The 55137-nt window shown below is 67.7% G+C and carries 52 protein-coding genes and 3 tRNA genes (1 of these 55 only partly in view); 30 read left to right on the top strand and 25 right to left on the bottom strand.

The genetic code is table 11. From position 1 onward, the window contains the following. The first annotated feature begins 61 nt into the window (after positions 1 to 61). Together ACVOMM_RS06585 and ACVOMM_RS06580 are read left to right on the top strand one after the other, a co-directional pair. Complete coding sequence (locus ACVOMM_RS06585) at positions 62 to 703, top strand: LysE family translocator (RefSeq protein WP_065175529.1); 642 nt, start codon at positions 62 to 64, stop codon at positions 701 to 703. A gap of 106 nt (positions 704 to 809) precedes the next feature. Beyond that, positions 810 to 983, top strand: coding sequence for a DUF1328 domain-containing protein (locus tag ACVOMM_RS06580; protein WP_006380555.1), 174 nt, complete (start codon positions 810 to 812; stop codon positions 981 to 983). 57 nt (positions 984 to 1040) lie between these two features. On the opposite strand, the gene ACVOMM_RS06575 is transcribed toward ACVOMM_RS06580, so the two are convergent. Further along, positions 1041 to 1274 (bottom strand): DUF1653 domain-containing protein, encoded by a 234-nt coding sequence (locus ACVOMM_RS06575; protein ID WP_053518695.1) that lies wholly within the window; start codon positions 1272 to 1274, stop codon positions 1041 to 1043. Between the two features lie 11 nt (positions 1275 to 1285). After that, entirely contained in the window at positions 1286 to 1561 is a 276-nt protein-coding gene (locus ACVOMM_RS06570) for a hypothetical protein (RefSeq protein WP_128988803.1), read from the bottom strand. Between the two features lie 401 nt (positions 1562 to 1962). On the opposite strand from ACVOMM_RS06570, the gene ACVOMM_RS06565 reads away from it, so the two are divergent. From ACVOMM_RS06565 to ACVOMM_RS06555, 3 genes are all read left to right on the top strand, one after another. Further along, positions 1963 to 2169: a hypothetical protein gene (locus tag ACVOMM_RS06565; RefSeq protein WP_065175527.1), complete on the top strand. Its 207-nt coding sequence runs from the start codon at positions 1963 to 1965 to the stop codon at positions 2167 to 2169. A 132-nt stretch (positions 2170 to 2301) separates the two neighbouring features. Next, the gene (locus ACVOMM_RS06560; RefSeq protein WP_111186452.1) at positions 2302 to 2841 is read left to right on the top strand and encodes a DUF3011 domain-containing protein; all 540 of its coding nucleotides are present in this window, start codon (positions 2302 to 2304) and stop codon (positions 2839 to 2841) included. A gap of 169 nt (positions 2842 to 3010) precedes the next feature. Further along, complete coding sequence (locus ACVOMM_RS06555) at positions 3011 to 3214, top strand: hypothetical protein (protein ID WP_053518700.1); 204 nt, start codon at positions 3011 to 3013, stop codon at positions 3212 to 3214. A 69-nt stretch (positions 3215 to 3283) separates the two neighbouring features. Here ACVOMM_RS06555 and dxs read toward each other — a convergent pair whose 3' ends face one another. The 7 genes from dxs to ACVOMM_RS06520 form a co-directional block, all read right to left on the bottom strand. Further along, a complete protein-coding gene (gene dxs, locus ACVOMM_RS06550; protein ID WP_065175547.1) occupies positions 3284 to 5191 on the bottom strand; it encodes a 1-deoxy-D-xylulose-5-phosphate synthase in 1908 nt (635 codons plus the stop codon). Between the two features lie 105 nt (positions 5192 to 5296). Then, entirely contained in the window at positions 5297 to 5962 is a 666-nt protein-coding gene (locus ACVOMM_RS06545; protein WP_053518701.1) for an HNH endonuclease, read from the bottom strand. Positions 5963 to 6209: 247 nt separating this feature from the next. Then, positions 6210 to 8000: an acyl-CoA dehydrogenase C-terminal domain-containing protein gene (locus ACVOMM_RS06540; RefSeq protein WP_053518703.1), complete on the bottom strand. Its 1791-nt coding sequence runs from the start codon at positions 7998 to 8000 to the stop codon at positions 6210 to 6212. Between the two features lie 61 nt (positions 8001 to 8061). Then, complete coding sequence (locus tag ACVOMM_RS06535; RefSeq protein ID WP_065181910.1) at positions 8062 to 8538, bottom strand: LEA/WHy family protein; 477 nt, start codon at positions 8536 to 8538, stop codon at positions 8062 to 8064. A 161-nt stretch (positions 8539 to 8699) separates the two neighbouring features. Next, a complete protein-coding gene (locus ACVOMM_RS06530) occupies positions 8700 to 9251 on the bottom strand; it encodes a lipocalin family protein (RefSeq protein ID WP_053518705.1) in 552 nt (183 codons plus the stop codon). A gap of 127 nt (positions 9252 to 9378) precedes the next feature. Beyond that, positions 9379 to 9454: transfer RNA gene (locus ACVOMM_RS06525), tRNA-Phe, on the bottom strand. Between the two features lie 74 nt (positions 9455 to 9528). Next, positions 9529 to 9604, bottom strand: a tRNA-Phe gene (locus ACVOMM_RS06520). 371 nt (positions 9605 to 9975) lie between these two features. Between ACVOMM_RS06520 and ACVOMM_RS06515 the strand changes: the two genes are divergently transcribed. Beyond that, positions 9976 to 11001 carry an NADP-dependent oxidoreductase gene (locus ACVOMM_RS06515; RefSeq protein WP_481526014.1) on the top strand — a complete coding sequence of 342 codons (1026 nt, stop codon included), beginning with the start codon at positions 9976 to 9978 and terminating at the stop codon, positions 10999 to 11001. An 89-nt stretch (positions 11002 to 11090) separates the two neighbouring features. Here the strand turns inward: ACVOMM_RS06515 and ACVOMM_RS06510 are convergent, their stop codons facing one another. After that, the gene (locus tag ACVOMM_RS06510) at positions 11091 to 11930 is read right to left on the bottom strand and encodes a bifunctional transcriptional activator/DNA repair enzyme AdaA (protein ID WP_283220020.1); all 840 of its coding nucleotides are present in this window, start codon (positions 11928 to 11930) and stop codon (positions 11091 to 11093) included. Positions 11931 to 12062: 132 nt separating this feature from the next. Between ACVOMM_RS06510 and ACVOMM_RS06505 the strand changes: the two genes are divergently transcribed. Further along, positions 12063 to 12824, top strand: coding sequence for an SDR family oxidoreductase (locus tag ACVOMM_RS06505; RefSeq protein ID WP_253119466.1), 762 nt, complete (start codon positions 12063 to 12065; stop codon positions 12822 to 12824). Positions 12825 to 12933: 109 nt separating this feature from the next. Then, the gene (locus ACVOMM_RS06500) at positions 12934 to 13107 is read left to right on the top strand and encodes a hypothetical protein (RefSeq protein ID WP_164972374.1); all 174 of its coding nucleotides are present in this window, start codon (positions 12934 to 12936) and stop codon (positions 13105 to 13107) included. A gap of 188 nt (positions 13108 to 13295) precedes the next feature. Here the strand turns inward: ACVOMM_RS06500 and ACVOMM_RS06495 are convergent. After that, positions 13296 to 13371, bottom strand: a tRNA-Ala gene (locus tag ACVOMM_RS06495). A 254-nt stretch (positions 13372 to 13625) separates the two neighbouring features. Between ACVOMM_RS06495 and ACVOMM_RS06490 the strand changes: the two genes are divergently transcribed. Next, positions 13626 to 15920: a TonB-dependent receptor gene (locus ACVOMM_RS06490; protein WP_315974026.1), complete on the top strand. Its 2295-nt coding sequence runs from the start codon at positions 13626 to 13628 to the stop codon at positions 15918 to 15920. Positions 15921 to 15987: 67 nt separating this feature from the next. Here ACVOMM_RS06490 and rnd read toward each other — a convergent pair whose 3' ends face one another. Next, on the bottom strand, positions 15988 to 17067 hold the full coding sequence (gene rnd / locus ACVOMM_RS06485; protein ID WP_053520336.1) for a ribonuclease D: 1080 nt from the start codon (positions 17065 to 17067) through the stop codon (positions 15988 to 15990). Between the two features lie 84 nt (positions 17068 to 17151). Here rnd and ACVOMM_RS06480 point away from each other — a divergent pair, with 84 nt between their 5' ends. Both ACVOMM_RS06480 and ACVOMM_RS06475 read left to right on the top strand, forming a co-directional pair. Continuing rightward, the gene (locus ACVOMM_RS06480) at positions 17152 to 19035 is read left to right on the top strand and encodes an SUMF1/EgtB/PvdO family nonheme iron enzyme (protein WP_481526013.1); all 1884 of its coding nucleotides are present in this window, start codon (positions 17152 to 17154) and stop codon (positions 19033 to 19035) included. Between the two features lie 86 nt (positions 19036 to 19121). Beyond that, entirely contained in the window at positions 19122 to 20018 is an 897-nt protein-coding gene (locus ACVOMM_RS06475) for a M48 family metallopeptidase (RefSeq protein ID WP_053520218.1), read from the top strand. 34 nt (positions 20019 to 20052) lie between these two features. On the opposite strand, the gene xseA is transcribed toward ACVOMM_RS06475, so the two are convergent. Both xseA and queG read right to left on the bottom strand, forming a co-directional pair. Beyond that, positions 20053 to 21393, bottom strand: coding sequence for an exodeoxyribonuclease VII large subunit (gene xseA, locus ACVOMM_RS06470; RefSeq protein ID WP_053520217.1), 1341 nt, complete (start codon positions 21391 to 21393; stop codon positions 20053 to 20055). A 69-nt stretch (positions 21394 to 21462) separates the two neighbouring features. Continuing rightward, positions 21463 to 22539: a tRNA epoxyqueuosine(34) reductase QueG gene (gene queG, locus ACVOMM_RS06465; RefSeq protein WP_197572260.1), complete on the bottom strand. Its 1077-nt coding sequence runs from the start codon at positions 22537 to 22539 to the stop codon at positions 21463 to 21465. 23 nt (positions 22540 to 22562) lie between these two features. Here queG and ACVOMM_RS06460 point away from each other — a divergent pair, with 23 nt between their 5' ends. The 6 genes from ACVOMM_RS06460 to ACVOMM_RS06435 all read left to right on the top strand — a co-directional run bounded on the left by ACVOMM_RS06460 (position 22563) and on the right by ACVOMM_RS06435 (position 30066). Then, positions 22563 to 24047 (top strand): NAD(P)H-hydrate dehydratase, encoded by a 1485-nt coding sequence (locus ACVOMM_RS06460; protein ID WP_481526012.1) that lies wholly within the window; start codon positions 22563 to 22565, stop codon positions 24045 to 24047. Next, complete coding sequence (gene tsaE / locus ACVOMM_RS06455; RefSeq protein WP_481526011.1) at positions 24044 to 24526, top strand: tRNA (adenosine(37)-N6)-threonylcarbamoyltransferase complex ATPase subunit type 1 TsaE; 483 nt, start codon at positions 24044 to 24046, stop codon at positions 24524 to 24526. Before ACVOMM_RS06460 ends, tsaE begins: the two co-directional genes overlap by 4 nt. Before the next feature lie 82 nt (positions 24527 to 24608). Next, positions 24609 to 26147, top strand: a complete 1539-nt coding sequence (locus ACVOMM_RS06450; RefSeq protein ID WP_053520213.1) for an N-acetylmuramoyl-L-alanine amidase — start codon at positions 24609 to 24611, stop codon at positions 26145 to 26147. 133 nt (positions 26148 to 26280) lie between these two features. Then, complete coding sequence (mutL, locus tag ACVOMM_RS06445; protein WP_481526010.1) at positions 26281 to 28176, top strand: DNA mismatch repair endonuclease MutL; 1896 nt, start codon at positions 26281 to 26283, stop codon at positions 28174 to 28176. Positions 28177 to 28187: 11 nt separating this feature from the next. Then, a complete protein-coding gene (locus ACVOMM_RS06440; protein WP_481526009.1) occupies positions 28188 to 29117 on the top strand; it encodes a DUF1684 domain-containing protein in 930 nt (309 codons plus the stop codon). A gap of 1 nt (position 29118) precedes the next feature. Next, positions 29119 to 30066, top strand: coding sequence for a TraB/GumN family protein (locus ACVOMM_RS06435; RefSeq protein ID WP_481526008.1), 948 nt, complete (start codon positions 29119 to 29121; stop codon positions 30064 to 30066). Between the two features lie 77 nt (positions 30067 to 30143). On the opposite strand, the gene phaR is transcribed toward ACVOMM_RS06435, so the two are convergent. The 3 genes from phaR to gluQRS all read right to left on the bottom strand — a co-directional run bounded on the left by phaR (position 30144) and on the right by gluQRS (position 32539). Next, entirely contained in the window at positions 30144 to 30677 is a 534-nt protein-coding gene (phaR, locus tag ACVOMM_RS06430) for a polyhydroxyalkanoate synthesis repressor PhaR (protein WP_053520096.1), read from the bottom strand. A 183-nt stretch (positions 30678 to 30860) separates the two neighbouring features. Further along, positions 30861 to 31601, bottom strand: a complete 741-nt coding sequence (gene phbB / locus ACVOMM_RS06425; RefSeq protein ID WP_180875542.1) for an acetoacetyl-CoA reductase — start codon at positions 31599 to 31601, stop codon at positions 30861 to 30863. A gap of 17 nt (positions 31602 to 31618) precedes the next feature. Then, on the bottom strand, positions 31619 to 32539 hold the full coding sequence (gene gluQRS, locus ACVOMM_RS06420; RefSeq protein WP_180875543.1) for a tRNA glutamyl-Q(34) synthetase GluQRS: 921 nt from the start codon (positions 32537 to 32539) through the stop codon (positions 31619 to 31621). A 93-nt stretch (positions 32540 to 32632) separates the two neighbouring features. Between gluQRS and htpX the strand changes: the two genes are divergently transcribed. After that, entirely contained in the window at positions 32633 to 33499 is an 867-nt protein-coding gene (gene htpX / locus ACVOMM_RS06415) for a protease HtpX (protein WP_053520093.1), read from the top strand. Positions 33500 to 33978: 479 nt separating this feature from the next. Here the strand turns inward: htpX and ACVOMM_RS06410 are convergent, their stop codons facing one another. Continuing rightward, complete coding sequence (locus ACVOMM_RS06410; protein ID WP_053520092.1) at positions 33979 to 34806, bottom strand: inositol monophosphatase family protein; 828 nt, start codon at positions 34804 to 34806, stop codon at positions 33979 to 33981. 120 nt (positions 34807 to 34926) lie between these two features. Between ACVOMM_RS06410 and ACVOMM_RS06405 the strand changes: the two genes are divergently transcribed. From ACVOMM_RS06405 to ACVOMM_RS06395, 3 genes are read left to right on the top strand one after another with little or no spacing between them, the layout of a single operon-like run. Beyond that, the gene (locus tag ACVOMM_RS06405) at positions 34927 to 35697 is read left to right on the top strand and encodes an RNA methyltransferase (RefSeq protein WP_053520091.1); all 771 of its coding nucleotides are present in this window, start codon (positions 34927 to 34929) and stop codon (positions 35695 to 35697) included. A 47-nt stretch (positions 35698 to 35744) separates the two neighbouring features. Further along, positions 35745 to 36677, top strand: a complete 933-nt coding sequence (locus tag ACVOMM_RS06400) for a phosphate/phosphite/phosphonate ABC transporter substrate-binding protein (RefSeq protein ID WP_053520090.1) — start codon at positions 35745 to 35747, stop codon at positions 36675 to 36677. After that, the gene (locus ACVOMM_RS06395) at positions 36674 to 38800 is read left to right on the top strand and encodes a putative bifunctional diguanylate cyclase/phosphodiesterase (protein WP_053520089.1); all 2127 of its coding nucleotides are present in this window, start codon (positions 36674 to 36676) and stop codon (positions 38798 to 38800) included. The genes ACVOMM_RS06400 and ACVOMM_RS06395 overlap by 4 nt, the downstream gene beginning before the upstream one ends. Positions 38801 to 38860: 60 nt before the next feature. Here ACVOMM_RS06395 and epmB read toward each other — a convergent pair whose 3' ends face one another. Then, positions 38861 to 39877, bottom strand: a complete 1017-nt coding sequence (gene epmB, locus ACVOMM_RS06390; RefSeq protein WP_180875545.1) for an EF-P beta-lysylation protein EpmB — start codon at positions 39875 to 39877, stop codon at positions 38861 to 38863. 121 nt (positions 39878 to 39998) lie between these two features. On the opposite strand from epmB, the gene efp reads away from it, so the two are divergent. The 5 genes from efp to ACVOMM_RS06365 all read left to right on the top strand — a co-directional run bounded on the left by efp (position 39999) and on the right by ACVOMM_RS06365 (position 44220). After that, positions 39999 to 40565, top strand: coding sequence for an elongation factor P (gene efp, locus ACVOMM_RS06385; protein WP_053520087.1), 567 nt, complete (start codon positions 39999 to 40001; stop codon positions 40563 to 40565). 162 nt (positions 40566 to 40727) lie between these two features. Continuing rightward, positions 40728 to 42071 (top strand): TRZ/ATZ family hydrolase, encoded by a 1344-nt coding sequence (locus tag ACVOMM_RS06380; RefSeq protein ID WP_481526007.1) that lies wholly within the window; start codon positions 40728 to 40730, stop codon positions 42069 to 42071. A 24-nt stretch (positions 42072 to 42095) separates the two neighbouring features. Next, positions 42096 to 42812, top strand: coding sequence for a bifunctional 2-polyprenyl-6-hydroxyphenol methylase/3-demethylubiquinol 3-O-methyltransferase UbiG (ubiG, locus tag ACVOMM_RS06375; protein ID WP_277380894.1), 717 nt, complete (start codon positions 42096 to 42098; stop codon positions 42810 to 42812). Then, complete coding sequence (locus ACVOMM_RS06370; RefSeq protein ID WP_065181926.1) at positions 42809 to 43504, top strand: phosphoglycolate phosphatase; 696 nt, start codon at positions 42809 to 42811, stop codon at positions 43502 to 43504. The genes ubiG and ACVOMM_RS06370 overlap by 4 nt, the downstream gene beginning before the upstream one ends. 11 nt (positions 43505 to 43515) lie before the next feature. After that, positions 43516 to 44220, top strand: coding sequence for a squalene/phytoene synthase family protein (locus ACVOMM_RS06365; RefSeq protein WP_481526006.1), 705 nt, complete (start codon positions 43516 to 43518; stop codon positions 44218 to 44220). Between the two features lie 51 nt (positions 44221 to 44271). On the opposite strand, the gene ACVOMM_RS06360 is transcribed toward ACVOMM_RS06365, so the two are convergent. Genes ACVOMM_RS06360 through yidD form a run of 3 tightly spaced genes read right to left on the bottom strand, consistent with a single transcriptional unit; the run spans position 44272 to position 46719 of the window. After that, a complete protein-coding gene (locus ACVOMM_RS06360; RefSeq protein ID WP_481526005.1) occupies positions 44272 to 45117 on the bottom strand; it encodes a M23 family metallopeptidase in 846 nt (281 codons plus the stop codon). Then, entirely contained in the window at positions 45117 to 46463 is a 1347-nt protein-coding gene (locus ACVOMM_RS06355; protein WP_481526004.1) for a dihydroorotase, read from the bottom strand. Before ACVOMM_RS06355 ends, ACVOMM_RS06360 begins: the two co-directional genes overlap by 1 nt. A gap of 1 nt (position 46464) precedes the next feature. Continuing rightward, a complete protein-coding gene (gene yidD / locus ACVOMM_RS06350) occupies positions 46465 to 46719 on the bottom strand; it encodes a membrane protein insertion efficiency factor YidD (protein WP_053519683.1) in 255 nt (84 codons plus the stop codon). Between the two features lie 272 nt (positions 46720 to 46991). On the opposite strand from yidD, the gene dksA reads away from it, so the two are divergent. Continuing rightward, entirely contained in the window at positions 46992 to 48209 is a 1218-nt protein-coding gene (gene dksA / locus ACVOMM_RS06345; RefSeq protein ID WP_481526003.1) for an RNA polymerase-binding protein DksA, read from the top strand. A 539-nt stretch (positions 48210 to 48748) separates the two neighbouring features. Here the strand turns inward: dksA and ACVOMM_RS06340 are convergent. The 3 genes from ACVOMM_RS06340 to cysS are packed head-to-tail and all read right to left on the bottom strand — an operon-like array spanning position 48749 to position 51857. Continuing rightward, entirely contained in the window at positions 48749 to 49996 is a 1248-nt protein-coding gene (locus tag ACVOMM_RS06340) for an MFS transporter (RefSeq protein WP_180875549.1), read from the bottom strand. Beyond that, complete coding sequence (locus ACVOMM_RS06335) at positions 49993 to 50445, bottom strand: SufE family protein (protein ID WP_481526002.1); 453 nt, start codon at positions 50443 to 50445, stop codon at positions 49993 to 49995. The genes ACVOMM_RS06340 and ACVOMM_RS06335 overlap by 4 nt, the downstream gene beginning before the upstream one ends. A 35-nt stretch (positions 50446 to 50480) precedes the next feature. Continuing rightward, positions 50481 to 51857 carry a cysteine--tRNA ligase gene (gene cysS / locus ACVOMM_RS06330; protein ID WP_481526001.1) on the bottom strand — a complete coding sequence of 459 codons (1377 nt, stop codon included), beginning with the start codon at positions 51855 to 51857 and terminating at the stop codon, positions 50481 to 50483. Between the two features lie 187 nt (positions 51858 to 52044). Between cysS and ACVOMM_RS06325 the strand changes: the two genes are divergently transcribed. The 3 genes from ACVOMM_RS06325 to ACVOMM_RS06315 form a co-directional block, all read left to right on the top strand. After that, positions 52045 to 52614: a hypothetical protein gene (locus ACVOMM_RS06325; RefSeq protein ID WP_481526000.1), complete on the top strand. Its 570-nt coding sequence runs from the start codon at positions 52045 to 52047 to the stop codon at positions 52612 to 52614. A 319-nt stretch (positions 52615 to 52933) separates the two neighbouring features. Beyond that, positions 52934 to 53944: an N-acetylornithine carbamoyltransferase gene (locus ACVOMM_RS06320; RefSeq protein ID WP_053519689.1), complete on the top strand. Its 1011-nt coding sequence runs from the start codon at positions 52934 to 52936 to the stop codon at positions 53942 to 53944. Between the two features lie 60 nt (positions 53945 to 54004). After that, positions 54005 to 55137: the 5' portion of an argininosuccinate synthase gene (locus ACVOMM_RS06315; protein WP_481525999.1), read on the top strand. The gene runs 64 nt beyond the window's last position; only the first 1133 of its 1197 coding nucleotides appear in the window; its start codon is at positions 54005 to 54007; its stop codon lies off the right edge, out of view.

Below are 55137 nucleotides of genomic sequence, written 5' to 3'. Positions count from 1 at the left end.
TATGTGACGTCGCGGTGAGCCACCGCCTATGCTGGGACGGTTCTCTTTCGTGGATGGCCGAATGTCCCTGCAGACCTGGTGGTGGTTCCTGGCTACGGTGTTCGTGCTGTGTGGCACGCCTGGACCGAACATGCTGCATATCCTCGGACGCAGCGTCGGCCTGGGATTCCGCGCCAGCCTCCCGGCCATGGCCGGCTGCCTGCTGGCCATGCTGGCGGTACTGGCGGCCTCCGCCGCCGGGTTGAGCGCACTGCTGCACTCCTCACCCATGCTGTTTGAAGTGCTGCGCTATCTGGGCGTGGCCTACCTGGCCTGGCTGGGCCTGAAAGCGTGGCGCGACAGCAGCCGGCCGGCAGCGCCGGTGGACGTTGAGGCCCCGGCGACGGTGCTGCCAGCGGACGGAGCCTGGGCGGTATTCCGCGGCGGCCTGCTGGTGGGCCTGAGCAATCCCAAGCTGCTGCTGTTCGCCACGGCGTTCCTGCCGCAGTTCGTCGATCCCGCGCGGGGGCAGGCCGTGCAGTACAGCGTACTGGTGGCAACCTTCGCCAGCTGCGAGCTGTTCTGGTACGTGATGTATGCCGCCGGTGGCCATGGCCTGCGCCGTTGGCTCGGCCGGCCGTTCGCCCGGCGCTGGTTCGAGCGGCTGGTGGGCAGCGTATTCCTGGCGTTCGCGGTGGCCCTGCTGCGCTTCCGGCCCCGTTGATCCGTATGCGGCTTCACGCCGCACGCGCGGCTCCCTCACGAGGCTGGCATCGGCTGCCGCCTAGGCTGATCGCACTGTTTTCAGTCCCTGTGGGGAAAGGATCGACATGATCAAGTGGGCCATCATCTTCGCCATCATCGGTGTGATCGCCGGCGTGCTCGGCTTCGGCGGCATCGCGGGTGCCGCGGTGGGTATCGCCAAGTTCCTGTTCTGGGCCGGCATCATCATTGCCGTGGTGCTGTTCCTGCTGGGCATGACCGTCGCGAAGAAGGTCAGCTAGCGGCTGCCTGCGTGGCAGCGCGCGCAGGCGTGCGCTGCCACGCGAGACGCGCAGTCTTTAGTCTTCGATACGTGCGAAACGAGGCTGTGGGCCAAGTGCGCCCGGTACCTGTTCTACGAACATGGCGTACGGTCGCACCCACAATCCGCCTTCGCCATACAGTGCGCGGTACAGCACCATCGGCTGCAGGGTCTCGCTGCTGCGCACGATGTCGATCACTTCATACTCGCCGCCCTTGAAATGGCGATAGCGGCCGCGCGCAAGCGTGGGCAGGGGACTGAGCGCCGTCATGGGGGCGGCACTCATCTGCGCGCCGGCTGTGCCGGCATCGCGCAGTAGGCGTCGATCGCCTCGGCGGTGTTGGCCAGGCCCTGCGCCTGGGCCAGTTCCCAGGGGCGCTCGCAGCGCTGGCTGCGCTCGCACCACTGGTAGCCAGCCGAGCCGATGCAGCCATGGGCATCGCGATCACCGCCTACTACGGGGACGGAAGTGGCTGCCGCTTCGCGCACGGGCGTCTGTTGCGGTGCCGCGCAGGCGGCCAGGGCCAGCAGCATCGGCGCCAGCATGAGGGCTTTCATCGAGGACACTCCGTGGCCTAAACCATCAGTGTGCGGCGGGCCAGCAGCAGCGGCAAGCGCTCAACTCATCGACGCGCGGATCAGTTCCTCGATCAGGACCAGGTAGCAGGCTGCGAAGTAGAACTTCAGCAGCGTCGAGCGCTGCGGCGGTTGGAAGGTGCGCATGTGGAAGGGGCCCCTGTTGGTGACGATAGTGTGAAGCCAAGCTGACTTCGTGACAAGAATCACGAAAGTCATGGGGTGAACGGGCTCAGGGATGTGACGAAGCGCGAATTCCGATCCGCCGGCGGGGATTTTTCGGACAAATCTGATAGGCCCTGCCTGAAGCGCTCGCTAGCCTGAACAGGTATCGGCGCTCTCACCTCCCGGCGCCGCGTCCATTCCCTCCGTTGGAGTCGATCATGGTGTTTACCGTCCACTGCAATGCCCAGCACTGGTTCGTGCTGGACCCCGAGGCGCGCACCACCGCCTCGTTCGCCCGCGGCGCCGACGCGTTCGATGTCGCCACCGAACTGGCCCAGGAACATCACCGCCGCACGGGCCAGCACTGCATCGTGCGTGTGGAGGCACTGGGGGGGGCCGTGGATGTACTGCGGATCGGTGCCTAGCGGCCGACCCTGCGGCGCAGTCAGCCGCGGTTGAGCTGTTTGAATGGGGAAAGAACCGACGGTGCGTTGCCCTCTGTGCGCCGCGCCGCGAATCCCGGATGCTTGCCGCCACGCATTCATCTGGAGATCTCGATGGGCAACGCACTCACCTGGCGCACCCTGGCCTGCGCACTGCTGCCGATGCTGGCCGCCGCCGGGGGCGCGCAGGCGCAGAACTATGGTTATGACGACGATCGCCATGGCGGCCGCGACGGCAGCGGCATCGTGCGATGCGAATCGGTCAAGAACCGCAGCAATGAGTGCCGCCTTGAAGGGCGGCCCCGGCTGATCCGCCAGTTGTCCGGCTCGCCGTGCGTGGAGGGCGAGACCTGGGGCCAGTCACGCTCCGGCGTGTGGGTGACCCGGGGCTGCCGGGCCGAGTTCGTCGGCGAGTCGCGTCGTGGCGGCGGCTGGGGTGGTGGATGGGGCAACGGCAATGGCCGCGGTGGCGAAGTCATCGCCTGTCATTCCAACGGCCATCGACAGGAATACTGTGACACCCGCGTCCGCCGCAGCGTACGCCTGATCCGGCAGGACTCCCGCAGTGCCTGTATCGAGGGCCGGACCTGGGGCTGGGACCGCCGCGGCATCTGGGTCAGTGATGGTTGCCGCGCCCAGTTCCAGGTGAACTGATCCTTCTGGCCATCTGCGTCAAAATCAGAAAAATCTGATATTGCTCACAGTTTGAACGCCGTATCGTCTGCGATCAGGGCACGGGTGGCCTGATCGCATCGGCAATCCGTGCCGGCACTGATGCACGCCTTCCGCCTTCATCGATACGCTGCCTCAAGGAGTGAGCTGCATGTTGATCCGCCTTCAGTGCGAACAGCGCCAATGGCGCGTTCTGCACCCGGATAGACCGGAGCCGATCGAGTTCCGCGACGGCGCCCGGGCCTTTGATTTCGCCCAGGCCCTGGCCAGGCTGCACTTCGTGGACACCGGGCAGCGCGCCGCCGTGCGCGTGGAAGCCAGCGGCGCGTTCGTGGAAGCGATCAGCTACGGTTGAACAGGGACCGGGCGTCGTTCCGCAGCAGGCGTGGGAAACCGGGCGCCTGCCCGGTTCCACCCGGGGCGGTCAGCCCGCCGCGCTCAGCGGCGGAGTGGTGGCAGCCAGCTGCGGCCAGCGCTTGAGCACGGCCGCGCGGATCCCGGCGGCATCGATGCCGGCTTCAGCCAGCAGGTCCTCGCGGCTGGCATGATGCTGGTAGGCATCGGGCAGGCCGAGATGCAGGATCGGTCGCAGCACCGCTTCGGCGTTGAGCAGCTCGGCCACGCCGGAACCGGCGCCACCGGCCACCACGTTGTCTTCGATGGTCACCAGGCCTTCGTGCTGGGCGGCCATTGCCAGCACCAGGTCGCGGTCCAGCGGCTTGATGAAGCGCATGTTGACCACGCTCAGGCCCAACTCGCGGCCCACCTGTTCGGCGGCGGCAACGGTACTGCCGAACGCCAGCAGGGCGATGTGGCTGCCCTGCACGCGCAGCTCGCCCTTGCCGATCGGCAGCGTGGACAGGTCGCTGCCGGCCGCGACGCCGGTACCGCTGCCACGCGGGTAACGCACCGCAGCCGGACCGGCGTACTGCAGGCCCGTGCTGAGCATCTGCCTGCACTCTGCCTCGTTCGACGGGGCCATCACCACCATGTTCGGCACGCAGCGCAGGAAGCTCAGGTCGAGGTTGCCGGCATGGGTCGCCCCATCCGGTCCGACCACGCCGGCGCGATCAATCGCGAACAGCACGTCGAGGTCCTGGATGGCCACGTCATGCACCAGCTGGTCGTACGCGCGCTGCAGGAAGGTGGAATAGATCGCCACCACCGGCTTGCCGCCCTGGGTGGCCATGCCGGCGGCCAGGGTGACCGCGTGCTGCTCGGCGATCGCCACGTCGAAGTAGCGCTGCGGGTATTCCCTGCTGAAGCGCACCAGGCCGGAGCCTTCGCGCATCGCCGGGGTGATGCCGTACAGGCGTGGCTCCGCGGCGGCAGCGTCGCACAGCCAGTCGCCGAACACGTCGGTGTAGGTCGGCTTCTTGGCGCCGGTCTTGGCCACCAGGCCCTTGTCTGGATCGAACGGGCCCACTGCGTGATAACCGATCTGGTCGCCTTCGGCAGGCTCGTAGCCCTTGCCCTTGGTGGTCATCACGTGCAGCAGCTTGGGGCCCTTGGAGGCGCGCAGCGTCTTCAGCGTGGACAGCAGGGCGGGCAGGTCATGGCCGTCGATCGGGCCGGTGTAGTGGAAGCCCATCTCCTCGAACATCGTGGAGGGCACGAACATGCCTTTCCAGTGCTCTTCCCAGCGCTTCACGAAGCGCGCCGGATTGTTCTTCTTGTCGCCCAGGATCTTCTTGCCGCCTTCGCGCAGTGCATTGAGTGTGCGGCTGCCGGTGGCGCGGCCGAGCATCTTGGTCAGCCCGCCGACGGCCTCGGAGATCGACATGTTGTTGTCGTTGAGGATCACCAGCAGATTCGGCTCCGGCTCCATGCCGCCCGCGTGCATCAGCGCCTCGAAGGCCATGCCGGCGGTCATCGCGCCGTCACCGATCACTGCCACGATCTTGCGGTCGTCGCCCTGTGACTGGCGGGCGATGGCCATGCCCAGTGCGGCGGAGATCGAGGTCGAGGAGTGACCGACCCCAAAGGTGTCGAACTCGCTTTCCTCGCGCTTGGGGAACGGCGCCACGCCGTCCTTCTGCTTGACGGTGTGGATCTCGTCACGGCGGCCGGTGAGGATCTTGTGCGGGTAGGTCTGATGGCCCACATCCCAGACCAGCTGGTCATGCGGGGTCTGGTACAGGTAGTGAAGGGCGACGGTGAGTTCGATCACGCCCAGGCCGGCGGCGAAATGTCCGCCGCTCTTGCCCACCGATTCGATGAGGTAGGCGCGCAGTTCGTCGGCGACCGCCCTCAGCTCGGATTCGTCGAACGTGCGCAGGTCATCCGGCGTCTGGATGTGCGCGAGGCGGGGATAGCGGGCAGAGTCGATCATCATGTTCGCACGTGTTCTGAACGACCATTTTCGCCCTCAAACGGGGGTGGGGCAAGCAAACGCCGCCGTCCGTGACAGGACGGTGAGGGTTGCCGGCCGGCAGGTTCAGGTGCTGAGCTTGGAACGCTTGGGCAGCTGCGCTTTCAGGAACGCCATCTGGTCGGCCAGGATGTTGCGGTTGGACAGGATCAGGTGCTCGATCCAGCTGGGCCGGTAGGGCACCGCCAGCAGCGGCATGCCGGCCTGCTGGGGGGTACGGTCACTCTTGCGCGAGTTGCAGTGGAAGCAGGCGGTGACTACGTTTTCCCAGCAGTCCAGCCCGCCCTTGGACAGCGGCATGACGTGGTCGCGGGTCAGCGAGGGACGGTTGAACTGCTGGCCGCAATACAGGCACAGGTGCGAATCGCGGGCGAACAGGGCCGGGTTGGTCAGGTTCGGGGTAGGGTCGATGGCACGGGATCGCGCGTGGCCGCGCGCGGCGATGATCGGATGCAGGTCCAGGCCACTCTGCAGGCCGCTGAACCGGTTGGTTCCGCCGTGGATGTGCAGGCAGGGGTCGCCAAGGGTCCAGGCGACGGCCTCGCGGGCGTAGAGGCAGGCGGCATCCTGCCAGGTGATCCAGTCCAGTACGCGTCCGTGGGCGTCGAGCGAGAGCAGCCGGACCGAACCGGGGCGGTGCAACGTCGTGACGTTGGGCGATGCTTCGACGCCCGGAGCAGAAAGCGGGGCTCCGGCTTCGATCAGACCCAAGCGTGTAGTGTCTGTCTCCATCGGGAGAACAGCTTATACCTGAATGTTGACGATTTGTGTATCGCCCGTCGGCGATACGCAAATCGCAAGATTCAGGTCCGCGCATTCCTCCTGTCTCCCGCGCCGTTGGCGCGCCCCCCCTTAACAAAGGGGGGCTTTTCTCCAGAGGGATGATCGAGGGCGGTCAGGCCGGGGTCGGATCCCTTTCCGAAGGAAAGGGCTCTGACCCCTCATCCACGCATGGCGTGGATCTACCGGCGGGATGGGCTCAGGCGCCGAAGCGCTCGTCGTCCATCGCCATCAGCGGCGCGGCACCGGCCTGGATCGCGGCAGCATGGCTGAGCGTACGCGGCAGCACCCGGGCGAAGTAGAAGCGCGCAGTCTCGCGCTTGCCCTGCGCGAATGCCGCACCGTGCGCACTGGCGTCGGCGGCGGCGACACTGCGTGCCCACCAGTACGCCAGCACCACGTAGCCGGAATAGAACAGGTAGTCGTAGCTGGCCGCACCCAGCTCGTCCGGGTTGCCGGCGGCGCGCTGCAGCACGTCCATGGTCAGCTTGCCCCATTCGGCGGCCTTGGCGCGCAGCGGGCCGATGAACTCGGCCAGCGCTTCGTTGCCCTCGTGTTCCCTGGCGAAGGCCTCGATCTCGGCCAGCATCAGCTTGAGGCCGGCCCCCTGGCTGGAGGCGGTCTTGCGGCCGATCAGGTCCAGCGCCTGGATGCCGGTGGTGCCTTCATACAGCGTGGTGATGCGTGCATCGCGCGCCAGCTGCTCCATGCCGTGTTCGCGGATGTAGCCGTGGCCACCGAAGCACTGCAGGGCGTTGTAGGTGTTCTCGATGCCCCATTCGGTCTGGCAGGCCTTGGAGATCGGGGTCAGGAAGCTCACCAGGGTGTCGGCGCGCTCGCGCTCGGCGGCGTCGTCGGCGCGGTGGGCGATGTCGATCAGGGTGGCCGCGTGCAGGGCCAGCAGGCGGCTGCCTTCCACCAGTGACTTCACCGTCAGCAGCATGCGGCGCACGTCCGGATGGACCAGGATCGGGTCGGCCGGCCTGTCCGGGAACTTCGCGCCGCTCAGGGCGCGCGACTGCAGACGCTCACGGCTGTACTTGAGCGCGTTCTGATAGGCGCGTTCGGACAGGCCGATGCCCTGCAGGCCGACGCCCAGGCGCGCAGTGTTCATCATGGTGAACATTGCCTGCAGGCCCTTGTGCGGCTGGCCGACCAGATAGCCCTGCGCGCCGTCGAAGTTCATCACGCAGGTGACCGAGCCCTTGATGCCCATCTTGTGCTCGATGGAGCCGCAGCGCAGCGCGTTGCGCTCGCCGACGTTGCCCTCGCGGTCGACCTTGAACTTCGGGGTGACGAACAGCGAGATTCCCTTTGCACCCGGCGGCGCGTCGGGCAGCTTGGCCAGCACCAGGTGCACGATGTTGCCGGTCAGGTCGTGCTCGCCGGCAGTGATGAAGATCTTGGTGCCGGTGATCGCGTAGCTGCCATCGGCGTTCGGCTCGGCCTTGGTCTTGAGCAGGCCCAGGTCGGTACCGCAGTGCGGTTCGGTCAGGCACATGGTGCCGGTCCAGCGGCCTTCGATCAGGGGCTTCAGGAAGGCGTCGTGCTGCCACGCTTCGCCGTGCTGCTTGAGCGCTTCAATGGCGCCGTGCGAGAGCAGCGGGAAATTGCCCCACGCCAGATTGGCAGCGTTGATCATTTCGTTCAGCGGCACGCCCAGGGTGTGCGGCAGGCCCTGGCCGCCCAGCTCGGGTGCGGCGGTCAGGCCGGTCCAGCCGCCGTCGACGAACTGGTCATAGGCCTGCTTGAAGCCAGGCGGGGTGGTGACTTCGCCGGTGGCCTGGTCGAGCACGCAGCCGATTTCATCGCCCACGCTGTTGAGCGGGGCCAGCACGCTCGCGCTGAAACGGCCGGCTTCCTCCAGCACGGCATCGACCACGTCGGCGGTGGCGTCGGTGAAGCCCAGGCGGGCGAACAGCGGTTCGACCTTGAGCACGTCGTGCAGGGCGAAACGGAGGTCGGAAAGCGGGGCGGTGTAGCTGCTCATCGGATACGTCTCGATCAGGGACAGGGAGAACGGCGCGGTGCGCCGCGATGGAAAGCGGTGTTCAGCGCAGCACGCCCGGCAGGCCCGGCGCCTGGTTCAACGTGCTGCGGCTGCTGACGTCGAAGCTGCGCTGCTTCTTTTCCTGCGGCGTGGCTGTCACCGAACCTTTCAGGCCATAGGCCAGGGTGCGGTTGCCGGCCAGCGCATCGGCCACCACCAGGCGTGCGGCCGAGCTGGGCACCAGGTCGACCGTGATGACGTCGGCGGAGGTGCCGCCGATGGAGATGCCGGGACGGGCCTGCAGGGTGCCGGCTTCGCTGTCGCCGACGCTCAGCGCCAGGGACACATCGTCGAACGTCATCGGCATCGAGCTGTAGTTCTGCAGGCGCAGCGCCACGGTCCAGTTGCCGTCGGCGCGGACGGTCAGCTGCTGCAGGCTGGCGGCCGGTTCCGAGACGCGCTTGACGATGCCGTCGCTGCAGGCGGCGAGGGCGAGGGTGCACAGGACGATCAAGACGGTACGGAAACGGTGCAACATGGGCGCAAGTCCTCTGAAGGGGGTGCGTTGGCGTAAGCATACTACGGCGTATGGTTCAGTGGATCGCCTGTGGCGACCCGCCGCAGAGGGTAGCGCGTGAAGATGGCGGCCGGACACGCACAGCGCCGGAGCGGGCGCGTTGCGCGCAGCCGGAGGGCGGCTCAGTCGGCCGGTGCGTCGCGTATCGGCGCCATCAGGCGCAGCGGCGCCAGGTCGTAGCCCATCGCCTCGGCCTTGGCCTTCAGCTGTTCGAACCGTGCGCGGTCCATCTCCGGCAGGCGCGACAGGATCCACAGATACTTGCGGTCAGGGCCGCCGACCATCGCCCACTGGTAGTCCGGATCCAGCGCCAGCACCCAGTAGTCGGCCCAGACCAGCGGCACCCAGCTCAGCCAGTCGGGGACAAAGCGCACCTGCAACTGGCCGGGATGTCCGGCCACGGGCCGGGCCACGCCTTCAGCCACCACGCGTTCGCCGTCGCCATTGCGGCAGGCATTGGTGACGCTGATGCGGCCATCGCGGCGCAATGCATAGTGGGCGGTGATGTCGCCAACGCAGCGCTTCTGGAACGACACGGGCAGGTGGGCGATCTCGTGCCACTGGCCGGCATAGCGGTCGATGTCCAGCGCATCGACGGCGCGCACGGGTTCGCTGGCGGTCGCGGACAGCGACGCCAGCAGCAGGCAGGCGAACAGGGCAGGGCGCAGATGCATCGGCAGACTCCGGGCAGGACACTGGAGCGTAGGGGGCGTGCTGCGTGCCGGTGTGAATGTTTCGTCAACCGCCTGCATGGCGCGCCGGAAACAAAAAAAGACCCGCATTTCTGCAGGTCTTCAAGCATGGTGGCCGAGGACGGAATCGAACCGCCGACACGGGGATTTTCAATCCCCTGCTCTACCAACTGAGCTACTCGGCCAGATTGTGCGGCAGACCGCGATCGACAGCGGTGGCCGGAAAAAAAAGACCTGCATTTCTGCAGGCCTTCGAACGTGGTGGCCGAGGACGGAATCGAACCGCCGACACGGGGATTTTCAATCCCCTGCTCTACCAACTGAGCTACTCGGCCACGTGTTTCGTTGCAGCGACGTCGCTGCCAAGGACGCGCATATTACGGAGGTCGGCTGTCTTCGGCAAGCATTTTGGAAAAAAACCTTCACATTGCCGTCTGCGCGGGCGCAAGTGGTTGATCCTGCGTCGTGCCGAGGTGGCGGCGCAGGTCGATGGCGGACGAGGCGGGTGGTCGCGGCGGCGGCGAGGATCGTCGCCTGCAGCGGAAATCAGCGGGCCGCCCGCATCGGCAAACACGCAGGGGCAAGGCATGCGGCCGCGGTTGCATCAGGCAGGCGATGGAACGCTGTTTTCGCCGCCGCACGCGCCGATCGTCGCGGCGTATTGTCGCCCCTCCTGTCCAATGCTGTCCGCAGCAGAGTCCATCCCATGGCTGATCAACCGACCACCACCCGCATCGTCCTCGCCTCGCGGCCGCAGGGTGCGCCGATCGCTGCCAATTTCCGCCTGGAGCAGTCGCCGCTGCCGGCGCCCGCCGCAGGACAGGTGCTGCTGCGCAACCGCTATCTGTCGCTGGATCCGTATATGCGCGGGCGCATGGACGAGGGACCTTCCTATGCGCCTCCCGTTGCCGTGGGTGCGGTGATGGAAGGGCAGACCGTCGCCGAAGTGCTGCAGTCGAATGCGGCGGGAATCGCGGTGGGCGAGTTGTTCCTGGCGCCGGGTGGATGGCAGACCCATGCGGTGCTGGATGCGCAGGTGCTGGGGCGTCGGCTGGACCCGGCGGGCCTGCCGCTGAGCACGGCACTCGGCGTGTATGGCATGCCGGGATTCACCGCGTATTCCAGCCTGCATGAAATCGCCCGGCTGCAGTCGGGCGAGACGCTGGTGGTCGCCGCTGCGACCGGGCCGGTGGGGGCAACCGTCGCCCAGCTGGCCAAACTGCAGGGCGCCCGCGTGGTCGCCATTGCCGGTGGCGATGGCAAGCGTGCCTACCTGCAATCGCTTGGCGTGGATGTGGCGCTGGACCATCGCGCGGCTGATTTCGCCGCGCAGCTGCGCGCCGCCGTGCCGGACGGCATCGACGTCTACTTCGAGAATGTCGGCGGCCACGTACTCGACGCGGTGCTGCCACTGCTCAACGATTTCGCCCGCATTCCGGTCTGCGGCACCATCGCCACCTACAACGCGCGCGGCGTCGAGCATCCCGGGCCCGATCGCCTGCCGGCATTGTTCAGCCAGATCCTGCGGCAGCGGCTGACGGTGCGCGGCTTCATCGTGCACGACTTCAACCACCTGTGGCCGCAGTTCGAGCGCGAGATGGCGCACTGGCTGCGGGAAGGGCGCATCCAGTACCGCGAGGACGTGGTCGAAGGGCTGCAGAGCGCACCGGATGCCTTCTTCGGGCTGCTGCAGGGGCGCAACTTCGGCAAGCTGGTGGTGAAGCTGGACTGAGCTCTCGCCGGTGTCCGCCGGGCATGGCCCGGCGCTGCCACGGCGCGAGCCGGCCACGGTCGGCATCCACCGGTCCTGATGCGGCGGCATCAGCCGTTGGCGGCTTTCTCCCGGCGCAGCAGTTCGCGCTTGCGGGCCACACCCCAGGCATAGCCGGACAGATCGCCATCGCGGCGCACCACGCGATGGCATGGCACTGCCACCGCCAGTGGATTGCTGGCGCAGGCACGCGCGACCGCGCGGCTGGAGCGCGGTGCGCCGATGCGCGCGGCAATGTCGGCATACGATGCGGTCTGCCCTTGGGGAATCTGCTGCAGCGCCTGCCAGACGCGCTGCTGGAAGGCGGTGCCGCGGATGTCCAGTGGCAGTGTCGCGCCACGTGCCGGATCCTCGACCAGGCCGACCACCTGCGCCACCAGCTGCTCGTAGCCACTGTCAGCGCCGACCAGCTCCGCCTGGCGGAAGCGTTGCTGCAACGACTGCAGCAGCGCTTCCGGATCGTCGCCGAGCAGGATCGCCACCACGCCGATGCTGCTGCTGGCCACCAGTACGCTGCCCAGCGAGCTTTCGGCGATGGCGAAATGGATCACCTCACCGCGTCCACCGCTGCGCCATTGCCGGGGCGTCATTCCCAGCAGGCGCGGCGCGTTCTCGTAGAAGCGGCCGCTGGAGCCGAAGCCGGCGTCGTGGAAGGCATCGGTGATGCGCGCCTGCTGTTGCAGTCCTGTGCGCAGCCGATCGGCACGCAGGGCCGCCGCATACTGCTTCGGGGTCAATCCGGTGGCCTGCTTGAACAGGCGATGCAGCCGGGTGGGGCTGCAGCCCGCCAGTTCGGCAAGCTCCTGCAGCGAGGGTTCGTCGAGACGGGCCTGCAGGTGGCGGCAGACGCGTTCGACGCGGGCATCGGTGGTTGCGATGGCAGTGTCCATGCGTCGATTCTGGCACGTGCCCCGCTGGCGGAAACTCCGTTTCCTGCACGCGCCGGCAGGGCCCGGAAACGGAGTGTCAACGGGGCAGGGGCGCGACATCGTAGGGTCCACTTCACTGCCTGGACCCCGAACATGCGCCTGCACGACAAGATCGCCCTCATCACCGGTGCCAGCGCCGGCATCGGCCGCGCCTGCGCGCTGCGTTTCGCCGCCGAGGGCGCAAGGCTGGTGCTCAACGCGCGGCAGCCGGAGCCGTTGCAGGCGCTGGCCGATCAAATCCGTGCTGCCGGCGGCGAGGCGGTGGTGCATGCCGCCGATGTCGCCGGGCCGGACACTGCACAGGTGCTGGTCGACCTGGCGAAGCGGGCCTTCGGAGGCCTGGACATCGCGATCAACAATGCCGGGATGCTGGGGCCGGGCGTGCCCGCTGCGGAGTTTCCGGTGGACGCCTGGAGGCAGGTGATGGCCACCAACCTCGATGCAGCCTTCCACGCCGCGCGTGCGCAGTTGCCAGCCCTGCTGGCGCGGGGCGGCGGCTCGCTGGTGTTCGTCGGCACCATCGTCGGCCATACCGTCGGCTTGCCCGGCATGGCCGCCTACGCCTCGAGCAAGGCCGGGCTGATCGGCCTGAGCCAGGTGATCGCCGCGGAGTACGGCGCACGGGGCGTGCGTTGCAACGTGCTGCTGCCCGGCGGCACCGACACCGAGATGGGCCGGCAGGCTGCGCCAGACGAGGATGCGCTGGACTTCGTGCGGTCGCTGCATGCGCTCAAGCGCTTGGCCGGGCCGGAAGAGATCGCCAACGCTGCGCTGTTCCTGGCCAGCGATGAAGGCAGCTTCGTGACCGGTAGTGCGATGCGCGTGGACGGCGGGATATCCATCAATCGCACCTGAGGGGACGGCCGGCGGCTGCACATGGCGTTCGCGCCGGACTGACCCGTCCGTTACCCGGCGACCTCTAGCGTGGCACCAGCGCCGGCCTCCGCCGGCGGCGGAGCCACGCATGAGCAGACACGAAAAGGACACGCCCGATCCACGCCAGGGGGTGCAGGAAAGCCGCCAGGACCGGAAGCAGGACGACGTCGCCAAGCAGCGTCCGGGACAGCGCGACCAGCAGGTACGTGACACCCACTCGCGCAGTCCACGGCGCAAGGATGGTGGGCAGGAGCCCGCCTGACGCGTCATTGCTGCAAGCGCCCTCGGCTCGGGCCAGCGGCTGCCCGATGCTGGGTTTGTCGCCACCGGGCTCGGTCATGCGCAGGTCGCGCGTCTCATCGGCCCGGTAGCCCGGGGCGTGCAACGAAAAAGGCCGGACCCTGGGTGTCAGGAGTTCCGGCCTTTTTCATGCCCTGGTGGGCATGTGGATGGTGGAGCCAAGGAGGATCGAACTCCTGACCTCGTCATTGCGAACGACGCGCTCTCCCAGCTGAGCTATGGCCCCGTAGTGCGCTGTCATTGTATCGCTGGCGGTCGGCCTTGCCAAGCGACGCGCCCGGCCGTGGCCATAGGCGACTGTGCCGAGTCCGCCGGCTTTCGTGCGATTCCGTTGCGCGAAACGAAATCGTAACAATTTGGAGGATAATCCCCAGTCTGCGCAGCAGTTCCCTTTCTCGCCGCCCGGCCCGCGCAGGCCGCCCGGACGTCTCCTCAGAGCTTTCGATGCCTTCCCATACCGATTCCCGCCGTCTGTCGGGCATGTCGTCTTCCCTCGTTTCCTTCCGTCGCCATCCGCTCGCGCTGGCCTGCGCAGGCCTGGCGCTGGTCGGCAGCTTCGGCGCCGCGGCGCAGGACAGTGCGCCGACCCCCACCGGGCTGGATACCATCACCGTGACCGCCGAACACCGTGAGCAGAACCTGCAGGAGGTGCCGGTGTCGGTGGGCGTCGTGCAGGGCGAGCGCATGCGCGACTTCACCGCCGGCGGCGACGACACCCTGCTGGCGCTGTCCGGCCGCGTGCCGAGCCTGTATGCGGAAACCACCACCGGTCGCATCTTCCCGCGCTTCTACATCCGCGGGCTGGGCAACATCGATTTCTATCTGGGTGCTTCCCAGCCGGTGTCGATCATCCAGGATGACGTGGTGCTGGAGCACGTGGTGCTCAAGTCCAATCCGGTCTACGACGTGGACCAGGTGGAAGTGCTGCGCGGCCCGCAGGGTTCGCTGTTCGGCCGCAACACCACGGCCGGCATCGTCAAGTTCGACACGCTCAAGCCGACGCAGGACTACACCGGCCGCGTCAGCGCCAGCTACGCCAGTTACAACAGCGTGTCGATCGATGGCGGCTTTGGCGGTCCGATCAACGATATCGCCTCGTTCCGCGTGTCGGCCCTGTACCAGCATCGCGACGACTATGTCGACAACACCTACAGCGGCCCGAGTGCGGATGGCACCGTCAGCCCGAAGAAGAACGCCATGGGCGGTTTCGATGACCGCAACGTCCGCGCCCAACTGCTGCTGACGCCGAGCGAGCAGTTCTCGATCCTTGCCTCGGCACACGCGCGCGATTACGAAGGCACCTCGACCCTGTTCCTGCGCGGTGCGCTGACCAAGGGTTCCAACCGCACCGACGTGCCGCGCGACCAGGTCGCCTACGACGAAGCCGACAACAACCCGCAGGCCTACAAGACCTACGGTGGCTCGGTGAAGGCGCGCTACGACTTCGGCGCGATCGACTTCACTTCGATCACCGCGTATGAAACCACCTCCGGTTACAGCCGTGGCGATACCGATGGCGGTGCTGCGGTGAACTACCCGGTCAACGGCGTGCCCAATGGCTACGGCCAGTCGATGGGCCGGATCCGCGACCTGGACCAGTGGACCCAGGAATTCCGTCTGGCCAGCCATGACGACAGCGCGTTGCAGTGGCAGGCCGGCGCGTTCTATTTCAACGGCAGCGACACCACCGACTTCTACCAGCGTGCCTGGTTCCTGCAGGGCGCTGCGCGCAATCCGAACAACTGGGTACGCCTGCGCAACAAGAACACCTCCTGGGCCGGTTTCGGCCAGCTCAGCTACGCCTTCACCGACAGGTTCACGGTGACCGCCGGCCTGCGCCAGACCCGCGACGAGAAGCACACCCGGCTGCTGAAGACCGCCGACACCGCTGCCGGTGTGGTGACCTACAAGGGCCGCACCGACGTCAGGATGTCCGATACCACGCCCAGCTGGGACCTGAGTGCGATGTACCAGATCACGCCGGACGTCAGCGTCTATGCGAAGGTGGCGCGCGGTTTCCGCGGGCCCACCATCCAGGGCCGTTCGGCGGTGTTCAATGCCGACTTCACCACCGCCGACTCGGAGACCATCCTGTCCTGGGAGGCCGGCGTGAAGAGCAGCCTGTGGGACAACCGCCTGCGCCTGAACGCCACCGCGTTCACCTATACCGTCAACGACATCCAGCTCAACGGCAACGATTCGGACGGCAACGGCGTGCTGTTCAACGCAGACAAGGCCAAGGCGTATGGTTTCGAAGCAGACATGGAACTGCGTCCGGTTCCCAACCTGACCCTGAGCGCCGGTGTCAGCCTGCTGCACAGCGAAATCAAGGACAAGCGCGTGTACGCGCAGGTCTGCGGCCTGAATGGCCAGGTGGTGTGCACGGTGGATGATCCGACCATCAAGGTGGGTGCGAACACCTTCGCGCAGATCGACGGCAACCCGTTGCCGAACGCACCGAAGTACAACGTCAACCTGGCCGCACGCTACGATTTCCCGGTCAGCGACGCGGCCACGATGTTCGTGTCCACCGACTGGAACAAGCAGGGCTATACCAGCTTCGTGCTGTATGACAGCAAGGAGTTCAACTCCAAGGGGGACTTCGAGGGCGGCCTGAAGATCGGTTACTCCGGCAACTACGGTGCCTATGAAGTCGCGCTGTTCGCACGCAACATCACCAACGAGAAGAATCTCAAGGGCGTGATCGAGAACTACATGGCCGCGGTGTACAACGAGCCGCGTACCGTGGGCGTGTCGCTGAACATGAACTGGTAATCGAACGGTTGCGGGAAGGGGCGGCCCGGTGATCCTGGCCGCCCCTTCCCGTTGCTGCAGCGCGTTGTCAGCGCACCGGCAACAATGGCTGCAGGCGCGATTCCAGCGCCTGCTGGCGCCATCCGGCCAGCGCCGACGGCCACTGGCGGTGCTCGAGGTAGCTTTCCAGGTGCTTGCGCGAGGCCAGTACGCCGTCCGCCAGGCCCAGTTCACGGCTGCATTCGGCCACGGCGTCCTGCATTTTCTTCAGCGTCTTCTTGCTGCTGTCGGTGGGCTGGGTTGCCAGCGGCGCGTCCTGCTCGTCGGCCAGCGGAGTGTCCAGGGCCTGCCACACGGCGGCTGTCAGCTTGCGCGGCGCCTTCGGGAACGGCTCGAACAGCTTGGCGAGCGCGTCGACATCGGCCGGTGGCGAGCGCGCCAGCAGGGCGGCAAGTTCGTTGTCCAGGATCCAGCTGCGCGGCCGGTCGCTCTGGCGTGCCTGCACATCGCGCCAGCGCAGCAGGCGCAGCAGGCGTCGCTGTGCCTCGGCATCGAGGAACTGGGCCGAGCGCATGGACAGGTGCGGCCAGCGGTCCTCATCGTTGGCGACGCTGGCCAACAGGCGTTCAGCGTCGTCGTGCAGCCACTGCTGGCGTCCCATCGCCTGCAGTCTCGCGTCGATCGCGTCATGCAGCGCGAACAGGTGCTCGACGTCATCGGCGGCATACTGCAGCTGCGACTCGGAGAGCGGGCGGCGCATCCAGTCCGAGCGGGTCTCGCCCTTGGCCAGGGTCACGCCGGTGATCTCCTGCACCAGCTTCTGGTAGCCCATGCCGGCACCGATGCCGGCCAGCGCCGCGCCGATCTGGGTATCGAACAGCGGTCGTGGCAGCACGCCGCAGGTCCATTTGAAGGCCACCAGATCCTCGCTGGCGCTGTGCATCACCTTGATGATCGACGTATCGGTCAGCCAGGGGGCCAGTGCTTCGGGCATGCCGGGAATCAGCGGATCGATCAGCAGGATGTCCTCGCCGACCGCCATCTGCACCAGCGCCAGTTGCGGCCAGAAGGTGCGTTCACGGATGAATTCGGTGTCCAGACCGATGCGGGTGGGACGCTGCTGGTAGTACGCATCCAGCTCGGCGGGGGTGGTGATCCAGATTGCCACGGGTCAGGGCCTGCTACTCGGGTTTGCTCAGGCAGGGGAGAATAGCCTAACGTCGGTCCGCGTCCGTGCCGAAGGAGGCTCTGCTTGCGTTTTCCGCTGTCGTCCGCGCTGTGCGCCAGCCTGGCCCTGGCTCTGGTCGCCTGCACCCCGTCACCGCCGACACCGGCAGGCAAGGCCGGCGAGGGTTCCGGCCAGGCGGCATCGCCGCCGACGCCGGAGGATCGGCCGGCGGTGCAGGGCAGCGTGACCATCGCCGGTCAGGATGCCGCCGAAGACGTGCAGCAGTGGACGCCGCCCCGTGTCGATCGGGAGGGGCGCAGCCTGGCGCAGCTGCGCAGGGCCGCCGAGCAGGCGTTTGCCCAGGATCGGCTGTACGAGGATGGCGATGCCGCCATCCCGCTGTGGCTGGCGGTGCAGGAGGAGGTGCCTGACGACCGCCAGGCCCGTGCTGGCCTGCAGCGTGCCCGCCAGCGCCTGCTGCAGCAGACCGATGCCTTGCTGGTGCGGCCGCTGCAGCAGCGCGAGGCGCTGGCCGAAGCGGGACGCCAGGCGCTGGTGTTGCTGACCCTGGCCCCTGACGATGAAAAGGTGCGTGCCCTGCAGGCGCGGGTGGAGATCGCGCAACGCGTGGTGGCCTACAACCGGGCCGGCGAGGAGGACCTGCGCGCGGACCGGATCGGCGAGGACGGTGACGGCGCGATCGGCAGTTTCCGTGAGGCGTTGGCGCTTGACGAGGGCAACCGCCGCGCACGCCAGGGCCTTGCTGCGGCGGAGAGCGGCCTGATCCGGCGTGCCGAGGAGGCCGCCCGCCGCCGTGACTTCGCCAGTGCCGGCACCTGGCTGGCCGAAGCCAGCAAGGTCCGTGATTCCTCGCCGACCATTGCCGACGCCTTCGAGCGCATCGAGCAGATCCGGGCCAACACCCTGGCGCAGCTGCGCGACGAGGGCCTGCGCGACCTGGCGACGCCGCAGGGCCTGAAACCTGCACGCGAGAAGCTGGCCGAAGCACTGCGCATCGCGCTGCCCGGCGACGCGGTCGTGGCGCAGCTGCGCGAGCGCATCGATCTGGCAACCCATTACGGCAGTTTCCGTCCCGGCCAGGTGTTCAGCGACGCGATGCGCGATGGCGGGCGTGGCCCGCAGATGGTGGTGGTGCCGCATGGCGGCTTCCAGATGGGCGCAGGGGATGCCGAGCCCGGCGCCACCGATGCCGAGCGCCCTTCGCATTACGTGCGGTTTGACCGCGGTTTCGCGATGGCCATCACCGAGGTGACCGTCAGCGATTTCGAGCGCTACGTCAAAGCCACCAATGCCCGCCCACGCGCGACCCGTCGCGGTCATTCGGTGGTCTATGACGAGCGCAGCGGCAACTTCATCCGCCGCAGCGGTGTCGACTGGCGCTCGGATTACGACGGCGCGCGCGCGCTGGGCAATGCGCCTGTGATGCATGTGAGCGTGCGCGACGCGGAAAACTATGCCGCGTGGCTGTCCGAGCAGACCGGCTACAGCTACCGGCTGCCCAGCGAGGCCGAGTTCGAGTATGCGCTGCGCGCCGGCAGCAGCGGCCGTTATCCCTGGGGGGATACAGGCACGCCCCCGCCGGGCAGCGGCAACTTCACCGGCAGCAAGGATGTCTCGCCGTCTGGCCGGCATTGGCACAACGCGTTCATCGGCTATGGCGATGGCTGGTGGGGCCCGGCGCCGGTGGCGAACTTCCGGGCCAACGCGTTCGGCCTGCACGACATGGCCGGCAATCTCAGCGAATGGGTGGCCGACTGCTGGCATTCCAGCTACCGGCGTGCGCCCTCCGACGGCGTGGCCTGGTTCAACCCGGGTTGCCGGGCGCGGGTGATCCGCGGAGGCAACTGGGCGAACTCTCCCGAGCAGACCCGGGCGGCCTGGCGGCAGTCGCAGGACTCGGACACCACCAACGCCCGCATCGGGTTCCGCCTGGTACGCGGCATCTGAGCGGCCGGCTTCACCCGGCGCGGGCTCCGGCACACTAAGATTGCGCCGTGCCCGCCGGCCGGCGGGGCCAGCCGGAAGACCACCGCATGCGCAACGACCCATTTTCCCGCTCGCCGCAGGGCCCGCAGCGGCGTGGCCTGTTCGGCAACATCCGCTGGTGGGTACTGCTGCTGGCGGCGGGTTACGCGGCCTTTTACTGGTTTTCGAACCGGACGGTCGATCCCTATACCGGCGAGAAGGTCATGATCGACAGCAGCCTGGATGCCCAGCAGGAAACCGCGCTGGGCCTGCAGGCCTACCAGCAGATCCTGGCGCAGGAGCGGCCACTGGACCCGAACGCGCAGATCTCGCGTGACGTGCGTGCGATTGCCGAGCGGTTGATCGCCAAGGTCGATGTGGTGGAGACCGCATTGGCGCGGGAGCATGGCGTGGAGCCGGCCCATTTCGCGCGCAGCTTCCAGTGGGAGGTGAACGTGATCCCCTCCGAGCAGGCCAACGCCTTCTGCCTGCCGGGCGGGAAGATGGCGGTCTATACCGGTCTGGTGCCGGTGGCGCGGACCAAGGATGCGATGGCGGTGGTGATGGGGCATGAGATCGCCCATGCGCTGCTGCGCCATGGAGCGCAGCGCATGGCACAGCAGAAGCTGACCCAGATCGGGCAGATGGCAGGGGCTGCCAGTGGCATGGATGCGCAGCAGCAGCAGATGGTGATGTCGGCGATGGGTTATGGCTATCTGCTGCCCTACGCACGCAGCCACGAGACCCAGGCCGATGAGGTGGGGCTGATGCTGGCTGCGGCTGCCTGTTTCGATCCGCGCGAAGCGGTGCCGCTGTGGCAGCGGATGGGCCAGGCCAGTGGTGGTCAGTCGCCGCCGGAGTTTGCCTCCACCCATCCCAACCCGGGAACCCGGATCCAGAATCTGCAGGCCCTGATGCCGAAGGCGCTGGAGTACCGGAAGCAGTTCTGCGAGGCGGCCAGGTAGGAAGGCGCACGCCGGGCTGCGCCTTGGCCCCCGCTTACCTGACCGAGGTGACCTGCACGTCGATGACGCCGTCGCCCACGCGTGCCTGCAGTGCGTCGCCGGGCTGGACCTGTTCAACCTGTCGTACCAGTGCACCATCATCGGCACGGGTCACGATGCTGTAACCGCGTGCCACCGTGGCCAATGGACTGACCGCTTCCAGGGACCGGGCCAGGCCGCGCAGGCGCAGCGCATCGCGTTGCAGCAGCCGCTGCATCGCTGCATGGGGGCGTCCGCGCAGGGCCGACAGGCGACGCTGCATCGCGTCCAGCTGGCGCTGCGGATGATGGCCACGCAGCACCGCGGCAGCATGGCGCAGGCGCGCGGCACGGCGCTCCTGCTGCTGGTTGAACGCCGCGTGCAGCCGCCGGCCCAGCTCCAGCTGACGGCGCCGCAACAGGTCCAGCCGGGCCTGCGGACTCTGCGCATTCAATCGCAACAGCGCACGGTCGGCGCGCTGCATGGCCTGTCCTACCGCGTGGCGCTGCAGCTGTGCCAGCCGCGCGGCATTGCGGCGCAGGCGCAGGGCCAGGTCACGCTGGTCGGGGACCAGCAGCTCGGCCGCCACCGACGGTGTCGGCGCGCGCAGGTCGGCGGCAAAATCACTCAGGCTGAAGTCGGTCTCGTGGCCGACGGCCGACACGACCGGCGTATCGCTGGCGGCGATCGCGCGCGCCAGCGCTTCGTCGTTGAACGCCCATAGATCTTCCAGTGAACCGCCGCCGCGGGTCAGCAGGATCACGTCGTAGCGACCACTGGCATCGGCTGCCTGCAGCAGGCGGGTGATCTGCGCGGCGGCGCTGGAGCCCTGCACCAGGGTCGGCAGCAGGTCCACCTCCAGCAGCGGGAAACGACGGCCCAGTACGCTCAGCACATCGCGCACGGCGGCGCCGGTCGGCGAGGTGATCACCGCCAGCCGCCGCACATGCGCGGGCAGCGCCCGCTTGCGTGCAGGATCGAACAGGCCTTCGGCGTCCAAGCGCGCCTTCAGCTCCTCGAACGCCCGCCGCAGCGCGCCTTCACCGGCTTCCTCCATGTGGTCGAGCACCATCTGGTACTCGCCGCGTGCGTCGTACAGGGTCACCCGGCCACGCACCAGCACGCGCATGCCCTCGCGCGGTACGAACTTCAGGTACTGCGCCTTCATCCGGAACATCGCCGCACGCAGCTGTGCCCGTGCGTCCTTCAGGGTGAAGTACAGGTGCCCGGACGCAGGGCGGGCCACGCTGCCCAGTTCGGCTTCGACCCAGATCGCCGGGAAGCTGCCTTCCAGCAGGTCGCGTGCCAGCGTGTTGAGCTGGCTGGGAGTGAGAATGTCGTTGTTGCGTGGCTGCATGGGTGCGGCGCGCTGCGGGTGGAGCGGGCACTCAGGATCGCACGTTGGCGCGCGCCGGGCACGCCCGGCTCAGGTCGTGCGGTGCTGTGCCAGTGCCCACTGCACGTGCTCGCGCACCAGCGGCGAGGAATCATCGATGCGGGTCTGCAGTGCGGCCAGGGTCTGCGGTGCTGTCGGCGCGTTGCCCAGTGCCACGGCGATGTTGCGCAGCCAGCGCTCATGGCCGCTGCGACGGATCGGGCTGCCTTCGGTGCGGCGCAGGAATTCCGCCTCGTCCCAGGCGAACAGCTGATCCAGGCGCGCGGTGTCCAGGTTGTTGCGTGCGCGGAAATCGGCTTCATCGGTGCGCTTGGCAAACTTGTTCCACGGGCAGACCAGCTGGCAGTCGTCGCAGCCGTAGATGCGATTGCCGATCAGTGGCCGCATGTCCTCGGGGATCGCGCCGTCATGCTCGATGGTCAGATAGGAAATGCAGCGGCGCGCATCCAGCCGCTGCGGGCCGGTGATGGCGCGCGTGGGGCAGATGTCGATGCAGCGCGTGCAGGTGCCGCAGTGCGCAGTGGCGGGCGCGTCGACCGGCAACGGCAGGTCGATGTAGATCTCGCCGATGAAGAACCATGAGCCCCCCTGGCGATCGATCAGGCAGGTGTGCTTGCCGATCCAGCCGAGCCCGGCGTTGCGGGCCAGGGCCCGTTCCAGCACCGGTGCCGAATCGACGAAAACGCGGTAGCCCAGTGGCGCGACTTCATCGTTGATCCGCGCAGCGAGCTTCTGCAGGCGGTTGCGCATCAGCTTGTGGTAGTCGCGCCCCAGCGCGTAGCGCGCTACGTAGGCGCGGCCGGGATCGGCCAGGGTCGCCCAGGCTTCGGTATCGTCGCGGTGGCTGTAGTCCATGCCCACGGAAATGACCCGCACCGTGCCCGGCAGCAGTTCGGCCGGGCGTGCGCGCAGCGTGCCGTGGCGTGCCATCCAGTCCATGGTCCCGTACAGGCCCTGGCCCAGCCAGTCGGCCAGGTGTGCCTCGTCCTCGCCCAGCTCGATGCCGGCAATGCCGCAGCGCTGGAAACCGTGTGCACGGGCCAGTTCGCGGATGCGCTGCACGGCCTGGACCGGGTCGGCTGGGGCAGGGGCGGGGACGGAGGACATGTGCACCAGTATAAAATCCCGGCATGCCCGATCTCTCTCTTCTGTTCGACACCGCTGCTGCGCGCGCGCTGGACGCCCGCGCGTCGGCGCTTGCCGGTGATGGTGGCTGGAGCCTGATGGCGCAGGCTGGCCTGGCGGGCTGGCAGTGCCTGCTGCAGCAATGGCCGGATGCCCGCAGTCTGTATGTGGTGGCTGGCGCCGGTAACAACGGCGGCGATGGCTACGTACTGGCGACCCATGCGCTGCAGGCGGGCCGCCAGGTGCAGGTGATCACCCTGCCGGGCAGGCTGCCCGCCACGCCGCTGGCGCAGCAGGCGGCGGCGGAATTCGCTGCCGCCGGCGGCAGCAGCATCGAATTCGACGGCCAGCTGCCGGTCGCCGACGTCGGCGTGGATGCGCTGTTCGGTCTCGGCCTGGATCGGGCCCCGGCCGGCATGGCGCAGGCGCTGATCGAAGCACTCAACGCCTCTCCGGCGCCGGTGCTGGCACTGGATGTACCCAGCGGTGTCGATGCCGATCAGGGCGGCGTGCCCGGCGTTGCGGTGCGCGCGGCGGTCACCCTGCAGTTCATTGTCTGCCACCGGGGCCTGTACACCGGCGACGCGCTGGATCATGTCGGCCAGCGTCGGCTGGCGCCGTTGGATCTGCCGGAGGCGGCGCGGGAAGGCATCGCGGCCAGCGCGGAGCGTTGGGTCGGCGACCGTCTGCGGGCGCTGCTGCCGCCGCGCCGGGCCAATACCCACAAGGGCGAGTCCGGGCATGTGCTGTGTGTGGGCGGCAACCACGGCAGTGGTGGCGCAGCGGTGATGGCGGCCGAGGCCGCACTGCGTGCCGGTGCCGGACTGCTCAGTGTCGGCACCCGTCGTGAGCATGTGGGGGCGATGCTTGCGCGCCTGCCCGAGGCGATGGCGCATGCGCTGGAAGATGGCGCGGCGTTGCCTGCGCTGCTGGACCGCGCACGGGTCGTTGCGATCGGGCCGGGCCTTGGCCAGGACGACTGGGCGCGTGCGCTGCATGCCAGCGTGCTCGCCTGCGGGCGTCCACTGGTGATCGACGCCGATGCCCTGAATCTGCTGGCGCAGAACCCGCACGCGGTGCCTGATGCCATCCTGACGCCGCATCCGGGAGAGGCTGCACGCCTGCTGGGCTGCAGTACCGCCGAGGTACAGGCCGATCGCTTCGGCAGCGCGCAGGCGCTGGCCGAGCGCTATCACGCCACGGTGGTGCTGAAGGGTGCCGGCAGTGTAGTCGCGGCACCTGCGCGGCTGCCGCGGCTGATCGCGGCCGGCAACCCGGGCATGGCGGTCGGCGGCATGGGAGATCTGCTGACCGGCGTCATTGCTGGACTGCGCGCGCAGGGATTGGACGCATTCGATGCCGCAGCAGGCGGCGCCCTGCTGCACGCGCTTGCCGGCGACGCCGCTGCCATCGACGGCGCGCGTGGTCTGCTTCCCACCGACCTGCTGGCGCCCCTGCGGCGGCTGGCCAATCCGGAACGCTCCCCATGACCGAATTCTTCCTTGCCGACAGCGATGCCACCGAACGGCTCGGGCAGTGGCTGGCGGCCACGCGACCGCCGCAGGCGTTGATCGAGCTGCGCGGCGACCTCGGCGCCGGCAAATCCACCACCGCGCGTGCGCTGCTGCGTGCGCTGGGCGTGCAGGGTGCGATCCGCAGCCCGACCTACACCCTGGTCGAGCGCTATCCGCTGGCCAGTGGTGGCGAGGCGTGGCATCTGGACCTGTACCGCATCGGCCAGGCCGGGGAACTGGATTTCCTGGGCCTGGACGAGGGCAGTGCGGTGCTGTGGCTGGTCGAGTGGCCGGAACGGGGGGCGGGCGCATTGCCGCCGACGGACCTGGTCGTGGCGCTGGAGATCGAGGGCCAGGGGCGCCGGGCGCGTCTCAGTGCGCTCAGCGACGCTGGCCTGGAATGGCTGCAGCGGCTGGCCGAAGGTGGAGACTTGCGGCCTGTTTCTGTCGCCTGACGAGAACAAAGATCGGCAGGTTACGGATTATTAAGGAAAAAGGTATTGCATTCCGTTCAGCGCGGTGATTGAATCCTGAGCCATGCGCCTGGGGAACCGTCTCATCGCCATCTGTGCCGCCGTCGGACTGGGTCTGGCGAGCCTCAGTGCGTGGGCGGGTGAAGTCCGTCAGGTACAGCTGAATACAGGCTCCACCGGCACCCGCGCGGAAATCTCGCTGGTCGGCAGTGGCGGCTACAAGACGCTGTCACTGGCCAACCCGAACCGGCTGGTGGTCGATTTCCCGGATTCCACTGCCGTGCGCAACCTGAAGATGCCGGCTGCGCAGGGCGTGGTGACGGCAGTGCGCACCGGACAACCGGTTCCGGGCACCTTCCGTGTTGTTTTCGATCTTGCGGAATCCGTGGCGCCGTTCCGCCCGCAGATGCAGCGCGAAGGAGAGGCGTCAAAGCTGGTGATCGAATGGCCGGGTGACAGCCCGGGCGTGGCCGCTGCGGCGCCGGCTCCGGTTGCCACGACCACGCAGACGACGGCACCCAGCATGCAGACGCGCAGCGACGCCGCCCGCGCTACCGCGTTGTTGACCGCGCAGGTGCAGCAGCAGGCCAGTGCCACGGCTGCCGCCCCGGCCGCGCCCACGCCGGCGCCGTCCACCGCGCCCGTGCAGGTGGCCGCTGCGGGCACCAGCGCCAGCAGCACCCCGCCGGCATCGTCGCCCGCGGCGATCCTGGCCGGCCAGCGCACCGCTGCGGTGGTGAGCAATCCGCCAGCCCCGGCACCGGTACCGGCATCGCCGCCGCCCGAACCGCCGCGTCCGGCGATGCCCAGCGACGCTTCGCGCATCCGCATGCAGCCTGGCATGCGGCACCTGGTGGTGGCGATCGATCCCGGCCACGGCGGACAGGATCCGGGCGCGATCGGGCCCACCGGCAAGCGCGAGAAAGACGTGACCCTGGCGGTGGCGCGTGAGCTGGCCCGTCAGGTCAATGCCACGCCGGGCCTGAAAGCCTATCTGACCCGCGACAGCGACGTGTTCATCCCGCTGCCGATGCGCGCACAGAAGGCCCGCGCGAACAAGGCTGACATCTTCATCTCGATTCATGCGGACGCCGCCGAGAACCGCTCGGCGACCGGTTCATCGGTGTACGTGCTGTCCACCAAGGGTGCCTCGTCGCAGCGCGCGCGCTGGCTGGCGGACAAGGAAAACGCCGCCGATCTGGTCGGTGGTGTGCGCCTGCAGCAGACCGAAGGCACGTTGGCCAACGTTCTGCTCGATCTGGCGCAGAGCGGTTACATGAAGGCGTCCGAAGATGCGGCCGGTCATGTGCTGGGTGGACTGAAGCGGATCGGCAACAACCACAAGCCAAACATCGAGCGCGCCAACTTCGCGGTGCTGCGCACCTCGGACATGCCGGCGATGCTGGTGGAAACCGCCTTCATTTCCAATCCGGACGAGGAGCGCCGCCTGATCGACCCGGGCTACCAGCGAAAGATCGCCGGTGCGGTGCTCGATGGCGTGCACACGTTCTTCAGCCGGCAGCCGCCGCCGGGGACGCTCTACGCGGCCCGCGCACAGGCCGAGATCGACGCGGCCGCCACCATGGCCGGCGGCAGCAAGTAGGCCGCACCCTCTGTTGGACAGGCCATGCCTGGGGCGTGGCGCATCATCGGCATCGCGCAGGTGACCCGGCTCGACTCTCCACGCGGTACCTCCGCTATCATCGACGCATGAAGTCTGCTGCCTACCTTGCCCCATGAGCGCGCCCGGCCCGCGCCCGATCCGGCCTTTGCCGGACATCCTGATCAACCAGATCGCCGCCGGCGAGGTGGTCGAGCGCCCCGCGTCGGTGGTCAAGGAGCTGGTCGAGAATGCGATCGATGCGGGCGCCAGCCGTGTCGACATCGACCTGGAAGAAGGCGGCGTGCGCCTGATCCGCATCCGCGACAACGGCAGTGGCATCGCAGCGGAGCAGCTGCCATTGGCCGTCTCGCGGCACGCCACCAGCAAGATCGCCAACCTGGACGATCTGGAGTCGGTGGCCACGCTCGGGTTCCGCGGCGAAGCGCTGCCATCGATCGCGTCGGTCAGTCGTTTCACCCTGGCGTCGCGCCGCGCAGATGACGAGCACGGTTCCGCGCTGCAGATCGATGGCGGCAAGATCGGCGAGGTCACGCCGCGCGCGCACGCACCGGGTACCACGGTGGAAGTGCGCGAGCTGTTCTACAACGTGCCCGCGCGACGCAAGTTCCTGCGCGCCGAGCGCACCGAACTGGGGCACATCGAAGAATGGCTGCGCTCGCTGGCGCTGGCGCGGCCGGACGTCGAGCTGCGGGTCTCGCACAATGGCAAGGCATCACGCCGCTACAAGCCGGGTGACCTGTATTCGGACGCGCGCCTGTCCGAGACACTGGGCGATGATTTCGCGCTGCAGGCGGTGCGCGTGGACCACAGCGGCGCGGGCCTGCGCCTGCACGGCTGGATCGCGCAGCCGCATTATTCGCGGGCCAGTACCGACCAGCAGTACCTGTACGTCAACGGCCGTTCGGTGCGCGACCGCAGCGTTGCCCACGCGGTGAAGATGGCCTACGGCGATCTGCTGTTCCATGGCCGGCAACCGGCCTACGTGCTGTTCCTGGAACTCGACCCCACGCGCGTTGACGTCAACGTGCATCCGGCCAAGCACGAAGTGCGTTTCCGTGATGCGCGGCTGGTCCATGATTTCGTCTACCGCACGCTGAAGGACGCGCTGGCCGATACCCGAGCCGGCGTGTCGGCGCAGGAGATCGGTGCAGGTGCCGGGCAGGCAGCGGACGCCGGGGCAGCAGCGGCGGCATCGACCGTGGGCGCGTCCGGATTCGGTCTGGTCCGTGGTCCTGCTTCGGGGGCGGGCGGCGGTGGCGGATATCAGGGATGGCGCCCGCAGCAGCCGCTGGGCCTGCAGGTTGCCGATGCGCCGGCCGCCTACGCTGCGCTCTATGCCACGCCTGCTGCAGGCGAAGGCGACACCGCGCAGCCTGCGATGCAGAGCGGAAACGGCCTGCCGGACACCCGTGCGGACGCGGGCGTGCCGCCCCTGGGGTATGCGATCGCGCAGCTGCACGGCATCTACATCCTGGCCGAGAATGCCGAAGGCCTGATCGTGGTCGACATGCACGCGGCGCACGAACGCATCGGCTACGAGCGGCTGAAGAACGCGCACGATGGTATCGGCCTGCAGTCGCAGCCGTTGCTCGTGCCGATCACGTTGGCGGTGGGCGAACGCGAAGCGGATACCGCAGAGAGCGAGGCCGCGACGCTGGCCTCGCTTGGTTTCGAGGTGACGCGGGCCGGCCCGGGCTCGCTGCATGTGCGCAGCATTCCCGCGCTGCTGGCCCACGCCGAGCCGGAGGGGCTGCTGCGCGATGTGCTGACCGACCTGCGTGAGCACGGCCAGAGCCGCCGCGTAGCGAGCGCGCGCGATGAACTGCTGTCGACCATGGCCTGCCATGGCGCTGTGCGTGCCAATCGCCGGCTGACGGTGCCGGAAATGAACGCCCTGCTGCGCGACATGGAGATCACCGAGCGATCCGGCCAGTGCAACCACGGCCGGCCGACCTGGGCCCGTTTTTCGCTGGCGGAGATCGACCGCTGGTTCCTGCGCGGACGTTGAGGGGAGCATCGATGGCGTATCGGGGAATGGGCGGCCTTCTGGCTGTCTTGTTGCTGGCAGCCTGCAGCCCGGCGCCGCCGCCGGCGCCTGCGGTGGTGGAAGATCCGGCATACGCCGCCGCGCAGCAGCAATGGCGCGTGGCGCGTTATCAGGACCTGACACGGCCTGATGGCTGGACGGCGCTGGTCGGTCTGCACTGGCTGCAGAACAGCTCGCACTTCGTTGGCAGCGGTGCCACCAATGGCATCCGCCTGGCAGTGGGGCCGGACAAGCTCGGCCTGCTGCGGCGCGAGGGCCGGCAATGGTGGTTCACGCCGGAAGCCGGGGCGGAGCTCACTCACAATGGCCAGCCGGTGAAGGGGCGCATCCGCATGGATACCGACAAGGATCCGCAGCCTACCCTGCTTGCCTTCGACGGTGGCAAGGGCCAGCTCAGCCTGATCCGGCGTGGTCCGCGCGATGCGCTGAGGGTCAAGCATGCCGACGCGCCTGCACGCCGGGATTTCGCCGGCCTGCAGTACTGGCCGGGAGGTCCCGACTGGCAGGTGCAGGCGCGCTTCGTTGCGCACGCACCGGGCAAGACCTTGCCGATCGTCGACATCACCGGACTGACCACCGATATGCCCAATGCCGGTGCGGTCGAGTTCGAGCGTGATGGCCGGACCTGGCGGCTGGAGGCAATCGGTGCCCCCGGCGAGCCCCTGTTCCTGATTTTCGCGGACCGCACCAGCGGTCGCGGCAGCTATCCCGCTGGCCGCTATCTGGATACCGGCACCCCCGGCGCCGATGGCCGCGTGCTCATCGATTTCAACCACGCCTACAACCCGCCCTGCGCGTTCACGCCCTACGCGACCTGCCCGTTGGCGCCGCCGGAGAACCGGCTGGACCTTCGCGTGGACGCGGGTGAAAAGGCCTACCACCTGCCTGAAGGAGAAGGCTGACATGATGATCAGACACCTGTTACGCGCCGCCCTGTTGCTGCTGGCCTGCGCGGTGGCGCCACTGGCGCAGGCCCGCAATGCCCCGGCCGCTGAAGGTGCGTCGGTCAAGCCGCCGGTACCGCTGCTGTGGAAGGTCACCGGCCCCGGCGATTCACGGCTGTATCTGCTGGGCTCGTTCCATCTGTTGAAGCCGCAGGACTATCCGCTGTCGGCCGACGTGGAGCAGGCCTTCGGGGCCTCGCAGCGCGTGTTGTTCGAACTCTCGCCGGAAGACATGCAGTCGCCGCAGCTGGCCAGCCGCATGGTGCAGGCCGCCGTGCGCACCGACGGCAGCGAGCTGAAGCGTGATCTCGATGCAGCGACCTGGCAGAAGCTGCAGGCCTTCGCCACCGCGAACAAGCTGCCGCTGGCGCAGATGCAGGGCATGAAACCCTGGTTTGTCGGTCTGAGCATTTCAGTGGGGCAGATGCAGAAGATGGGCCTGGACCCGGCCCTCGGTCTGGACCGTCACTTCATGGAGCGCGCACAGGCGACCGGGCGCAGCACCGGTGGTCTGGAGGACATCGATACGCAGATCGGCATGCTTGATGGGATGTCGGTGCAGGAGCAGCGGCAGATGCTGTCCGAAGCCCTCGATCAGGCCGACAAGGGTGATGAACAGGCGCGCATGCTGCACGACGCATGGCGCCGCGGTGACGAGCGCCTGCTGTGGACGAAAATGGCTGCCGAGATGCGCCAGCAGTATCCGCAGCTGTATCAGCGCATCAATACCGGCCGCAATGATGCCTGGGTGCCGAAGCTGGTGCCCTATCTGCAGGCGGGGCAGGGTGGCACGCTGGTGGTGGTTGGCACGCTGCATCTGCTCGGCAGCGATGGCGTGGTCGAGAAGCTCAGGGCGAAGGGCTACAAGGTCGAGCGCGTCTGCACGGCGTGCAAGGCGAAGCGCTGACGTCTGCCTGCGGATGACCCGCAGACGAAAACGGCGCCCCAAAGGCGCGCCGTTTTCATGTCAGTCCCTGCCGTAGCTCAGCGGCGGGTCTTGCCGCCGGTGCCGGTGCCCGGTTCGTTCGGCTTGCTGCCGGTTCCGGTTCCCGTGCCGGTTCCGCCGGGGCGGGGGCCGCCGAAGCCGGTGCCCATGCTGCGCTGGAATTCCTGCCACAGCTCCAGGTTGCGTTCGGTCAGCTGGTTCATCATCGCCCACGGCGTCTGGCCCAGCAGGTTGCCCATCTGCTGGCGGAACTGCTGCTGCTGGTCCAGGAACACCTGCATGCTGCGTTCCAGGTAGTTGCCCATGAATCCCTGCAGGGAGTCGCCGTAGAAGCGGATCAGCTGGCTCAGCAACTGGGTGGAGAGCATCGGCTCGCCGTCCTGCTCCTGGTCGGCGATGATCTGCAGCAGGACCGAACGGGTAAGGTCGTCACCGCTCTTGGCGTCGCGGACCTCGAAGTCTTCACCGTCCAGTATCAGCTGGCGGACGTCCTCGATGGTGATGTAGCTGGAAATCTCGGTGTCGTAGAGACGGCGGTTCGGATACTTCTTGATGATGCGGGTCGCAGCCATGAAGCGGTCACTCGTCACAGTAGACGCGCAGCATGGCGCAGTGCAGCAGCCGTTGCAACCGCCCCAGCCCCCGCCAGGCTTGGCTTTCACGGCGGATCATGTTGCGCAACAAGGGTTTGCGTGCTGCGCAGCATGACCGCAGGCAGGTGCGGTCCGGCACGTGACCGGCCGCGCCCGCGCGGATCACCAGCCCATGTGGTGGCCGCCGTTGATGTCCAGGTTGCTGCCGGTGATCCACGAGGCCTCCTCGGCCACCAGGAAGGACACGCCGTAGGCGATCTCCTCCGGCTTGCCCAGGCGCCCGGTCGGAATGTCGGCGATGATCTTGGCGCGCACTTCCTCCGGCACGGCCATGACCATGTCCGTGGCGACGTAGCCCGGCGAAATGGTGTTGACGGTGATGCCGAAGCCCGCGTTCTCGCGCGCCAGTGAGATGGTGAAACCGTGCATGCCGGCCTTGGCGGCGGCGTAGTTGGCCTGGCCGTACTGGCCCTTCAGACCGTTGATCGAGCTGATCTGGATGACCCGGCCCCAGCCGCGACGACGCATGCCTTCGATGACCGGGCGGGTGACGTTGAACACCGAGTTGAGGTTGGTGTTGATCACGTCATGCCACTGGTCCGCACGCATCCGGTGGAAGGTCGTATCGCGGGTGATGCCGGCGTTGTTGACCAGGATCTCGACCGGGCCCAGTTCGTTTTCGACGGCGCGCACCATCGCTTCGGCACTGTCCGGATCGGACACGTCGCCGGCGAAGATGGACACGCTGTAGCCGCGTTCGGTCATCGCCTGCTGCCAGGCGCGGGCCTTGGTTTCATCGCGATAGTTGGTGGCGACCCGGTGGCCCTGGTCGGCCAGGCGTTGGCAGATGGCGGTACCGATGCCGCCGGTTCCGCCGGTGACCAGTGCGACGCGAGATGTCATGGAATGCAGTCCGGGTTTCAGGTGGGGGAAGGGGGATTCTGCAACATCGGCGCGGAAAGTGCGCCCGTCGGCAACAGGATGTCCGTGCGTGGCAGGCGGGCCGGATCGAATGCCTGCCGGGCCGCCGCGAGCAGGTCGTGCAGATCGTCGTGACCCTCGAGTGCGGCGGGCGACTGGCCGAGCAGGCCCCACAACTGACGCAGCACCGGCACCGGGCGGGCTCTGTCGACCGGCAGCGCGGCCAGCGACTTGGACAGCTTGTGCCCGGGCGCGTCCAGCAGCAGCGGCAGGTGCCAGTATCGCGGCACTGCCAGTCCGAGTGCCTGCTGCAGCAGGATCTGCCGCGCGGTGGAGTCGAGCAGGTCGGCGCCGCGCACCACGTCGGTGACGCCCTGCGCGGCATCGTCGACCACCACCGCCAGCTGGTAGGCCCAGCACCCGTCGGCGCGGCGCAGCACGAAATCACCCACCTCGGCGTGGACGTCCTGCACCTGACGGCCGCGCAGGCCATCGTCGAACTGCACCACGCTGCCGGCCGGTACGCGGAAGCGGACGGCAGGGTCCGGTCGGGGCTGCCGCGCGACGCAGCGATGGTGGATGCCCCCCCGGGCTGCCAGTTCGCTGCGGCTGCAGTGGCAGATGAAGGCCAGCCCGCTGGCCAGCAGCCTGTCCAGAGCCTGCTGGTAAGCATCGCCACGTTCGCTCTGCCACAGCACCGGACCATCGTGGGCCAGGCCGAATGCCGCCAGTGCCTGCAACTGCGCGTGCGCAGCCCCGGGCACGGTGCGTGGGGGATCGATGTCCTCGATGCGCAGCCGCCACAGGCCGTGGTGATGGCGCGCGAGCAGCCAGCTGCCGAATGCAGCCAGCAGGGAGCCGGGGTGTAGCAGGCCGGTAGGCGAGGGCGCGAAGCGGCCGCAGGAAAGGGGGGAGGTCATGCTGGCTGAATCGTCGGTCAGGTTGGTGCTTGAATTCAAGCTGACCGCACCGCAAATTGGCGGATATCGACCCCTTCCGAGCCGGAATTTCCCATGTTTACCCGCATCGCACTCTTTCTAGCCACCAACTTTGCAGTGCTGATCCTGGCCGGCATCGTGATGTCGCTGCTGGGGGTCAATCCGAACCAGATGAGCGGCCTGCTGGTGATGGCTGCGATTTTCGGCTTCGGCGGTTCCTTCATCTCGCTGCTGTTGTCCAAGTGGATGGCCAAGCGCTCCACCGGCGCGGTGGTGATCACCGAGCCACGCAACCAGACCGAGCGCTGGCTGCTGGCTACCGTCGAGCGACAGGCCAAGGCGGCCGGCATCGGCATGCCCGAAGTGGCGGTCTATGATGGCCCGGAGATCAACGCATTCGCCACCGGCGCCAACCGCAACAACGCGCTGGTGGCGGTGTCCACCGGTCTGCTGCAGAACATGAGCGAAGACGAGGCCGAAGCCGTACTGGGCCACGAGATCGCCCACGTGGCGAATGGTGACATGATCACCATGGCGCTGCTGCAGGGTGTGCTGAACACCTTCGTGATCGTGCTGGCGCGCGTGGTCGGCGGCGTCATCGACAGCGCGCTGTCGGGCAACCGCGAAGGTGGCGGCCGCGGGTTCGCCTACTACATCATCGTGTTCGTGCTGGAGATGGTGTTCGGCCTGTTCGCGACCATGATCTCGATGTGGTTCTCGCGCCATCGTGAGTTCCGCGCCGATGCCGGTGGCGCCTCGCTGGCGGGTCGCCAGAAGATGATCGCCGCGCTGGAGCGCCTGCAGCTCAACCACGGCCAGAGCACGCTGCCGACCCAGATCGCCGCCTTCGGCATCGCCGGTTCGACCGCGAAGAAGCTGTTCATGAGCCATCCGCCGCTGGAAGAGCGCATCGCCGCGCTGCGGGCCTCGACGGTGGTGTAAGCCTCCGGTTGCAACGCACTGCTACAGGAACGCCCGGCCCCGTGCCGGGCGTTTCTGTTTGCGCGTCGGCGGCATCGACGCGCGCCCGCAGGATCGTTTCCGCGACTGCGGAGGGGTGTCACTTTCAAGGTCGAAGGCGAAGCGGCCGCTTCGCTCGCCGGGCATGGCCCGGCGCTACCCGTCATCGTCGTGCAGCTGTGGTTCTTGACCTTGGGTCCGCCTTAAGCGAGCCGAGCACCGCAGGTCCGGCGAGGGCGAAGAGGTGCGGGTGTCTGAGCGCAGCGAGTTCCCGCACCGTCCCTCGACGGACCGAGGAGCGCAGGGAACCGGCGTGCACAGCACGTCGGCTCGCGTCCTGGCGGCGTGTTTCTTTGGTTACTTTCTTTGCACGAGCAAAGAAAGTGACAAGCACGATCACTGCGGATACGAAAACGGCACCTTCACAGGTGCCGTCTCCATGAACCGCTTTACAGGGAAGCTCAGAACTTCGCGTCGAACTCGGCCGCATAGCCCGTGTTGACCAGCACCTTCTGCAGCGACTCGGCCACCTTCAGGTTGCCCGCCACCACCTGCTGGGTTTCCGGACCGCGGTTGTCCATGCGTGCAAGCGGCGCTCCCTTGAAATCGCACACCTTGCCACCGGCCTCACGCACCAGCAGCACGCCGGCCGCGATGTCCCAGGCCTTCACCCCGGCCTCGAAGTAGGCGTCGGCGCGACCGCAGGCGACATAGGCCAGGTCCAGCGCAGCGGAACCGGTACGGCGGATGTCCTCGGCCTGCACCAGCAGGGCATCAACCGCCTTCAACTGGGCGCCGGCACGGGCGCGCTCGCGCGGAGCGAAGCCGGTCTGGATCATGGTGCCGCCCAGGTCCTTGCGATCCGCCACGCGGATGCGACGGTCGTTCAGCACGGCGCCCGCGCCACGGCTGGCGGTGAACAGCTCGTTGCGCAGCGGATCGAAGATGACCGCGTCGGTCGGCTCGCCGTTCTCGACCAGGGCGATCGATACACAGTAGTGGGGCACGCCGCGCAGGTAGTTGCTGGTGCCGTCCAGCGGATCGATGACCCACATGTGGCGATGTTCGCCCTGCACGCCGCCTTCCTCGCCAAACACGCCGTACTCGGGATACGCGCGCTTGAGCTCCTTGACGATGACCTTTTCCGCGTCGGCATCGACTTCGCTGGCGTAGTCCATCCGCCCCTTCTGCACCACGTTCAGTGCCTCGAGCTTGTTGATGTTGCGCAACAGGACGTTGCCGGCGAGGCGGGCGGCCTTGACCATGACGGTGACGGCGGGTTTCTGCATGGCGTGGGCTCCCGGAAAGGCAGAAGGGTAGGACTGGCGGGGGAAAAGAGCGGGTCCGGCGCAGTGGCCGGCCGCACAGTTTACCATTGGTCATCGTCCAGCTCGACCTTTTCCCTGTTCATGTCCCAGTTCCCCGCCGCCACCCGCCTCCGATTCGTCCTGGTCGGAACCCAGCATCCCGGCAACATGGGCGCCGCCGCCCGCGCCCTGAAGACCATGGGCCTGGCCCGCCTGGTACTGGTGGCCCCGGAAAAACCGCTGGACGAGGAGGCATTCCGCCGCTCGGCCGGCGCCGAGGACGTGCTCGGCGATGCGCCCGTGGTGGCCACCCTGGCCGAGGCCGTCGCCGACTGCCGTCTGGTGCTGGGGTGTACGGCCCGCGCACGCCGGGTCCAGCTGGAGGAGTACCTGCCCGCCGACGCAGCGGCCCGTGCGGTCGCCAAGGCCGGTGAGGGTGCCGAGGTGGCGCTGGTGTTTGGCCGGGAACGGACCGGCCTGACCAACGAGGAGCTGCAGCTGTGCCACGCGGCGGTGCACATTCCGTCCGATCCGGCGTTCAGTTCGCTCAACCTCGCCGCCGCCGTGCAGGTGTTGGCCTACGAGGTGCGCATGCAGCTGCTCGGCGCCCAGCCTGCCGTTGGCGCCGAACCGGGCTTTCGTGAGCAGGTGGCCAGCCACGAACAGATGGAGAGCTTCTTCGCCCAGCTTGGCGACACCCTGGACGAGATCGATTTCCACAAGGGCCGTGCGCCGGAGTCGGCGATGCGCAAGCTGCGCCGCCTGTTCCTGCGCAGCGAGCCGAGCGAGCAGGAAGTGCGGTTGCTGCGCGGCATCCTGGCTGATGCCCAGCGCATGGCGCGTCTGGCCAAGCCGGGCAGTCACAACGGCTGACGACGTTCTCATTTTTTCGGGTAGTCTGTCCGGATACCCAGGGGGGGATGAAACCGGTGTCGGGTCTGCGAACGGCAATGCAGGGGGCGCTGCTGAGCCTGGCCATGGTCCTGCTGGCCGGAACGGTGCGCGCTGCGCCGGATCCGGTGCTGGTGCTGGGCCGGATCAGCGACGATCCCAAGGCCCATTACCAGCAGCTGCAGCCGCTGCTGGACTACGTGGTGGCACGCATGCACGACGTCGGCATCCAGGAGGGGAGGATACTGATGGCGCGTGATCCGCAGCAGATGGCCAGCTATCTGCGGCGGGGGCAGGTCGACTGGGTCACGGAAACCGCCGGAACCGCAGTGGCGCTGGGTCAGCGCAGCGGTGCGCGGCCGTTGCTGCTGACCGAGCGCAATGGCGTGCGTGAGTACCAGACCGTATTCTTCGTGCGCCGCGACAGCCCGTTCCAGCGGCTGGAGGACCTGCGGGGCCACCGCCTTGCGCTGCAGAACACCGCATCCACCAGCGCCTACCTGGTGCCGGTGATGACGTTGCTGGGCCACGGGTTGTCCCCACAGATCCTCGCGGGTACGTGGGACGCTCCGGGCACGGACAGCGTCGGCTATGTGTTCGCCCGCAGCGAGCTGAACATCGCCACCTACGTGCACAAGGGCGTGGCCGATGGGGGTGCGGTGAGCAGCGTGGACTGGAACGATGAACGGCGCATGCCGCGGGCGTTCCGGCGCGACTTCCGCGAACTGTTGCGCACGGAGCCCTATCCTCGCGCCGTGGAGGTGGTGCGCGCCGACCTGGATGCACGCGTCCGTGACCGCCTGCAGGAGGTCCTGCTGCAGGCGGCCAGTGATCCACAGGCACAGGCGGCGCTTCACCGTTTTTTTGGTACTTCCGGTTTCCACCGCGTCGACGCGCATGCGCAGCAGCGGCTGGATGAATTGAAACAAGGATTGACGCGCGTGCGGATGGAAGTGGAATGAAGTGGCTCGGCTCGGGAATGCAGGCGCGGTTCCTGCTCGCGATGGGCGGGGCGATGCTTGTGGTGGTGGCGATCCTGGCGGTGCTGCTGGGGCGGCAGGCGGCGATGCAGAGCGAGGTGCGCAACCTCAGCGGCGGCGTCATCCATGAACTGTTCGACCGCAGCGTGCGCAGCCGCGGCGAAGCGATTGCCCGTGAGCTTTCCGATGCGCTGGCCAACCCGCTGTACTACCACGATCTGGACCAGGTCGGCGCACTCGTGCGCAGCACGTCGCGGCAGCCCGTGGTGCGCTATGTGCTGGTGTTCGACGAACGTGGCCGGCTGGTGCACGACGGTTCGGTGGAGGTCGCCGCCTTCGGTCAGCCGATGGGAGACCCCCTTGCACCGGGCGCGATCGCCGCGCGGACGCTGGTGGTGCAGCAGTCGCCAAAGGTGCTCGACAACACGATGCCGATCATGGTCGGCAACCAGCGCATCGGCGGCGTCCGCGTCGGCATGGCGCTGGACGAAGTGCAGCAGCGCGAGCAGGCCGCCAACGCAACGCTGGGCGAGCGCCTGCAGCAGGTCGGCAGCCGTCATCTGGGCTGGCTGCTGCTGATGCTCGGCCTGCTGGTGGTGATCGGCGTGGCGGTGATCTTCTACGTGCAGCGCACCTTGGTCGCGCCGATCCGCGACCTGGCGGTGGCGGCCCGTCGCATCGAAGCCGGCGACTACCAGGCGCCGCTGCTGGAGAATACCCGCGACGACGAGGTCGGCGAGCTGGTGCGGGGATTCGCCCGCATGCGTGATGCCATCGCCCGCCACGACCGCGAGGTGCGGCACATGGCCTACACCGACGCACTGACCGGCCTGACCAACCGCTTGGCGTTCCGCGAAGCCCTGGACCACCGGCTGATGGCCGCGCGTGCGTCCAAGCAGCGGTTGGGCCTGTTGTTTGCGGACATCGACGATTTCAAGCGGGTCAACGATACCCTCGGGCATGAAGCGGGCGACGAAGCACTGCTGCAGTTTGCCCAGCGGATCGGCCGCGCCGTCGCCGAGGCCGGGGGCGATGAGGCGCTGCTGGCCCGTTTTGGCGGCGACGAGTTCGTGATCCTGGTCGGCGACGGCGATGTCGCTGCCAATGCGCGGCTGCTGGCCGAGGTGCTGGTGCGCGAACTGGGCAAGCCGCTGGTGGTGCAGGGCAGGGAGCTGTTCCTGGGCACCTCCATCGGCGTGACCCTGTTCCCGGACGATGCCGCAGACGCGACCACACTGCTGAAGAACGGCGACATCGCCATGTACCAGGCGAAGATGGCCGGCAAGAATTGCTACCGGTATTACAGCCGGGCGATGGACCATGCTGTCGAGCGCCGCGTGCACATGGAACAGGAACTGCGCGGCGCCTGGGAGCGCGGCGAGCTGCGCCTGGCCTACCAGCCGATCTTCCGCACCCGCGACCGGCGGATGGTCGGCGTCGAGGTGCTGCTGCGCTGGCAGCACCCCACTCTGGGCACGATCCCGCCGTCGGTGTTCATCGAAGTGGCCGAGCAGAGCGGGCTGATCGAGGTGATCGGGCCGAAGGTGCTGCGCGCGGCCTGCATGGAAGCGTCGCAGTGGCCGCGCAGTGCGGGCGGCGATGATCTGTTCGTGTCGGTGAACGTGTCGCCCCGGCAGCTGCGTGGCGGCGAGCTGCCGTCACTGGTCGCACAGTGCCTGCATGAGTCGGGGCTGCCGGCTTCGCGCCTGCATCTGGAACTGACCGAGACCGCCGTGATCGGTGATGAGATGGTGGCCGCGCAGTTGCTGGACAAGCTGCATCGCACCGGCGTCAAGGTGTGGCTGGACGACTTCGGCACCGGCTTCTCGGGCTTGAGCCACCTGCGCCAGGTGCCCGTGGACGGCGTGAAGATCGACAAGAGTTTCATTGCCGACATGCAGCGTGATCCGGACGACCTGGCGCTGACCACGGCGATCATCGCCATGGCCCACGCGCTGGGCATCACGGTGGTTGCCGAGGGCATCGAGCAGCAGGCACAGTTCGAGCTGCTGGCCCAGCGCGGCTGCGATCTTGGCCAGGGCTATTGGCTGAGCCACCCGGTCACCGCGACCGAAGTGGTGCGGATGATCGAGTCCGGCGTCTGAATCCTGGTCCAGGGGGCAGCTCCCTCTCCGCAGGAAAGGGCTCTGACCCCGGCGGGATCGTTACAGCGGGCGCTTGCTCGGGTCGCCGGGCAGTTCCCGCACCAGCTTGGGAACCAGGTAGCCGGACAGGCGCGCGGTCAGGCCGGCGATCAGCTCCCTGGCGCGGGTGTCATCCACCTCGAAGTGGGCCACGCCCTCGACCCGGTCCAGCTGGTGCAGGTAATAGGGCAGCACGCCGGCGGCAAAGCTGCGTTCGCTCAGTGCCTGCAGCGCCTGCACGCTGTCGTTGACGCCACGCAGCAGCACTGCCTGGTTCAGGAGCTGGGCGCCGGTGCCACGCAGGCGCGCCATTGCCGCGTCCACGCTGGCATCGAACTCATTGCGATGGTTGGCATGGACCACGATCGCCAGCGGCCACGGCAGGCTGCCCAGCCAGGCCAGCAGCTCGTCGTCGACCCGTTCCGGCAGCACGATCGGCAGCCGGGTGTGGATGCGCAGGCGACGGATGTGCGGAATCCGCCGCAGCGCGTCGGTCAGTTCGACCAGCTTGTGGGTGGCCAGCGACAGTGGATCCCCCCCGGACAGGATCACTTCGTCGATATCCGGATCGCCGGCGATGGCGTCCACCGCTTCCCACCAGCCGCCCTTGGCGGCATTCTCAGCGGCGTAGTCGAAGTGCCGGCGGAAACAGTAGCGGCAATTGATTGCACAGCTGCCGGTGGCGATCAGCAGCGCCCGGCCCCGGTACTTCTGGATGACCCCGGTCGCCTTCCTGGCCGCACCATCGCCCACTGCGTCGAAGCTGAACCCGGGAACGACCTGCATCTCGTCATTGACCGGCAGCACCTGGCGCAGCAGCGGGTCGGCCGCATCGCCCTTGCGCATGCGGGCCACGAACCCGTCCGGTACGCGCAGCGCGAACTGGGCCATGGCCGCCTCGGACACGCCCAGTGCGACCGGATCCAGCTCCAGCCGCGCCAGCAGTGCGTGCGGGTCGCGCAGCGCCTGGCGCCAGAGTTCCTGCCAGCGTGCGGGTGCACCCGGCGACGACGGGCGGGGAAAGGCGGAAAGCTGCATGGAGAGGGGGCCTGCGGTTATCATGGGGGCAGAAAAACAGTCGCCCACCGGCATCCGGTGGGCTTTCCATTCTACCGGCTCGCCGCACCCGCGGCGGTTTTGCCATTTGAGGAGCTTGAGCATGGCCACTGTGGGCATGAATGACGTCAAGAACGGGATGAAGATCCTGGTCAACAATGAACCGGCGGTCATCACCGATACCGAATACGTCAAGCCGGGCAAGGGCCAGGCGTTCACCCGCGTCAAGTACCGCTTCATCCGTTCGGGCCGCGTGGTCGAACTGACCATGAAGGCGACCGACGACCTGGAAGTGGCCGACGTGGTCGACACCGACATGAACTACATGTACAGCGATGGCGAGTACTGGCACTTCATGGATCCGGAGACCTTCGAGCAGGTCCAGGCCGACAAGGCCGGCATGGGCGGCGCCGAAAAGTGGCTGAAGGGCGAGGAAGCCTGCATCGTGACCCTGTTCAACGGTGCGCCGATCTTCGTGCAGCCGCCGAACTTCGTCGAGCTGAAGATCACCGAAACCGATCCGGGCGTCCGCGGTGACACCTCCGGCGGTGGCGGCAAGCCGGCCACGCTGGAAACCGGTGCCGTGGTCCGCGTGCCGCTGTTTGTCAACCAGGATGAAGTCATCCGGGTCGACACCCGTTCGGGCGAGTACTCCTCGCGCGTGAAGTAATCCGGCGCAGCCGGATGACCTGTGAGCCGGGCCCAGGCCCGGCTTTCCGGGCATCGCCCGGAACCCGTTGCCGGCGTCCACGGCGCCGCAACGGACAGCCGCCGGGCGTGGCCCGGCGCTACCGCCTCCCGTGAGGTTCTCCCCCCAGCCAAGTGAGCCTGCATGAGCGACAGCCCGCACCTCCCCGAAGCCTGCGACCTGCTCATCGAAGCCGGCTACGTCGTTCCGATCGAACCGCATGCCGTGGTGCTGGAAGACCATGCCGTAGCCGTGCGTGGCGGCGAGATCGTGGCCGTGCTGCCGCGTGCCGAAGCGCGGGCGCGCTTCCGTGCCGCGCAGGTGGTCAGCCGTCCGGACGCCGCGCTGATGCCGGGCCTGGTCAACGCGCACACGCACAACCCGATGACCCTGCTGCGCGGCGTTGCGGATGACCTGCCGCTGATGACCTGGCTGCAGGAGCACATCTGGCCGGTGGAAGCGGCGGTGATCGGCCCCGAGTTCGTCGCCGACGGCACCACGCTGGCGATTGCCGAGATGCTGCGCGGCGGCACCACCTGCGCCAACGAGAACTACTTCTTCGGCGACGTGCAGGCGGCGGTCTACAAGAAGCATGGTTTCCGCGCGCTGGTGGGGGCGGTCATCATCGATTTCCCGACCGCCTGGGCGAAGAGCGACGACGAGTACTTCGCCAAGGCCGGGGAACTGCACGACCAGTGGCGCAACGACAGTCTGATCGGCGTCGCGTTCGCACCACATGCGCCCTACACGGTCAGCGATGCCAATTTCGAGCGGGTGCGGATGCTGTCCGACCAGCTCGACATGCAGGTGCACCTGCATACCCATGAGACCGCGCAGGAAGTCAGCGACTCGATCAGGCTGCATGGCCAGCGTCCGCTGGCGCGACTCGATCGCCTCGGCCTGGTCAATGACCGGTTGATCGCGGTGCACATGACCCAGCTGACCGACGCGGAGATCCACCTGTGCGCCGACCGTGGCGTCAGCGTGGTGCACTGCCCGGAATCGAACCTGAAACTGGCCTCCGGCTTCTGCCCCGCCTGCGCCCTGCAGCGCGCAGGCGTGAACCTGGCCATCGGTACCGATGGCTGTGCCAGCAACAACGACCTGGACATGTTCAGCGAGAACCGCACCGCGGCGATCCTGGCCAAGGCTGTCGCCAACGACGCCACTGCGCTGGACGCGGCCACCACGTTGCGCGCTTCCACGCTCGGTGGTGCCCGTGCGCTGGGCTTCGGCGAGCGGATCGGCTCGATCGAGGTGGGCAAGCAGGCCGATCTGGTCTGCGTGGACCTGTCCGCGCTGGAAACCCAGCCGCTGCACAACGTGCTTTCGCAACTGGTGTACGCCACCGGCCGGCAGCAGGTGAGCGACGTCTGGATTGCCGGCAAGCCCAAGCTGGTGCAGCGCGAGCTGGTCGGCATGGACCTGCCGGGCATCATCGCCAACGCGCGCCAGTGGCGCGAGCGCATCCGCCATATCCGCGCCTGAACCCCGGCGCTGCAAGGATTCCCCATGACTGCCCCGCATGCTTCCTCCAATTTCGATCAGGCCGAGCTGGACAAGTTCGCCGCACTGGCCAACCGCTGGTGGGACGCCGATGGTCCGCAGAAGCCGCTGCATGCACTGAACCCGGTGCGCCTGAAGTACGTGACCGACCGCGTGCCGCTGCGCGGCGCACGCGTGCTCGACATCGGCTGCGGTGGCGGCCTGCTGAGCGAAGCACTGGCCCAGGCCGGCGCCGATGTCACCGCCATCGATCTGGCCCCGGAGCTGGTCAAGGTCGCGCGGCTGCACGCACTGGAAAGTGGTGCCAAGGTCGACTACCGGGTGCAGGCCGCCGAGGACCTGGCCGCTGAACAGCCGGGCAGCTTCGATGTGGTGACCTGCATGGAGATGCTCGAGCACGTGCCGGACCCCGGCGCGATCATCGAGGCCTGCAGGCGGCTGCTGAAGCCGGGGGGGCACCTGTTCCTGTCGACCATCAACCGCACGGCCGCCGCATTCGCGGTGGCCATTGTCGGTGCCGAATACGTGGCGCGCCTGTTGCCGAAGGGCACCCACCACTACCAGGAATTCATCAGGCCGGCCGAACTGGCACGCTGGTTGCGCGAGGCTGATCTGCAGCTGGCCGATGTCAGCGGCATGGCATACGAGCCGTGGCGCAACCGTGCCCGCCTCAGCACCCGCACCGACATCAACTACCTGGCCTACGCGGTCAAGCCGGCATGACCGCCACGCACTTCCCGCGCGCGGTGCTGTTCGACCTGGACGGCACCCTGCTGGACAGTGCGCCGGACTTCGTTGCCACCTGCGACGCCATGCTGGCCGAGCGTGGACGCGCGCCGATCGATCCGGCGCAGCTGCGCCCGGTGGTGTCCAAGGGCTCGCGGGCGATGATCGCGGCGGCCTTCCCGGACCTGGATGCGCATGCGCGCGACGCGCTGATCCCGGAGTTCCTGCAGCGCTATGAAGCGTTGATCGGCCAGCACGCGGTGCTGTTCGATGGCGTCGCCGGCATGCTCGCTGCGCTCGATGCTGCTGGAACGGTATGGGGCATCGTTACCAACAAGCCCGAGTACCTGGCGCGGTTGATCCTGCCGCAGCACGGTTGGCAGCAGCGCTGCGCCGTGCTGGTCGGCGGCGACAGCCTGGCCGAGCGCAAGCCGCACCCGCTGCCTCTGCTGCACGCTGCGCAGGCGATCGGTGTCGCGGCAAGCGACTGCGTGTATGTCGGCGACGACGAGCGCGACATCATCGCGGCGCGCGCCGCGGCCATGCCATCGGTGGCAGCGCTGTGGGGCTACCGCCTGCACAGCGACGACCCGTTGGCCTGGCAGGCCGATGTACTGGTCGAGAACGCTGCACTTCTGCAACTGGCCAGCCTGTGGCCAACCCGGCCGGCACGCCCGGCCCACCCGTAAGGACGATCGTAGTGAGCAGCACCGCGCTGGAAAGCTTCCTCGACAAATGGCGCAGCCGTTGGCCGGAATGGTCGGTGGCCGCGCCGTTCGTGGCCGAATCGCACCGTGAGTTGGCCGTAGCGTGGTTCGCGCTGCTGCAGGAATTCGACGACATGCTCAATACCAGCGGCGATCCGTTGCCGGCCGATGCCAAGCTGGCATGGTGGGGCGAGGAGCTGCGCAGCTGGGAAGGACAGCGTTCGCGCCATCCGTTGGGTCGTGTGCTGGAACCGGTGCGTGCGCCGTGGGCGCGGTTGGCGGAAACGCTGCCGGATCTGGTGGAGGCACGCACCGTCGCGCCGAATGCGGCCAGTGCCGAAGCTGCGCTGGCCCGCTACGCTGAAGCGGTCGCGGCCGTGGAAGTGGTGTTGTTCGATGACAGGCCGCGGACCGGTGCGGGCCGGGCCGTGCAGTTGCAGACGCTGGCCCAGCGCCTGCAGGACGCTGGCGTGGCCGGCGTGCCGCGCAGCCTGCTGGACGAGGACACCCGCTCCGCCGCGCAGCGCTGGGCGCAGCACCTGTTGAAGGGGTGGGGCACGCGCGTGCCAGGCCCGCGCCCGCGCCGCGTGTGGTCCAGCCTGGCCCGTGCACGCCTGACGGCCCAGGCGGCCGGCAAGCCGATCGAGGCGACCCCGCTGCGCACCCTGTTGCGGGTGTGGTGGGCCGCACGCGGCTGATTCCGTTGCCGCTGCGCTCGCCGGGCATGGCCCGGCGAGGGGGCACGCAGGTTACTTCCGCTCCAGCACGAGCAGCGGATCGATGCGGGTGTCGAACCAGTTCATGCCCCAGTGCAGGTGTGGGCCGGTGGCACGGCCGGTGGCGCCAACCGCGGCAATGACCTGGCCCTGCTCGACGCGATCACCGACCTTGACGTCGATGCGCGACAGATGCAGGAAGTTCGAGCTGACGCCGTAGCCATGGTCGATCAGCAGCGTGCCACCGGTCAGGTACAGGTCGGGGCCGGCAAAGGTGACCATCCCGGCGGCAGGTGCCTTCACCGGGGTGCCGGTGGGTACCGCGATGTCCATGCCGGAATGGCCGGCACCGGGCTGGCCGTTGTAGACGCGGGCATTGCCGAAGCGGCCGCTGATGCGGCCCTGCACCGGCCAGATGAAGGTCTGGGTGAAGTCGGTGCGGTCATCGTCGCGGGCACGCGCGGCGGTTACCTGTGCCTGCTCGCGCTTGATCCGTTCGGCAATGGCGGGCGGAGGATTGACCGTCTTCGGCGGTACACCGTTGACCCGTTCGGTCGGCCAGTCGCGCGGCGTCACCGAGATGGTGGCCGTTTCGCGGCCGCCGTCCGGGCGCTGCACCTGCACGCGCAGCGGCCCCTTTTCATCGCGGCCGATACCGAACACCACGCTGCCGTAACCGCTCACGCGCAGCGAGCGGCCGGCATACTGCACGCGGCTGCCGGCGGGAACCTTGCCGATCACCAGCGCGCCCTGCGACGCACTGGCAGGAAACACCACGCGGCTGTCGATCAGGCTGCCGATGCCATCCTGGGCCTGTGCCGCAGATACGGCCCAGAGGGGGGCGGCAACCAGCACCCCCAGCATGAGGAACCCACGCATCAGCGGTCGTAGGTCAAGCGCTGGCCGACCGGCTCGCCCACCAGCGTGCTGCCGTCCCACACCCGCTGGCCGTTGACCCAGGTGGAGGCGATGCGCGACCGGAAGGTCGTGCCTTCAAACGGCGACCAGCCGCACTTGGAGAGCACGTCCTCGCGCTTGACCGTGAACGGCACGTCTTCCACCAGCACGAGATCGGCGAAGTAGCCTTCGCGCAGGAAGCCGCGCTGCTCCACGTCGAACAGCTGGGCCGGGGCATGCGCGAATTTCTGCACCACCTGCTCACGGGTCAGTTTGCCCTCGTGCACGCGCTCCAGTGCGGCCACCAGCGCGTACTGCACCAGCGGCAGGCCGGACGGCGCCTGCGCATAGGGCTTCTGCTTCTCCTCCCAGGTGTGCGGGGCATGGTCGGTGGCCAGCACGTCCAGCACGTCGTCGGCCAGCGCGGCGGTGATCGCCTCGCGGTCGGCCACGTCCTTGATGGCCGGATTGCACTTGATCAGGTTGCCCTTGGTGGCGTAATCCGGGCGGGCGAAGTGCAGGAAGTGCACGCAGGTTTCGGCGGTGATCTGCTTGCGGCTGCCATCGGCCCGGATCAGCGGGCCCTTCTCGAACAGTGCCAGTTCATCGGCGGTGGAGATATGCAGGACGTGCAGGCGGGTGCCGTGCTTGCGTGCCAGCGACAGCGCCAGCCGCGTCGACTTGATGCACGCTTCGCGCGAACGGATGTCCGGGTGCATGTCCGGGGTCAGCGCGTCGCCGTATTTTTCCTGGAAGGCTTTCAGGTTGGCATCGATCATCGGCGTGTCTTCACAGTGCGTGATGATCGGCGTCGGACACTCGCGGAAGATCGCGTCCAGTGTTTCCGGGTTGTCCACCAGCATGTTGCCGGTGGACGCGCCCATGAACACTTTCACGCCCGGCGCCTTCTTCGGATCGAGCTGGCGGATGGCCTCAAGATTGTCGTTGCTGGCCCCGTGGTAGAAGCCGTAGTTGGCCCAGGCGCGGCCACGCGCCAGTTCGTACTTGGCTTCCAGGATGGTGGAGTCCAGCGTCGGCGGATTGGTGTTGGGCATGTCCATGAAGCTGGTCAGGCCACCGGCCACGGCCGCTGCCGATTCACTGGCGATATCGCCCTTGTGGGTCAGGCCCGGCTCGCGGAAGTGCACCTGGTCGTCGATCATGCCGGGCAACAGCCAGCGGCCGGCGGCGTCCACCACCTGCTCGCCCTCGCGCGGCGCCAGCCCGGTGCCGATCTGCGCGATGCGACCGTTCTCGATGCGCAGGTCGCCGTCGAAGGTGCGGCCTTCATTGACCATGCGGGCATTGGTGATGAGCGTGGAGGACATGTCAGTGTTTTCCTGTGCAACGGCATGAAGGGGTGTCGGTGCGTTCGGGCACGAGGTCGACACCGCCGGGGTGGAAGGGGTGGCAGCGGCCGAGCCGGCGCGCGGCCAGCCAGCTGCCGCGCAGCGGGCCATGCAGGGAGATGGCTTCCATCGCGTATTCAGAACAGCTGGGCACGAAACGGCAGCGTGGCCCCAGCAGGGGGCTGATGAAGCGCTTGTAGAAGCGCAGCAGGGCAATGAGCAGGCGCGAGATCACCCAGTCATCTTATGCCAGTTGGCATGAAGGCCGCATTTGTGCAGGATGGGCCGTTGGTCGCATGTCGCCGATGGCCTGCGACCGGTACCGGCACCTTCGGGTGCCGGCCAGGTTCCGTACCGCGCGAGGCGGTCCGTGTTCGTCGGACTGCCCCTTGGGGGCCTTGACTCCAGGACTGAATGGAGTGGGGCTGTCGAGGTTGCTGCTGCGGGTCGGGTAGGCTATAAAGGCCCGCTTTCCCGGGCCCCGGGGAATCCAAGGAAGAGCGTTTCGTGGCTGCTAAAAAAACTGCAAAGAAGGCCGCAAAGGCCGCCAAGAAAACCGCCAAGCCTGTTGTGAAGAAGTTGGCGGCAAAGCCCGTTGTCAAGAAGCCGGCGGCCAAGCCGGCGACCAAGGCAGCGTCCTCGCAACCGGCGGCCAGGAAGGCCACCGCGAAAAAAACGCCGGCCAAGGCAAGCAAAGCGGCCGTCAAGAAGGCCGCTGCGCCGGTCAAGGCCAAACCTGCTGCTGCCAGCAAGAAGGCGCCGGCAGTGAAAAAGGCCGCCAGCAAGGCGGTGCCGGTCAAGAAGGCTGCTGCCAAACCGGCTGCGAAGAAGCCGGCAGCCAAGCCGGCGCCGAAGGTGGCGGTGAAAAAGCCGGTTGCACCGCCAGCGGCAAAGAAGGCCGCGGCGCTCAAGCCGGCGGCCAAGCCTGCCGCTGTAAAGAAGGTCACCAAGAATATCGCCACGCCGGCTGCCAAGCCGGCACCGGCCCCCGTAGTGAAGTCCGCACCGAAGCCTGCCGCAACGCAGGCTCCGGCCAAGCCTGTCCCGGCCAAGACCGCGGCAGGTGCTGCAGCCAAACCGGCACCCAAGCCGGCCTCGGCCGCTGCACCTTCCGCGTCGACCGCCCCGCAATCCAAGAATCCCGTGCCCGTTTCGAAATCGCCTGCCAAAACCGCCGTGAAATCCGATCCCGCTCCGAAGACCGTGTCGCGCCCTGTCGGCAAGGTCGCCGTGGCCGTCGCCGCCCGCTCGGCCGCCCCGGCCCCGCGCAGCAAGTACAAGGTCGTCGAGTACAAGACCGACGAGGCCACCGGCCGTCCGATCCTGCCGGCCGGTTACAAGCCGTCGTCGGAAGAGGAATACATGAGCCCGCTGCAGCAGGAGTACTTCCGCCAGCGCCTGCAGAACTGGCGCGCGGACCTGGTGGAGGAGTCCAAGCAGACCATCGAGAATCTGCGCGAGGAAGTGCGTGACATCGGCGACGAGGCCGAGCGTGCGACCCGTGAGACCGAGAACTCGCTGGAGCTGCGCACCCGCGACCGCTACCGCAAGCTGATCGGCAAGATCGACAGCACGCTCAAGCGCCTGGAAGCCGGTGATTACGGCTACTGCGTGGACACGGGTGAAGAGATCGGTCTGGAGCGCCTGGAAGCCCGTCTCACGGCCGAGCGCACCATCGACGCCCAGGAGCGTTGGGAACACCTGCAGAAGCAGCAGGGCGACTGATTCCCGGTCGTTGTCTGGTCATGCAGAAAAACCCGGCCTTGGCCGGGTTTTTTGTTGGGTTCACGTTGGCTGTGTAGAGCAGCGCCTTCCGGGTATCGGGTGGAGCCCGCGGGTGTAAGCTCGGCCGCGGTATCCATGCCGCGGACGGTTCTGCCCGGCCCCACCGACAGGCTCTCGACGCTTCCCTGCGTGCGCGGCCGTAGAGCCGAGCCCACGCTCGGCTCAGGCCGAAGCCGGAGGGCAAGGAATAGCAAAAGCAAAAGCAAAAGCAGCCAAGCATGGCTTGGCTCTACCAGGAGCGGTCATGCGTGCGCTCGCGGCTGTTGGGTCCGCCTTGTAGCGAGCCGAGCACCGCAGGGCACTGGCGCGCAGCGCCGGCTCGCGGATGGCGGCGTGTTTCTTTGGAGACTTTCTTTGCAGGAGCAAAGAAAGTTACACCCCGCCGCGGTCGCGGAAGAAGCCCGCCGGGCGCGGCCCGGCGCAACCGCTGCGTGGGCGCACGGAAATGCGCAGCCGAGCATGGGCTCGGCTCTACAGGTTCACTGCAGGTCGCGAAGATTCAACTTGCGCAGCGTCGGGTTCTTCCACGCGGTGATCCCGGCCACGCTCAGCACCGCGAAGCCCCCCAGCACCACTGCCGGTACCAGGCCCAGCAGTCGTGCCATCGTGCCGGCATAGAAGGCGCCCAGTTCGTTGGACGAACTGATGAAGATGCCGTTGATCGACGATACCCGCCCACGCATTTCCTCGGGCGTCGCCAGCTGCAGGATGGTCGAGCGGACCACCACCGACACGCCATCGAAGGCGCCGTAGAACAGCAGGATCAGCGCCGACAGCCAGAAGTGCTGCGACAGCCCGAAACCGATCACGCACAGCCCGAAGCCCGCGACCGCAGACAACAGCACCCGGCCGGCGTTGCGGTGCAGGGGGTGCCGGGCAAGCCACAGGCCCACGCCGATCGAGCCCAGAGCGGGCGCAGCGCGCAGGATGCCCAGCCCTTCGGGTCCATGGTGCAGGATCTCATGCAGGAAGGCGGGCAGCATTGCCACCACACCGCCCAGCAGCACCGAGAACATGTCCAGCGCCATCGCGCCGACCATGATGCGGTTGCCGACCACGAAGCGCGCACCTTCGGCGATGCTCTGGAAGATCGGTGCTGCGGGGCCGCTGTGCACCGGTTCCTCCACCTTCAGCGTGGCCAGGCAGGCCACTGCCACCAGCGCGAAGGCCGTCGCCACGCCATAGGACAGCCCCTTGCCTCCCAGGCCGACCAGTACGCCGCCCAGCGCCGGACCCACCACCATGCCGGCCTGGAACACCACGGCGCCCAGTCCCGCACCGCGTGCGAACTGCTCGCGCGCAAGCACGCGGGCGAACAATGCATTGTAGATCGGCGAAAGAAAGGCACGGACCATGCCGGTCAGTGCGATCGCCGCATAGATCGGCCATACGCCGTGGAACGGCAGCCAGCCCATGGCGACGCTGGTCAGTACCAGTGCGGTGGCGATCAGGCCGGAGCAGGCGACCATTCCCAGCTTGCGCCGCGGTAGATGGTCGACCAGATAGCCGGCGAACGGGGCCACGCAGAAGAACGGCAACACTTCGGCCAGACCGATCAGGCCCAGCGAGAACGGATTGCGGGTAACTTCGTAGATGTGCCAGCCGACGGTGACGGCCACCACCTGGTAGGACAACATGGCGAAGATGCGGTAGGCCAGCAGCTTGGCGAAGCCCGGCCGGGCCAGCAGGCCCAGCGCCGTGTCTTCGGCCGGGGCGGTCCCGCTCACGGCTGTCCGCGCTGCAGCTGGGCCTGCGCCGTCTCGCGGATGAAGGCCAGCATCGCTGCGACGCCGTTGCTGCGGGTCGGCGAAAGATGGCGGGCCAGGCCGATGTCCTGGATGTAGCTCGGCTGCGTGTCCAGGATTTCCTGTGCCGAGCGCCCGGAATAGACACGCAGGGCCAGGAAGATCAGGCCGGAGACGATCGCCGAATCACTGATGGCGTGGAAGCGCAGCGACTGCGCATTGCCTTCCGGAACGATCCAGACCATCGACTGGCAGCCGAGCAGGCGGTGTTCTTCGGTCTTCCACTCTTCGGGGAAGGCCGGCAGCTTGCGGCCGAGGTCGATCAGGTACTGGTAGCGCTCGGACCAGTCGCCGAAGAAGCCGAATTCCTCGGCGATGGCGGCCTGGGCCTCGGCGGTGGTGGGTTCAAGCGGGAACGGGGAGTCGATCACTGCAATCTCTTGGGTGGGGGTGTGGCGGGCGCGGATCAGCCGCGCTTGCGCGACCAGCGCACGCCCTGCGGGGTGTCTTCCAGCACGATGCCTTCGGCGGCCAGCTGGTCGCGGATGGCGTCGGAGCGGGCGAAGTCACGCGCCTTCTTGGCGGCGGCGCGTTCATCGATGAGGCCCTGGATGCGCGCATCCTCGCCATCATCGTGGGCAACGGTGCCGAACCACTGCGCCGGGTCGGCCTGCAGCAGGCCCAGCGCCAGACCCGCACCGAGCAGCTCGCCTTTCAGGCGCGCCTGTTCGGCCGGCTCGATGGCGCGGCGTGCTTCGGCGGCGATGCGCGCCAGTTCGGCCAGTGCCTGCGGCGTGTTGAGGTCGTCATCCAGGGTTGCCTCGATCGTGGCCGGGATCACCGCCACGGCCGGAACCGCGGCGAGCTCGCGCAGGGTGCCGTAGAGGCGGTCCAGCGTGCGCACCGACTGTTCGATCAGCGCGTCGGACCAGTCCAGCGGCTGCCGGTAGTGGGCCGACAGCAGGGCCAGGCGCAGCGCTTCCGGCGGGTGCTGGCGCACCAGGTCGTGCACGCGTTCGATGTTGCCCAGCGACTTGCTCATCTTGGCACCGCCGAAATTGAGCATGCCGTTGTGCAGCCAGAAGCGGGCGAAGATCTTTCCGCCATGGGCGCATTCGCTCTGCGCGATTTCGTTCTCGTGGTGCGGGAACTGCAGGTCGACACCACCGGCATGGATGTCGATGGTCTCGCCCAGATGGGCGGCAGCCATCGCCGAGCATTCGATGTGCCAGCCGGGGCGGCCACGGCCCCACGGCGACGCCCAGCCCGGCAGGTCGTCGGTGGACGGCTTCCACAGCACGAAATCGCCCGCATCGCGCTTGTACGGCGCGACATCGACGCGGGCGCCGGCCAGCATTTCTTCCGGGTCGCGGCGGGAGAGCTTGCCGTAGCCATCGAAGCTGGCCACGGCGAACAGCACGTGGCCCTCGGCGGCATAGGCATGACCGTTGGCGATGAGCTGCTCGATCATGGTGATGATCTGCGGCATGTGCGCGGTCACTTCCGGTTCGATGTCCGGCGGCACCACGCCCAGCGCGGCCATGTCCTCGCGGTAGGCGGCGGCGAAACGGTCGGTGATGGTGCTGATCGGCACCCCCTGTTCGCGCGCGGCCGTGTTGATCTTGTCATCCACGTCGGTGATGTTGCGGGCGTAGCGCAGGGCGCCGAAACGCCGCCGCAGCAGGTCGGCCAGCACGCCGAACACCACCGGCCCACGGGCATTGCCGATGTGCACGTAGTTGTAGACCGTCGGGCCGCACACATACAGGGTCGGACAGGCCGGGTCGAGCGGAATGAACGGTTCGAGCTGGCGTGTCAGGTTGTTGTGCAGGCGCAGGGTCATGGGGGTGTGGCTGGGGGACAAGCCTGCGATTTTAGAACGTGTCGGCCCCCTTTGGGGCGACCGCCTGCCACCGGTGGACCCGGGGGCCACCCAGGTGGGGTGGGCAGGAGCGGCGCGGACGGGTAATGTTCAGCCCCTTGCGCTCGTCACTGCCTACACTATTGCCGTGTCCTTGCTCCCGTCGCCAATGAAATCCACCGCGTTGCTGACCCTGGCCTGGCTGTCGGCGTTGCCGGCCGTGGCTCTGGCCCAGGAGGGGGAGCCCCGCAACCGGGTGGTGATCGTGGAGAACGTGAAGTTCGACTACGCCCAGGTGCTGAACGTCGAGCCGGTGTTCCAGACCCTGCGCGCGACCCGGACCGAGGAGCACTGCGAGCCGGTGTCGACCCGGACCCTGGCCCCGGTGAACGTCACCGGCGAGGAGCCGACGGAGGACAAGGGCCGGATCAGCCGCTTCTGGGACTCGGTGCGCTCGATGTTCAAGCGCAGCGACGAGGAGGCGGTGGACGAGACCGCAGCCGAGGCGCCCACCGCGCCCACCGGTCCCACCAACAATGGGCCGATGCTGACCCGCGACTGCCGGATCGTTCCCGTCGGGCGCGAGTTCCGTCGGCCCATCGCCTACGACGTGGATTACGTCTACAGGGGCACCAAGTACCGCTCGCGCCTGCCGGAAGACCCTGGCAACCGGCTCAAGGTCCGGGTCTCGATCACGCCCTGGGTCGGCCCGGAGCAGGGCAGCGCCAGCAATCCCTGATTCTGGGACCCCGGCCCCTTGCGCCGGCGCCGGCCGCGTGCAAAGATGCCCGGCCATGAAGCTCACCGACTTCCAGCACGACAGCAGCGCAGCCCGACAGGCGTCGGGCATGACCTCGCGTGCCCGTCGACCGGAACCCCACATTCTCGCTGGGTAACCGGAGCTTTTTGCTGTTCGTCCGATAGAAACCCAGCCCGCCGGCTGGGTTTTTTCGTTTCCGCTTCCTGAAAGCTTCAACTGCAACGATTTCACCCCACCTTTGGTTTCCGCATTTCCCTTCCACCGCGTCGAACCTGACGCCGCCACGCAAGGAAAGATGATGTCCCCCAAGCACTTCCTGAACACCCAGGACTGGAGCCGCAGCGAGCTTGATGCGCTGCTGACCCAGGCAGCGCTGTTCAAGCGCAACAAGCTCGGCGACCAGCTCAAGGGCAAGTCGATCGCGCTGGTGTTCTTCAATCCGTCGATGCGCACCCGCACCAGCTTCGAGCTGGGCGCGTTCCAGCTGGGTGCGCACGCGGTGGTGCTGCAACCGGGCAAGGATGCGTGGCCGATCGAGTTCAACCTCGGTACGGTGATGGACGGCGATACCGAAGAACATATCGCCGAAGTGGCCAAGGTGCTGGGCCGCTACTGCGACATCATCGCCGTGCGCGCGTTCCCGAAGTTCGTGGACTGGGCCTATGACCGCCAGGACATCGTGCTCAACAGCTTCGCCAGGTATTCGCCGGTGCCGGTGATCAACATGGAGACCATCACCCACCCGTGCCAGGAACTGGCTCACGTGATGGCGCTGCAGGAGCACTTCGGCACCCAGGACCTGCGCGGCAAGAAGTACGTGCTGACCTGGACCTATCATCCCAAGCCGCTGAATACCGCCGTGGCCAACTCGGCGCTGACCATCGCCACCCGCATGGGCATGGACGTGACCCTGCTGTGCCCGACCGCCGACTACATTCTCGACGACCGCTACATGGGCTGGGCCGAGCAGAACGTGGCCGAGAGCGGCGGTTCGCTGAAGATCAGCCATGACATCGACAGCGCCTACGCCGGTGCCGATGTGGTCTACGCCAAGAGCTGGGGCGCGCTGCCGTTCTTCGGCAACTGGGAGCCGGAAAAGCCGATCCGCGACCAGTTCAAGCACTTCATCGTCGACGAACGCAAGATGGCACTGACCAACAACGGTGTCTTCAGCCACTGCCTGCCGCTGCGCCGCAACGTGAAGGCGACCGACGCGGTGATGGACTCGCCGCAGTGCATCGCCATCAACGAGGCCGAGAACCGCCTGCACGTACAGAAGGCGATCATGGCGGCGGTTGCCGGGCGCTGATTCTTCCCCAATTCAAAAACCCCGCCGGGCATGGCCCGGCGCTACCAGGACATTACCCCCATGAGCAACAAAGACGTCGTCCTCGCCTTCTCCGGTGGCCTCGATACCAGCTTCTGCGTGCCGTACCTGCAGGAGCGCGGCTACAACGTGCATACCGTGTTCGCCGACACCGGCGGCGTGGATGATGAAGAGCGTGATTTCATCGAGAAGCGTGCCGCCGAGCTGGGCGTGACCAGCCATGTCACCGTCAACGGTGGCCCGGCCATCTGGGAGGGCTTCGTCAAGCCGTTCGTGTGGGCGGGCGAGGGCTATCAGGGCCAGTACCCGCTGCTGGTCTCGGACCGCTACCTGATCGTCGATGCCGCGCTGAAGCGCGCCGCCGAGCTGGGCACCAACATCATCGCCCACGGCTGCACCGGCATGGGCAACGACCAGGTCCGCTTCGATCTGGCGGTGAAGGCGCTGGGCGACTACCAGATCATCGCGCCGATCCGCGAGATCCAGAAGGAGCACACCCAGACCCGCGCCTACGAACAGAAGTACCTGGAAGAGCGTGGTTTCGGCGTGCGCGCCAAGCAGCAGGCCTACACCATCAATGAGAACCTGCTGGGCGTGACCATGTCCGGTGGCGAGATCGACCGCTGGGAAGCTCCGGGCGAGGGCGCACGTGGCTGGTGCTCGCCGCGCAATGAATGGCCGGAACAGGCGCTGACCGTCACCCTGAAGTTCGTCGAGGGCGAAGCGGTCGAGCTCGACGGCAAGGCATTGCCGGGCGACCAGATCCTGGCCCAGCTCAACAAGCTGTTCGCTCCGTACGGCGTGGGCCGTGGCGTGTACACCGGCGATACCGTGATCGGCCTGAAGGGCCGCATCGTGTTCGAGGCCCCTGGCCTGGTTTCGCTGCTGGCCGCCCACCGCGCGCTGGAAGACGCGGTGTTGACCAAGCAGCAGAACCGCTTCAAGCCGGACGTGGCGCGCAAGTGGGTGGAGCTGGTCTACGAAGGCTTCTATCACGACCCGCTGAAGACCGACATCGAAGCGTTCCTGAAGTCCTCGCAGGCCAAGGTCAACGGCGAAGTGGTACTGGAGACCCGTGGTGGGCGCGTGGACGCGGTGGCGGTGAAGTCGCCGCATCTGCTCAACACCAAGGGCGCCACCTATGCGCAGTCGGCCGACTGGGGCGTGGAAGAGGC

Source organism: Stenotrophomonas sp. STEN009, from assembly GCF_056760395.1.
The sequence above is the reverse complement of the archived record's forward strand: the minus strand, read 5'-3'. Positions and strand labels throughout refer to the sequence as shown.

Excerpts from the sequence above, each read along its gene's own strand:
- ACVOMM_RS06530 (WP_053518705.1), bottom strand. The coding sequence starts at position 9,251 with ATGCATCTGCGCCCTGCCCTGTTCGCCTGCCTGCTGCTGGCGTCGCTG.
- mutL (WP_481526010.1), top strand. The coding sequence starts at position 26,281 with ATGAGCGCGCCCGGCCCGCGCCCGATCCGGCCTTTGCCGGACATCCTG.
- xseA (WP_053520217.1), bottom strand. The coding sequence starts at position 21,393 with ATGCAGCCACGCAACAACGACATTCTCACTCCCAGCCAGCTCAACACG.
- dxs (WP_065175547.1), bottom strand. The coding sequence starts at position 5,191 with ATGATCGACTCTGCCCGCTATCCCCGCCTCGCGCACATCCAGACGCCG.
- efp (WP_053520087.1), top strand. The coding sequence starts at position 39,999 with ATGGCCACTGTGGGCATGAATGACGTCAAGAACGGGATGAAGATCCTG.
- ACVOMM_RS06535 (WP_065181910.1), bottom strand. The coding sequence starts at position 8,538 with ATGTTGCACCGTTTCCGTACCGTCTTGATCGTCCTGTGCACCCTCGCC.
- tsaE (WP_481526011.1), top strand. The coding sequence starts at position 24,044 with ATGACCGAATTCTTCCTTGCCGACAGCGATGCCACCGAACGGCTCGGG.
- ubiG (WP_277380894.1), top strand. The coding sequence starts at position 42,096 with ATGACTGCCCCGCATGCTTCCTCCAATTTCGATCAGGCCGAGCTGGAC.
- ACVOMM_RS06500 (WP_164972374.1), top strand. The coding sequence starts at position 12,934 with ATGAGCAGACACGAAAAGGACACGCCCGATCCACGCCAGGGGGTGCAG.
- ACVOMM_RS06410 (WP_053520092.1), bottom strand. The coding sequence starts at position 34,806 with ATGCAGAAACCCGCCGTCACCGTCATGGTCAAGGCCGCCCGCCTCGCC.
- gluQRS (WP_180875543.1), bottom strand. The coding sequence starts at position 32,539 with ATGACCTCCCCCCTTTCCTGCGGCCGCTTCGCGCCCTCGCCTACCGGC.
- ACVOMM_RS06570 (WP_128988803.1), bottom strand. The coding sequence starts at position 1,561 with ATGAAAGCCCTCATGCTGGCGCCGATGCTGCTGGCCCTGGCCGCCTGC.
- ACVOMM_RS06515 (WP_481526014.1), top strand. The coding sequence starts at position 9,976 with ATGGCTGATCAACCGACCACCACCCGCATCGTCCTCGCCTCGCGGCCG.
- ACVOMM_RS06565 (WP_065175527.1), top strand. The coding sequence starts at position 1,963 with ATGGTGTTTACCGTCCACTGCAATGCCCAGCACTGGTTCGTGCTGGAC.
- ACVOMM_RS06355 (WP_481526004.1), bottom strand. The coding sequence starts at position 46,463 with ATGTCCTCCACGCTCATCACCAATGCCCGCATGGTCAATGAAGGCCGC.
- ACVOMM_RS06505 (WP_253119466.1), top strand. The coding sequence starts at position 12,063 with ATGCGCCTGCACGACAAGATCGCCCTCATCACCGGTGCCAGCGCCGGC.
- ACVOMM_RS06405 (WP_053520091.1), top strand. The coding sequence starts at position 34,927 with ATGTCCCAGTTCCCCGCCGCCACCCGCCTCCGATTCGTCCTGGTCGGA.
- cysS (WP_481526001.1), bottom strand. The coding sequence starts at position 51,857 with ATGACCCTGCGCCTGCACAACAACCTGACACGCCAGCTCGAACCGTTC.
- ACVOMM_RS06370 (WP_065181926.1), top strand. The coding sequence starts at position 42,809 with ATGACCGCCACGCACTTCCCGCGCGCGGTGCTGTTCGACCTGGACGGC.
- phaR (WP_053520096.1), bottom strand. The coding sequence starts at position 30,677 with ATGGCTGCGACCCGCATCATCAAGAAGTATCCGAACCGCCGTCTCTAC.
- ACVOMM_RS06475 (WP_053520218.1), top strand. The coding sequence starts at position 19,122 with ATGCGCAACGACCCATTTTCCCGCTCGCCGCAGGGCCCGCAGCGGCGT.
- phbB (WP_180875542.1), bottom strand. The coding sequence starts at position 31,601 with ATGACATCTCGCGTCGCACTGGTCACCGGCGGAACCGGCGGCATCGGT.
- ACVOMM_RS06560 (WP_111186452.1), top strand. The coding sequence starts at position 2,302 with ATGGGCAACGCACTCACCTGGCGCACCCTGGCCTGCGCACTGCTGCCG.
- ACVOMM_RS06540 (WP_053518703.1), bottom strand. The coding sequence starts at position 8,000 with ATGAGCAGCTACACCGCCCCGCTTTCCGACCTCCGTTTCGCCCTGCAC.
- ACVOMM_RS06585 (WP_065175529.1), top strand. The coding sequence starts at position 62 with ATGTCCCTGCAGACCTGGTGGTGGTTCCTGGCTACGGTGTTCGTGCTG.
- ACVOMM_RS06320 (WP_053519689.1), top strand. The coding sequence starts at position 52,934 with ATGTCCCCCAAGCACTTCCTGAACACCCAGGACTGGAGCCGCAGCGAG.
- ACVOMM_RS06575 (WP_053518695.1), bottom strand. The coding sequence starts at position 1,274 with ATGACGGCGCTCAGTCCCCTGCCCACGCTTGCGCGCGGCCGCTATCGC.
- ACVOMM_RS06450 (WP_053520213.1), top strand. The coding sequence starts at position 24,609 with ATGCGCCTGGGGAACCGTCTCATCGCCATCTGTGCCGCCGTCGGACTG.
- ACVOMM_RS06325 (WP_481526000.1), top strand. The coding sequence starts at position 52,045 with ATGAAATCCACCGCGTTGCTGACCCTGGCCTGGCTGTCGGCGTTGCCG.
- epmB (WP_180875545.1), bottom strand. The coding sequence starts at position 39,877 with ATGCAGCTTTCCGCCTTTCCCCGCCCGTCGTCGCCGGGTGCACCCGCA.
- ACVOMM_RS06545 (WP_053518701.1), bottom strand. The coding sequence starts at position 5,962 with ATGGAGACAGACACTACACGCTTGGGTCTGATCGAAGCCGGAGCCCCG.
- ACVOMM_RS06510 (WP_283220020.1), bottom strand. The coding sequence starts at position 11,930 with ATGGACACTGCCATCGCAACCACCGATGCCCGCGTCGAACGCGTCTGC.
- ACVOMM_RS06490 (WP_315974026.1), top strand. The coding sequence starts at position 13,626 with ATGTCGTCTTCCCTCGTTTCCTTCCGTCGCCATCCGCTCGCGCTGGCC.
- ACVOMM_RS06380 (WP_481526007.1), top strand. The coding sequence starts at position 40,728 with ATGAGCGACAGCCCGCACCTCCCCGAAGCCTGCGACCTGCTCATCGAA.
- ACVOMM_RS06360 (WP_481526005.1), bottom strand. The coding sequence starts at position 45,117 with ATGCGTGGGTTCCTCATGCTGGGGGTGCTGGTTGCCGCCCCCCTCTGG.
- ACVOMM_RS06395 (WP_053520089.1), top strand. The coding sequence starts at position 36,674 with ATGAAGTGGCTCGGCTCGGGAATGCAGGCGCGGTTCCTGCTCGCGATG.
- ACVOMM_RS06580 (WP_006380555.1), top strand. The coding sequence starts at position 810 with ATGATCAAGTGGGCCATCATCTTCGCCATCATCGGTGTGATCGCCGGC.
- ACVOMM_RS06460 (WP_481526012.1), top strand. The coding sequence starts at position 22,563 with ATGCCCGATCTCTCTCTTCTGTTCGACACCGCTGCTGCGCGCGCGCTG.
- ACVOMM_RS06435 (WP_481526008.1), top strand. The coding sequence starts at position 29,119 with ATGATGATCAGACACCTGTTACGCGCCGCCCTGTTGCTGCTGGCCTGC.
- ACVOMM_RS06555 (WP_053518700.1), top strand. The coding sequence starts at position 3,011 with ATGTTGATCCGCCTTCAGTGCGAACAGCGCCAATGGCGCGTTCTGCAC.
- ACVOMM_RS06440 (WP_481526009.1), top strand. The coding sequence starts at position 28,188 with ATGGCGTATCGGGGAATGGGCGGCCTTCTGGCTGTCTTGTTGCTGGCA.
- htpX (WP_053520093.1), top strand. The coding sequence starts at position 32,633 with ATGTTTACCCGCATCGCACTCTTTCTAGCCACCAACTTTGCAGTGCTG.
- ACVOMM_RS06400 (WP_053520090.1), top strand. The coding sequence starts at position 35,745 with ATGAAACCGGTGTCGGGTCTGCGAACGGCAATGCAGGGGGCGCTGCTG.
- queG (WP_197572260.1), bottom strand. The coding sequence starts at position 22,539 with ATGTCCTCCGTCCCCGCCCCTGCCCCAGCCGACCCGGTCCAGGCCGTG.